Annotated in this window: 58 protein-coding genes, 1 riboswitch and 3 other annotated features (2 of these 62 cut by a window edge); of the genes, 8 read left to right on the top strand and 50 right to left on the bottom strand. The window is 38.6% G+C overall.

Translation table 11 applies throughout. From position 1 onward, the window contains the following. Nucleotides 1-461, bottom strand: partial view of a CvpA family protein gene (locus MUB24_RS02575; protein WP_244700837.1) — the 5' portion only. 82 nt of this gene lie to the left of the window's left edge; 461 of the gene's 543 nt are visible here — the first part of the coding sequence; the start codon lies at nucleotides 459-461; its stop codon lies off the left edge, out of view. A 7-nt stretch (nucleotides 462-468) separates the two neighbouring features. Then, a complete protein-coding gene (zapA, locus tag MUB24_RS02570; protein ID WP_244700834.1) occupies nucleotides 469-729 on the bottom strand; it encodes a cell division protein ZapA in 261 nt (86 codons plus the stop codon). Nucleotides 730-886: 157 nt separating this feature from the next. Here zapA and rnhC point away from each other — a divergent pair, with 157 nt between their 5' ends. Further along, complete coding sequence (rnhC, locus tag MUB24_RS02565) at nucleotides 887-1819, top strand: ribonuclease HIII (protein ID WP_244700833.1); 933 nt, start codon at nucleotides 887-889, stop codon at nucleotides 1817-1819. A gap of 78 nt (nucleotides 1820-1897) precedes the next feature. Here the strand turns inward: rnhC and pheT are convergent, their stop codons facing one another. The 3 genes from pheT to MUB24_RS02550 form a co-directional block, all read right to left on the bottom strand. Continuing rightward, nucleotides 1898-4312 (bottom strand): phenylalanine--tRNA ligase subunit beta, encoded by a 2415-nt coding sequence (gene pheT, locus MUB24_RS02560; RefSeq protein ID WP_244700830.1) that lies wholly within the window; start codon nucleotides 4310-4312, stop codon nucleotides 1898-1900. A 17-nt stretch (nucleotides 4313-4329) separates the two neighbouring features. Then, nucleotides 4330-5367, bottom strand: a complete 1038-nt coding sequence (gene pheS / locus MUB24_RS02555) for a phenylalanine--tRNA ligase subunit alpha (RefSeq protein ID WP_244700826.1) — start codon at nucleotides 5365-5367, stop codon at nucleotides 4330-4332. A 45-nt stretch (nucleotides 5368-5412) separates the two neighbouring features. Further along, nucleotides 5413-5672: a binding site (T-box leader), on the bottom strand. Nucleotides 5673-5714: 42 nt separating this feature from the next. Continuing rightward, entirely contained in the window at nucleotides 5715-6479 is a 765-nt protein-coding gene (locus MUB24_RS02550; protein WP_244700823.1) for a TrmH family RNA methyltransferase, read from the bottom strand. Between the two features lie 99 nt (nucleotides 6480-6578). Between MUB24_RS02550 and sspI the strand changes: the two genes are divergently transcribed. Both sspI and MUB24_RS02540 read left to right on the top strand, forming a co-directional pair. After that, a complete protein-coding gene (gene sspI / locus MUB24_RS02545) occupies nucleotides 6579-6785 on the top strand; it encodes a small acid-soluble spore protein SspI (protein ID WP_244700820.1) in 207 nt (68 codons plus the stop codon). Between the two features lie 24 nt (nucleotides 6786-6809). Beyond that, on the top strand, nucleotides 6810-7343 hold the full coding sequence (locus MUB24_RS02540) for a hypothetical protein (protein ID WP_244700817.1): 534 nt from the start codon (nucleotides 6810-6812) through the stop codon (nucleotides 7341-7343). Here MUB24_RS02540 and MUB24_RS02535 read toward each other — a convergent pair. Beyond that, nucleotides 7297-8391 (bottom strand): citrate synthase/methylcitrate synthase, encoded by a 1095-nt coding sequence (locus tag MUB24_RS02535; RefSeq protein ID WP_244700813.1) that lies wholly within the window; start codon nucleotides 8389-8391, stop codon nucleotides 7297-7299. The two genes, MUB24_RS02540 and MUB24_RS02535, sit on opposite strands and share 47 nt — an antisense overlap. 139 nt (nucleotides 8392-8530) lie before the next feature. On the opposite strand from MUB24_RS02535, the gene MUB24_RS02530 reads away from it, so the two are divergent. After that, nucleotides 8531-9409 carry a LysR family transcriptional regulator gene (locus MUB24_RS02530; RefSeq protein WP_244700811.1) on the top strand — a complete coding sequence of 293 codons (879 nt, stop codon included), beginning with the start codon at nucleotides 8531-8533 and terminating at the stop codon, nucleotides 9407-9409. Between the two features lie 173 nt (nucleotides 9410-9582). Here MUB24_RS02530 and MUB24_RS02525 read toward each other — a convergent pair whose 3' ends face one another. Both MUB24_RS02525 and MUB24_RS02520 read right to left on the bottom strand, forming a co-directional pair. Further along, nucleotides 9583-10668, bottom strand: a complete 1086-nt coding sequence (locus MUB24_RS02525) for a M42 family metallopeptidase (protein ID WP_244700809.1) — start codon at nucleotides 10666-10668, stop codon at nucleotides 9583-9585. Nucleotides 10669-10733: 65 nt separating this feature from the next. Next, complete coding sequence (locus tag MUB24_RS02520; protein ID WP_244700807.1) at nucleotides 10734-11225, bottom strand: dUTP diphosphatase; 492 nt, start codon at nucleotides 11223-11225, stop codon at nucleotides 10734-10736. 95 nt (nucleotides 11226-11320) lie between these two features. Here MUB24_RS02520 and MUB24_RS02515 point away from each other — a divergent pair, with 95 nt between their 5' ends. Further along, entirely contained in the window at nucleotides 11321-11710 is a 390-nt protein-coding gene (locus MUB24_RS02515; RefSeq protein WP_244701143.1) for a sigma-w pathway protein ysdB, read from the top strand. 108 nt (nucleotides 11711-11818) lie between these two features. Here the strand turns inward: MUB24_RS02515 and MUB24_RS02510 are convergent, their stop codons facing one another. From MUB24_RS02510 to infC, 5 genes are all read right to left on the bottom strand, one after another. Further along, nucleotides 11819-12412, bottom strand: coding sequence for a TVP38/TMEM64 family protein (locus tag MUB24_RS02510; RefSeq protein ID WP_244700805.1), 594 nt, complete (start codon nucleotides 12410-12412; stop codon nucleotides 11819-11821). Nucleotides 12413-12459: 47 nt separating this feature from the next. Further along, complete coding sequence (locus tag MUB24_RS02505; RefSeq protein ID WP_244700803.1) at nucleotides 12460-12735, bottom strand: DUF1294 domain-containing protein; 276 nt, start codon at nucleotides 12733-12735, stop codon at nucleotides 12460-12462. Between the two features lie 129 nt (nucleotides 12736-12864). Further along, complete coding sequence (rplT, locus tag MUB24_RS02500; RefSeq protein ID WP_057985116.1) at nucleotides 12865-13218, bottom strand: 50S ribosomal protein L20; 354 nt, start codon at nucleotides 13216-13218, stop codon at nucleotides 12865-12867. A gap of 26 nt (nucleotides 13219-13244) precedes the next feature. Next, nucleotides 13245-13445 (bottom strand): 50S ribosomal protein L35, encoded by a 201-nt coding sequence (rpmI, locus tag MUB24_RS02495; RefSeq protein ID WP_244700800.1) that lies wholly within the window; start codon nucleotides 13443-13445, stop codon nucleotides 13245-13247. A gap of 23 nt (nucleotides 13446-13468) precedes the next feature. Continuing rightward, nucleotides 13469-13972, bottom strand: coding sequence for a translation initiation factor IF-3 (gene infC / locus MUB24_RS02490; protein WP_244700797.1), 504 nt, complete (start codon nucleotides 13970-13972; stop codon nucleotides 13469-13471). 105 nt (nucleotides 13973-14077) lie between these two features. Then, nucleotides 14078-14211, bottom strand: a sequence feature (ribosomal protein L20 leader region). Between the two features lie 520 nt (nucleotides 14212-14731). Between infC and MUB24_RS02485 the strand changes: the two genes are divergently transcribed. Further along, nucleotides 14732-15277 (top strand): YusW family protein, encoded by a 546-nt coding sequence (locus MUB24_RS02485; RefSeq protein WP_244700795.1) that lies wholly within the window; start codon nucleotides 14732-14734, stop codon nucleotides 15275-15277. Between the two features lie 38 nt (nucleotides 15278-15315). Further along, nucleotides 15316-15858 carry a YusW family protein gene (locus MUB24_RS02480; RefSeq protein ID WP_244700792.1) on the top strand — a complete coding sequence of 181 codons (543 nt, stop codon included), beginning with the start codon at nucleotides 15316-15318 and terminating at the stop codon, nucleotides 15856-15858. Nucleotides 15859-16000: 142 nt separating this feature from the next. On the opposite strand, the gene MUB24_RS02475 is transcribed toward MUB24_RS02480, so the two are convergent. From MUB24_RS02475 to MUB24_RS02435, 9 genes are all read right to left on the bottom strand, one after another. Beyond that, nucleotides 16001-16546, bottom strand: coding sequence for an HAD-IIIA family hydrolase (locus MUB24_RS02475; protein ID WP_244700789.1), 546 nt, complete (start codon nucleotides 16544-16546; stop codon nucleotides 16001-16003). Nucleotides 16547-16564: 18 nt separating this feature from the next. After that, nucleotides 16565-17107, bottom strand: coding sequence for a ribonuclease FAU-1 family protein (locus MUB24_RS02470; RefSeq protein ID WP_244700786.1), 543 nt, complete (start codon nucleotides 17105-17107; stop codon nucleotides 16565-16567). A gap of 15 nt (nucleotides 17108-17122) precedes the next feature. Then, on the bottom strand, nucleotides 17123-17845 hold the full coding sequence (locus MUB24_RS02465; protein ID WP_244700783.1) for a nucleotidyltransferase domain-containing protein: 723 nt from the start codon (nucleotides 17843-17845) through the stop codon (nucleotides 17123-17125). A gap of 27 nt (nucleotides 17846-17872) precedes the next feature. Beyond that, nucleotides 17873-18562 (bottom strand): YwaF family protein, encoded by a 690-nt coding sequence (locus MUB24_RS02460; protein WP_244700780.1) that lies wholly within the window; start codon nucleotides 18560-18562, stop codon nucleotides 17873-17875. Nucleotides 18563-18682: 120 nt separating this feature from the next. Next, nucleotides 18683-19456, bottom strand: a complete 774-nt coding sequence (locus MUB24_RS02455; protein ID WP_244700777.1) for an APH(3') family aminoglycoside O-phosphotransferase — start codon at nucleotides 19454-19456, stop codon at nucleotides 18683-18685. 33 nt (nucleotides 19457-19489) lie between these two features. Then, on the bottom strand, nucleotides 19490-20506 hold the full coding sequence (locus tag MUB24_RS02450) for a S66 family peptidase (RefSeq protein WP_244700774.1): 1017 nt from the start codon (nucleotides 20504-20506) through the stop codon (nucleotides 19490-19492). Between the two features lie 23 nt (nucleotides 20507-20529). Next, nucleotides 20530-21012 (bottom strand): NUDIX hydrolase, encoded by a 483-nt coding sequence (locus MUB24_RS02445; protein WP_244700771.1) that lies wholly within the window; start codon nucleotides 21010-21012, stop codon nucleotides 20530-20532. Between the two features lie 106 nt (nucleotides 21013-21118). Next, complete coding sequence (locus MUB24_RS02440) at nucleotides 21119-21685, bottom strand: DUF2441 domain-containing protein (RefSeq protein WP_244700762.1); 567 nt, start codon at nucleotides 21683-21685, stop codon at nucleotides 21119-21121. Between the two features lie 190 nt (nucleotides 21686-21875). Further along, complete coding sequence (locus MUB24_RS02435; protein ID WP_244700759.1) at nucleotides 21876-22805, bottom strand: MBL fold metallo-hydrolase; 930 nt, start codon at nucleotides 22803-22805, stop codon at nucleotides 21876-21878. Nucleotides 22806-23045: 240 nt separating this feature from the next. Between MUB24_RS02435 and MUB24_RS02430 the strand changes: the two genes are divergently transcribed. After that, nucleotides 23046-23711 (top strand): Fic family protein, encoded by a 666-nt coding sequence (locus MUB24_RS02430; protein ID WP_244700756.1) that lies wholly within the window; start codon nucleotides 23046-23048, stop codon nucleotides 23709-23711. Nucleotides 23712-23876: 165 nt separating this feature from the next. On the opposite strand, the gene MUB24_RS02425 is transcribed toward MUB24_RS02430, so the two are convergent. From MUB24_RS02425 to coaE, 28 genes are all read right to left on the bottom strand, one after another. Then, nucleotides 23877-24353, bottom strand: coding sequence for a DinB family protein (locus MUB24_RS02425; RefSeq protein WP_244700753.1), 477 nt, complete (start codon nucleotides 24351-24353; stop codon nucleotides 23877-23879). A gap of 157 nt (nucleotides 24354-24510) precedes the next feature. Further along, nucleotides 24511-25635, bottom strand: coding sequence for a CAP domain-containing protein (locus tag MUB24_RS02420; protein ID WP_244700751.1), 1125 nt, complete (start codon nucleotides 25633-25635; stop codon nucleotides 24511-24513). A gap of 1374 nt (nucleotides 25636-27009) precedes the next feature. Then, the gene (locus MUB24_RS02415; protein ID WP_244700748.1) at nucleotides 27010-27714 is read right to left on the bottom strand and encodes a class I SAM-dependent methyltransferase; all 705 of its coding nucleotides are present in this window, start codon (nucleotides 27712-27714) and stop codon (nucleotides 27010-27012) included. A 35-nt stretch (nucleotides 27715-27749) separates the two neighbouring features. Next, on the bottom strand, nucleotides 27750-28070 hold the full coding sequence (locus MUB24_RS02410; RefSeq protein WP_244700746.1) for an HIT family protein: 321 nt from the start codon (nucleotides 28068-28070) through the stop codon (nucleotides 27750-27752). Further along, the gene (locus tag MUB24_RS02405) at nucleotides 28060-28551 is read right to left on the bottom strand and encodes an NUDIX hydrolase (RefSeq protein WP_244700743.1); all 492 of its coding nucleotides are present in this window, start codon (nucleotides 28549-28551) and stop codon (nucleotides 28060-28062) included. Before MUB24_RS02405 ends, MUB24_RS02410 begins: the two co-directional genes overlap by 11 nt. A gap of 160 nt (nucleotides 28552-28711) precedes the next feature. Then, the gene (locus MUB24_RS02400) at nucleotides 28712-29437 is read right to left on the bottom strand and encodes a YjjG family noncanonical pyrimidine nucleotidase (protein WP_244700740.1); all 726 of its coding nucleotides are present in this window, start codon (nucleotides 29435-29437) and stop codon (nucleotides 28712-28714) included. 73 nt (nucleotides 29438-29510) lie between these two features. Continuing rightward, complete coding sequence (locus MUB24_RS02395; protein WP_244700736.1) at nucleotides 29511-30782, bottom strand: MATE family efflux transporter; 1272 nt, start codon at nucleotides 30780-30782, stop codon at nucleotides 29511-29513. A gap of 312 nt (nucleotides 30783-31094) precedes the next feature. Beyond that, nucleotides 31095-32630, bottom strand: coding sequence for a galactarate dehydratase (gene garD, locus MUB24_RS02390; protein ID WP_244700733.1), 1536 nt, complete (start codon nucleotides 32628-32630; stop codon nucleotides 31095-31097). 198 nt (nucleotides 32631-32828) lie between these two features. Then, nucleotides 32829-34292: an alpha-ketoglutaric semialdehyde dehydrogenase GucD gene (gucD, locus tag MUB24_RS02385; RefSeq protein ID WP_244700731.1), complete on the bottom strand. Its 1464-nt coding sequence runs from the start codon at nucleotides 34290-34292 to the stop codon at nucleotides 32829-32831. Between the two features lie 16 nt (nucleotides 34293-34308). Next, nucleotides 34309-35241, bottom strand: a complete 933-nt coding sequence (gene kdgD, locus MUB24_RS02380; RefSeq protein ID WP_244700728.1) for a 5-dehydro-4-deoxyglucarate dehydratase — start codon at nucleotides 35239-35241, stop codon at nucleotides 34309-34311. A gap of 89 nt (nucleotides 35242-35330) precedes the next feature. Next, nucleotides 35331-35978: a YesL family protein gene (locus MUB24_RS02375; protein WP_244700726.1), complete on the bottom strand. Its 648-nt coding sequence runs from the start codon at nucleotides 35976-35978 to the stop codon at nucleotides 35331-35333. A gap of 64 nt (nucleotides 35979-36042) precedes the next feature. Further along, nucleotides 36043-36891 (bottom strand): carbohydrate ABC transporter permease, encoded by an 849-nt coding sequence (locus MUB24_RS02370; protein ID WP_396426689.1) that lies wholly within the window; start codon nucleotides 36889-36891, stop codon nucleotides 36043-36045. An 18-nt stretch (nucleotides 36892-36909) separates the two neighbouring features. Then, the gene (locus MUB24_RS02365) at nucleotides 36910-37761 is read right to left on the bottom strand and encodes a carbohydrate ABC transporter permease (RefSeq protein WP_244701137.1); all 852 of its coding nucleotides are present in this window, start codon (nucleotides 37759-37761) and stop codon (nucleotides 36910-36912) included. A gap of 235 nt (nucleotides 37762-37996) precedes the next feature. Further along, entirely contained in the window at nucleotides 37997-39331 is a 1335-nt protein-coding gene (locus tag MUB24_RS02360) for an ABC transporter substrate-binding protein (RefSeq protein ID WP_244700724.1), read from the bottom strand. Between the two features lie 144 nt (nucleotides 39332-39475). Next, nucleotides 39476-41047 (bottom strand): response regulator transcription factor, encoded by a 1572-nt coding sequence (locus MUB24_RS02355; RefSeq protein WP_244700722.1) that lies wholly within the window; start codon nucleotides 41045-41047, stop codon nucleotides 39476-39478. Nucleotides 41048-41052: 5 nt separating this feature from the next. Continuing rightward, nucleotides 41053-42783, bottom strand: a complete 1731-nt coding sequence (locus MUB24_RS23420) for a sensor histidine kinase (protein WP_244700720.1) — start codon at nucleotides 42781-42783, stop codon at nucleotides 41053-41055. A gap of 501 nt (nucleotides 42784-43284) precedes the next feature. Then, the gene (locus tag MUB24_RS23150) at nucleotides 43285-43407 is read right to left on the bottom strand and encodes a hypothetical protein (RefSeq protein ID WP_280516843.1); all 123 of its coding nucleotides are present in this window, start codon (nucleotides 43405-43407) and stop codon (nucleotides 43285-43287) included. Nucleotides 43408-43431: 24 nt separating this feature from the next. Beyond that, nucleotides 43432-43866, bottom strand: a complete 435-nt coding sequence (locus tag MUB24_RS02345; RefSeq protein WP_244700718.1) for a GNAT family N-acetyltransferase — start codon at nucleotides 43864-43866, stop codon at nucleotides 43432-43434. Between the two features lie 21 nt (nucleotides 43867-43887). Then, nucleotides 43888-45699, bottom strand: coding sequence for an ABC transporter ATP-binding protein (locus tag MUB24_RS02340; protein ID WP_244700716.1), 1812 nt, complete (start codon nucleotides 45697-45699; stop codon nucleotides 43888-43890). Continuing rightward, complete coding sequence (locus MUB24_RS02335; protein ID WP_244700715.1) at nucleotides 45680-47545, bottom strand: ABC transporter ATP-binding protein; 1866 nt, start codon at nucleotides 47543-47545, stop codon at nucleotides 45680-45682. The genes MUB24_RS02340 and MUB24_RS02335 overlap by 20 nt, the downstream gene beginning before the upstream one ends. Before the next feature lie 676 nt (nucleotides 47546-48221). Further along, nucleotides 48222-49526, bottom strand: a complete 1305-nt coding sequence (locus tag MUB24_RS02330) for a nucleobase:cation symporter-2 family protein (protein WP_244700712.1) — start codon at nucleotides 49524-49526, stop codon at nucleotides 48222-48224. Next, on the bottom strand, nucleotides 49523-50110 hold the full coding sequence (locus tag MUB24_RS02325; RefSeq protein ID WP_244700709.1) for a xanthine phosphoribosyltransferase: 588 nt from the start codon (nucleotides 50108-50110) through the stop codon (nucleotides 49523-49525). The genes MUB24_RS02330 and MUB24_RS02325 overlap by 4 nt, the downstream gene beginning before the upstream one ends. 294 nt (nucleotides 50111-50404) lie before the next feature. Next, nucleotides 50405-50506, bottom strand: a riboswitch (purine riboswitch). A gap of 550 nt (nucleotides 50507-51056) precedes the next feature. Further along, nucleotides 51057-52985, bottom strand: a complete 1929-nt coding sequence (gene thrS / locus MUB24_RS02320; protein WP_244700706.1) for a threonine--tRNA ligase — start codon at nucleotides 52983-52985, stop codon at nucleotides 51057-51059. 62 nt (nucleotides 52986-53047) lie between these two features. Beyond that, nucleotides 53048-53282: a binding site (T-box leader), on the bottom strand. 43 nt (nucleotides 53283-53325) lie between these two features. Continuing rightward, nucleotides 53326-54153, bottom strand: a complete 828-nt coding sequence (locus tag MUB24_RS02315; protein ID WP_244701135.1) for a putative sporulation protein YtxC — start codon at nucleotides 54151-54153, stop codon at nucleotides 53326-53328. A gap of 372 nt (nucleotides 54154-54525) precedes the next feature. After that, nucleotides 54526-55461, bottom strand: a complete 936-nt coding sequence (gene dnaI, locus MUB24_RS02310) for a primosomal protein DnaI (RefSeq protein WP_244700703.1) — start codon at nucleotides 55459-55461, stop codon at nucleotides 54526-54528. After that, the gene (locus MUB24_RS02305; protein ID WP_313898417.1) at nucleotides 55445-56860 is read right to left on the bottom strand and encodes a replication initiation and membrane attachment family protein; all 1416 of its coding nucleotides are present in this window, start codon (nucleotides 56858-56860) and stop codon (nucleotides 55445-55447) included. The genes dnaI and MUB24_RS02305 overlap by 17 nt, the downstream gene beginning before the upstream one ends. 7 nt (nucleotides 56861-56867) lie before the next feature. After that, the gene (nrdR, locus tag MUB24_RS02300; RefSeq protein WP_244701133.1) at nucleotides 56868-57323 is read right to left on the bottom strand and encodes a transcriptional regulator NrdR; all 456 of its coding nucleotides are present in this window, start codon (nucleotides 57321-57323) and stop codon (nucleotides 56868-56870) included. Nucleotides 57324-57420: 97 nt separating this feature from the next. Next, nucleotides 57421-57671, bottom strand: partial view of a dephospho-CoA kinase gene (coaE, locus tag MUB24_RS02295; protein ID WP_244700698.1) — the final stretch only. Its footprint extends 352 nt past the window's final position; the window shows 251 of its 603 coding nt (coding positions 353-603); its start codon lies off the right edge, out of view — the gene reads right to left on this strand; the stop codon is at nucleotides 57421-57423.

The raw sequence follows: 57671 nt of genomic DNA, 5'->3' as shown, positions 1-57671 counted from the left end.
GTCGAATCATTCAGTGCTGTTTGAATCGTAGCCATTGGAACTAATGCCGCAAGATATAGAAGAATAAAAAGGAATAAATAGACCTCAATCGCACCTAAGATCCCACCTGCCCAAATATTTAATACCTTGATAATTGGTAAACTAGCAACGACATCTAAGGCAGAACCGATGATCCCGAGCACAATTCGTGTGGCAAAGAAAATAATGACAAAGGCAATTGCCCGATAAAAGGCATCATCAAAATTAGAACCATTTAAAAACATTGTAAATCCTTTTTCCGACCCAAAATCTGGGTAAGGGATCCAAAGTGTCAGTTTTGGCGCTAATGCATCAAAATACATATAAGCCACAATGAAAGAAACAACAAACCCAACCATATGGATCAATTGCAGGATGAATCCTCTTTTTAGTCCGATGAAAAACCCTGCTATTAAAATAATAATTAAAGCCAAATCTAACATAATCGTTTCATTCCTTTATTCGATGGAGTTCTTGAAGAAGTCGCTCATACTCTTCTTGTAGTTTCGTATATTCATGAATTGAATTAACGGCTGTCAATACAGCGAGTGTCTCTGTATTCAAATTAGGATTTATGGAATGAATTTCTCGCATTTTTTCGTCGACAATTTCTGCAACATCTTTCATATGATCGGGGGATTCCGTACCTGTGATTGTATATTGTTTTCCATGAATCACAACAGACACTCTTACTTTCTCCTGGTCAGACATTTTGTTCCCCTCTTTTCGATAAAATTCTACACTATATCATATCACGAATGAAAAGGGATGGGAATAAAAAAAGTGAAAGCACCTGGATAATCTATAGTCCGTTATTTTTATGTGACTTGTGTTACACTAAAATAAATTGTAGAAAGGAAGTGATCGGTTGGCGAACACGGTTATTCAGGTAAGCCAAGCTGAAATTGAAAAAATGAAGGCTTATTATCAACCATTTTTGAAAGCAAGCCATCCACCGGGCAGTGTGTTCTCAGCCAAAAAACAAGGTTGCACCATTACGGCTTATCGCTCTGGTAAAGTCATGTTTCAAGGTATTGGAAATGAATCAGAAGCCAAACAATGGGGGGAATCATTGAAAAAAGCAAAAACCGCTCCTACTAAGAAGAAGTCTTCCGGGAACCCCTTGCCTCCTAATATTTCATCCTTGTCCGTGATCGGCTCTGATGAGGTAGGGAAAGGTGATTATTTCGGTCCAATGACAGTTGTGGCGGCCTATGTGAAAAAAGAACAGCTCCCTTTAGTGAAAGAATTAGGTGTGCAAGATTCCAAGAACTTATCTGATACGGAAATCGTAAAGATCGCAAAGGATTTAATAACCTTTCTACCCTATAGTTTGTTGACATTATCGAACGAAAAATATAATCAGCTTCAGGCATCTGGCATGACACAGGGAAAAATCACAGCAAGATTACATAATCAAGCTTTAAATTATTTACTAAAAAAAATAGAACCTGAAAAACCTGATGCCATTCTAGTAGATCAATTTGCGGAAGCTCCTGTCTATTATCGTCATCTACAAGGTGTGAAAGAGATTTGCCGTGAAAATGTTTATTTTAGTACGAAAGCCGAAAGCATTCATCTTTCTGTTGCTGCTGCGTCGATATTAGCCCGTTATGCTTTTCTCAAGGCAATGGATCAATTAAGTCAAAGAGCAGGGTTTAAGTTGACGAAGGGGGCTGGTCCTAAAGTGGATCAAGATGCCGCTCGTCTCATTCGAACCTACGGTTTACAAGCTCTAAACGAGTTTACTAAGAGTCATTTTGCAAATACAAGAAAGGCAAAAAAAATAGCAGGTTTATAATATTTAAAAGCAGCCTGTGCCCATTCAGAGCACAGGCTGCTTTTTCAATTCGTAATCCATACCAGGTTTGTTGTTTTTTTATCCCCTTAATTCTGCCCCTACTTTTTCCTTCACCGCGGCTAAAACACGCTCATGAGCTTTCACGACTTCTTCATCTGTCAAAGTTTTTTCGGGGTTTGCATAGGTTAAGGAGAAGGCAATCGATTTTTCGCCTTTGTTCATATGTTCTCCTTCATATAGATCAAACACCTTAATCGATTTTAGCAGCTTGCCCCCTGCTTCTTGAATAATATTTTCCAATGTACCGGCTGTTACCGTTGTATCCACCACAAGCGCTATATCTCTTGAAATGGATGGGAATTTAGGAATGGGGCTGTATTTTAATTCAGGAAGTTCATACTGAAAGATCGGTTCAGCTTGAAATTCAAACACATACGTATCATCGAGGTCCCATTCTTTTTCCATTGTTGGGTGCAGTTCACCGACAAATCCAATCACTTCATTGGAGAAAACAATTTCTGCCGTTCTTCCTGGATGCATCCCTTCTATTTGAGCTGCCCGCCATTCCACTAGGTCAGCAACACCCATTTTTTCAAAAAGCCCTTCTAAAATTCCCTTTGCCACATAAAAATCAACGGGTTTTTTTTCACCTTGCCAAGCATTTTCTACCCACAAACCTGTTAAAGCACCTGCGATATGTTCTTGTTCATCTGGTTGTTCCTTTTCGCCATTATGAAGAAAAATGGATCCTATTTCATAAAGGGCGACCGAGTCCTGCTGACGAGCAATATTATAAGAGAGGGATTCAAGCAATTGCGGAATAATACTCATTCGTAAGCAACTATGCTCTTCACTCATCGGCATCGCTAGCTTCACTGGTTCACGGCTTTCAAGCGCGTATTGAGCCGATTTTTCCTCTGAAGCCAAAGAATACGTAATCGTCTGGTATAGTCCCGCTCCCTCCAGAAAATCTCTGGCTGTCCGGCGTTTTTCCTGCACTTTCGTGAGACCACCAGCAGTAGCTGCCCCTTTTGGTAAAGTTTTGGGTAAAAGATCATAGCCATACAAGCGTGCTACTTCTTCGATCAAATCCTCTTCAATTGTAATATCACCACGGCGAGTAGGCGCGGTCACTGTAAAAGTTCCCTCTTCGACAGAGGCTTCAAATTGTAATCTCTTAAAAAGAGCAACAACCTCAGATTCGGAAATGTCCGTTCCTAATACGCGATTGATTTTTTCCAAAGTGATCGAAAGTGTGACAGGCTCAATCGTTAAATGATCATCTTCGACACGACCTTCTAAAATTTCTCCACCTGCGAGTTCTGCCATCAGTTTCGCTGCCCGTTCTGCTGCCGGGCGCACTCGACTCGGATCAACACCTTTTTCATATCGGGTACTGGCTTCACTTCTTAAACCATGATGCTTGGAAGTAGCTCGAACAGACGCACCGGAGAAATAGGCAGATTCAAGCAAAACAGTTGTCGTATCGCTACTTACTTCTGTGTTCGCTCCCCCCATGACTCCTGCCAATGCAACAGGCTCAGATCCATTGGTAATCACCATCTGTTCACCTGTCAGTGTCCGCTCCACATTATCAAGCGTCACGATCTTTTCCCCTTCATGAGCAAGCCTGACAACCACTTCTTTCGAACCAAATTTATCGTAGTCAAAAGCATGAAGCGGCTGACCGTACTCTAATAAAATATAGTTCGTAATATCGACCACATTATTATGAGGCCGAATCCCAGCAGACATAAGACGAGCTTGCATCCACAATGGCGAGGGCCCAATCTTCACATTGCGAATCACTTTTGCCGTATATAATGGGCAACCCTCCGTTGTCTCCACCTTTACAGAAATTGAATCCTCGGCCTTTTCTGCGGAAGGATTTACATCTGTTTCTGGCCATTTTATATCTTTGTCAAGGATCGCTGCTGTCTCATAAGCCATTCCAAGCATACTGAGGGCATCTGCGCGATTCGGTGTGAGGTCAAGCTCTAATACCTCATCATCTAAATTCAATAATTCCAAAGCATTGGCTCCCACCTTCACTTCACTCGGAAAAACAAAGATGCCATCCGCAAATTCCTTCGGTACCAGCTTTCCCTCTATTCCCAATTCCTGGAGGGAACAAATCATTCCATTGGAAACCTCGCCACGTAGTTTTGCTTTTTTGATTTTAAAATTTCCCGGAAGTACCGCTCCCACTTTGGCTACAGCCACCTTCTGCCCCTTTGCAACATTGGGAGCCCCGCAGATAATTTGGACGGGTTCTTCCTCGCCTACATCCACGACACATTTATTTAATTTATCCGCTTGTGGATGTTTTTCACATTCAAGTATATGACCCACAACGACCTTTTTGACACCATCGCTTTTTTGCTCTACCCCATCTACTTCAATTCCACTTCTTGTGATTTTCTCTGCTAATTCTGTAGCCGTTACCCCTGCAAGATCGACATATTCTTGCAGCCATTTATAAGAAACAAGCATTGTTTTCCCTCCTGACCTTATTCTTGTACCGAAAATTGTTGTAAGAAACGAATATCATTCGTATAGAAATGTCGAATATCATCAATCCCGTATTTCAACATCGCAATCCGCTCAGGTCCCATTCCAAACGCAAAACCGGTATATTTTTCCGGATCAAATCCGGCCATTCTGAGAACGTTCGGATGCACCATTCCTGCTCCTAAAATTTCAATCCAACCTGTTTGCTTACAAACTCGACAACCCTCGCCTCCACAAATTTTACAAGAAATATCCATTTCAACCGATGGTTCTGTAAATGGGAAAAAACTGGGACGTAACCGAATTTCGCGGTCTTCTCCGAAAATCTTTTTCGCAAATACTTCTAACGTTCCTTTCAGATCAGCCATTGTAATATTTTCATCCACCACAAGTCCCTCAATTTGTGTAAACTGATGGGAATGTGTTGCATCATCATTGTCACGCCGATAAACTTTACCAGGACAAATAATTTTTACTGGACCTTTTCCCTTATGTTTTTCCATCGTCCTTGCTTGGACAGGGGATGTATGTGTTCGCATTAAAAGATCTTCGGTAATATAGAAAGAATCCTGCATATCTCGGGCTGGATGGCCTTTCGGCAAATTTAATGCTTCAAAATTATAATAGTCTATTTCTACCTCTGGACCTTCTGCCACTTTATAGCCCATTCCAATAAATAGGTCCTCAACTTCCTCAATCATTTTCGTTAGCGGATGGCGGCTACCTCTTTTCACAGGTCTTCCCGGAAGTGTCACATCAATCGTTTCAGCCTCCAATTTTTTCTGGACAGCGGCTTTTTCCAGTTCGCTCCGCTTTTCCGTAATTACCTCGGAAATACTTTCTCTAATGGCATTGGCAAGCGCCCCGATTTTAGGACGTTCCTCAGCAGATAATTTCCCCATTCCTCGTAAAACTTCAGTAATCGGACCTTTTTTTCCGAGATACGAAACACGTAGATCATTAAGTTCTTTCAGATTAGAAGAATGTTTGATTTTTTCCAAAGCTTCTGATTTAAGTTCCTGTAATCTTTCTCTCACTTGAAAAATCCTCCTTTTTGTCGAAAAATAAAAAGCCCCATCCCAAAAAGGGACGAGGCTTATCGTCGCGGTACCACCCTTATAAACATGCTAGGCATGTTCACTTCATTCTGATAACGGCAAGTGCCGGTGCATCTTTACGTAAAAGAATGTTCAAAAAACTCCCATTTTGAACACACAGTAAACGGTCCTGATGCCGACTCGGGAGGTGAACTTCATTTGGCTTCGGCAAAAAATGTTTTCAGTCATGACATTTTCTTCCTGGATGCTTTCCCCAAATTACTCTTCTCCGTCGACGTCTTTCGATTATTTAGATATTCTCATTATAGCCGTTTCGAATCATGAATTCAAATCTGTTTTCGTAAATGATAAAGTAAAATACCTGCAGCAATGGAAACATTTAGAGATTCGCTTTGGCCGTAAATAGGAATATAGAGATTTTGATCTGTTTTTTCAAGAACTTCCCTCGATACGCCTGCCCCTTCGTTTCCCACGACAAGAGCGAAGGAATCAGTTGGAGCTACTTTCCGAAAATCGTCCCCCCCTTCTAAAGCAGTACCATAAAGAGGAATATCATGTTGTTTTATTTTTTCCAACCAATGTAATAAATCCCCTGACTCAAGGAAGAGATGAAAATGACTGCCTTGTGCAGAACGGATGACTTTCGGGTTATAGACATCACCAGAGCCATTCGCTAAAATAACAACCTCCACACCAGCCGCATCCGCTGTACGGATAATCGTACCAATATTGCCTGGGTCTTGCACACCGTCTAGTAAAAGGAAACGAGAATGTTTGGTAAAATCTACCCCAGCCTTTCTTTTTTTACATACAGCAAATATTCCTTGAGGACTCTTTGTATCAGAAATATGCTGGCTAATTTCTTTGGAAATAGTGAAAACCGATATTTCTTCATCATTCAATGACCAATCCTTTGGGGCCATCTTATCCTCTTGAATCATGACTTCTACTACCTCATTCGTTTTCAGGGCTTCGATAATCAAATGCTCCCCTTCAATCAAATAGGTATCTGTTTGATCGCGGTATTTTTTCAAAAGTAATTTTTTCCATAATTTAACTCTTTCATTTTTCGTTGACTGAATATATTCCATCTCATTCAAGCCTTTCCCAAGATTATTACTTTATTATACATATTACCACTCATTTGAGAAAAACTAAGTATCACATCTATTATAAAAGGAGTTATGATGATGGATTTAAATTTACGTAAAGCGGTTATTCATAATGTTTCGGGAAATGATCAAGCCCAATTAAAGGATACGATTGTCGATGCGATTCAACGCGGAGAAGAAAAAATGTTGCCAGGCTTAGGCGTATTATTTGAAGTAATTTGGCAAAATGCAGACAGCCAAGAGCAGAATATGATGCTAGAAACCTTGGAACAGGGATTGAAATAATAAGAAAAAAAGAGAAAGCGGCTTATGAAGCTGCTTTTTTCCTTTACTAGTCATTCATTTAATGAAGTTCAGCAATTCAAGCCGGAAGTTCAACAATCTTACCTGGAAGTTCACCAATCCACTCCCAAAGTTCAGCAATTCACACCCAAAGTTCAGCAATCCACACCCGAAGTTCAGCAATTCACTCCCGGAGTTCAGCAATCCACTCCCGAAGTTCAGCAATTCACACCCAAAGTTCAGCAATCCACTCCCAAAGTTCAGCAATCCACTCCCGAAGTTCAGCAATTCACACCCAAAGTTCAGCAATCCACTCCCAAAGTTCAGCAATCCACTCCCGAAGTTCAGCAATTCACTCCCAAAGTTCAGCAATTCACTCCCAAAGTTCAGCAATCCACTCCCGAAGTTCAGCAATTCACTCCCGGAGTTCAGCAATTCCCACAAAAACTTCAGCAATTCTTACCTACAGTGGGCCAACGTGTTAAAATCGTTCCGGGAACTGTTGTTTATACTCCTATTTCAAATCAGGCAGCTGACCAATATACTGGGATTCTGGTCTAAAAAGAACATTTCGCTCTGATTGTTCCAATACATGGGCAGTCCAGCCGACAATTCTGCTTGCTGTAAAAGTTGGAGTAAACAATTCTTCATCCATTTGAATAGAACGCATGACTGCTGCAGCAAAAAATTCTACATTTGTATAAAGCTTACGACCGGGTTTATATTCTTCCAACAATCGAATAGCTGTTTCTTCCACGTGCAGTGCAAGGGCAAGCCATGGATCATCCTGACCAATTTCCAATGCTTTTTCCTTTAAAGCAAGAGCTCGAGGATCTTTTGTTTTATAAACCCTATGACCGAATCCCATTAATCGTTCGCCTCTCTCAAGTTTTGCTCTGATCCATTTTTCTGCATGCTCTTTTCTTCCTATTTCATTCAGCATTTTCGTAACGTCTGAAGGGGCTCCCCCATGTAAAGGTCCCTTCATTGTGCCAATGGCTGAAGTAATCGCAGATACCATATCTGATTCTGTTGAGACAGTGACCCTTGCAGAGAATGTTGATGCATTCATTCCATGCTCTAATGTCAATACCATGTACGTTTCAAGTGCTTTCACATGTATCTCTAAAGGCTTTTCCCCTGTTAGCATATATAAATAATTTTCTACATGTCCGTAATTCTCATTAGGCGCAATAGCTGATAATCCAGATACTTTCCGTTTCCAATAAGCGATAATCGTTGGTATGATGGCTGTTAACTGAATGGCTTCATCAATGGTAGGCTTCCATATAAACTGTGAATTTCCCATACTTGAAATAACCGTTCTGATGACACTCATTAATTCCATATCCATTGGCAATAGAGCAATAATTTTTTCCGTGTTTTTCGGAAGAACACGATAGCATTTCAATTGCTTATTTAAATCCTCTTTTTCAGCATTGGTCGGAATACTTCCATGCCAAAGGAAATAGGCTGCCTCTTCAAAGGAATATTTCAAGGCAATTTCCTTTGCCTCACGTCCCCTGTACACTAAATAGCCTTTTTGACCATCAATATAACTAATTGCCGTTTCTGCTGCAATAACCCCTTTTAACCCTTGATGAATCATACTACTCATCCTTCCCTTTATTTGTGGCAATTTTCATGACAATCGTTTATTAAAGTTTATTATAGATGGTATAATTAATTAATAAAATTAAACCTTTTTAATCATTTTAATTAATTTTTATCATTAGAGGTGAATTTGAGTGGATTTTAAATGGTTGCACACTTTTGTGACTGCCGCAAAGCATGAAAATTTCCGCAAAACGTCTGATGAGCTTTTTATTTCACAGCCGACGGTGACTGTCCAAATAAAGCTGTTAGAAGAAGAGATAGGCAGTCCATTGTTTGCGAGGGATGGGAGAAGAGTATCCTTAACTGAGGCAGGTAGAAGATTTTTACTTATCGCTAGGAAGATGCTTAAGTTATATGAAGATGGGATATCAGAATTAGATCGCTTCCGTCAAGGTTATTCACAAAAGCTAACATTGGCCATGTCCCCGTTAATTGCGGAATCGATTATGCCGTATGTGTTAAAAAGGTTCATGCTTATTCATCAAGAAATTGAAATTTCTGTCCAAGTGCTTGATTCAATGAATATATCGGAAGCCGTTTTAGCCGGAGAAGTCGATTTAGGTCTTTCACGTTCGCAAATAAAGAATTCTAATCTTATTTGCCGTCCTTTGTATGAAGACCCCGTTATTCTTGTCGTCCCGCATGATGGAAGGGATAGTGAGACAGCCCCTCCGCTTGATGCAGAGGAGCTGTTAGCCAACAACTATTTGATCACACATAATCATCCCGAATACTGGGATAGTTTACTGAGATCCTTACATTCACAATTTTCGTCGTTAAAAACGATGGCTGTCTCACAGGTCCATGTCACGAGACGATTCATCATAGAAGGGCTTGGCATTTCATTTCTGCCTTCTTCTACTGTACGGCGTGAATTATTGGAAGGCAGATTACTAGAAGCTCCTTGTCCATTTTTAAACCTTCCTGTTGCAAAAACCTATGCTATTTTAAAATATGAGCATCCGAAGGAAACGCAATTTTTACAATTTTTATCACAGTTTCGGTTTTAAAGCTTTTCAGTAAATGCAGCAGGCACACATTCAAAATTAATATTGAAACTGGGGCTAAAAGTTCATAAGAGATTTAAAGACACTAAAAAATCACTCGTTAAAGAGCAAATATAAAAGGTGTCTCATAAAAGCTACTAGCAGCCTTCGGGACACCTCTAAAAAAATCTTTCTATTTATTCATACGTAATTTTATCGACTGTTTCACGATCCAACCTTTTAATAACTTCTGTAATAAGCTTCACTGCATTTTCAAAATCATCACGGTGAAGGATTCCTGCATGGGAGTGAATATAACGAGTCGCTATTGTCATCGCAATCGATGGCGCTCCTTCTGCGGCTAAATGGATCGAGCCGGCGTCTGTGCCACCGCCTGGAATCGCATCAAACTGATAAGGAATTTTCAACTCATCTGCAACCCCTGTGATCAGCTCTCGAAGCCCTTTATGAGAGACCATGGAAGCATCATATAAAATAATTTGCGGACCATCTCCCATTTTACCTTGGGCTTCTTTATCTGACACTCCAGGTGTATCCCCAGCAATCCCCACATCCACGGCAATGGCAATATCTGGCTGAATTTTATTAGCAGCCGTTTTCGCGCCGCGGAGTCCAACTTCTTCTTGGACCGTTCCCACCCCATATACAATATTTTGGTGATCGATCCCTTGGAGGTTTTTCAATACATCAATTGCAATCGCACAACCAATCCGGTTATCCCAGGCTTTGGCAAGCAACATTTTCTCATTGTTCATAACGGTAAATTCAAAATACGGAACAGCCATATCACCTGGTCGTACTCCCCATTCCATCGCTTCTTCTCTGCTGGAAGCTCCAATATCAATAAACATCTCTTTTATATCAACCGGTTTTTTACGTGCTTCTGCCGATAAAATGTGGGGTGGTTTAGAACCAATCACTCCTGTCACATCTCCCTTTCCCGTCACAATGGTAACACGTTGGGCAAGCATGACTTGTGACCACCAACCACCTACTGTTTGAAAACGCAAAAAGCCTTTATCATCAATTTGAGTGATCATAAAACCGACTTCATCTAAATGACCGGAAATCATAATTTTCGGCCCGTTTTCAGCTCCCGTTTTTTTAGCGATCAAGCTCCCTAATCCATCGGATTCCACTTCATCTGCAAAAGGTGTTATGTATTTCTTCATCACGTCTCTTGGCTCTTTTTCATTTCCTGGAATGCCTTTTGCATCTGTTAAATCCTTTAACATCGTCAATGTTTCATCTAGTTTAGTCAATCCAATCCCTCCTTTTATTATTTAGAACTGCCTTCATTATAATAAAAAAGAAAAGCAGAATGCTACTAATACCCTTCCTCTTGACGTTTATAATTAATTTCATTCTTCTTTTTATAAGCTTGTTGAGCATCATCAATCGTAAACCCTAGAGATTGTCCCAAAATAAAATACCCACGTAATAATTCTTCATAATCACGTAAGGATCTTGATTGTCGCAGTTGCTCTACCCGCTGATATATTTTCAAGAAACCTGTGACAAGATCTTCATTTCCTTCATGGGAAACGACTGAAAAGGAATGTTCAGCGAAACCGAGCTCTAAACCAAGTGAAAGGATAAAATGGATCCCATCTACATATTCCTCCAATATTACGTCACTCTCTGATGCTGGTTTCTTACTCCAAAATTTGAAGCATCTCGTTTCATTCGCCAGCTCCCCAATTTCTACAAGCAAGGCTAATATTTTTTCATCAAATAGTGATCGATCTTGTAATCCGTGTTCCGCTTCAATATATTGATCTAACTTTTGTTGCATACTAAACCATTCTTGAATTGTCATTATAAATCCCTCCTAAAAAAATTATAACAAATAATGAAACTTTTTGAATGCTCATTCGTATAGGCCTATTAGATGAACCGATTGGAGGCTGCGTCATGCTTATTCTGCTAAGAGTTGCCATTTTCGCCTTTATTATTTACCTGATCTATAAAATCATTAAATTTATATTAGATCCTAAACGTAAACTTGAAACAGCCCATGAGCAAAAAAAATATTTTTTTTATGATGTCCCTGATAATATAAGGAAAAATTTCTTAATTACTTTTAACGGTGTCATGTTTGAAGGTGAAAAATATCTTGGGACAACAGATCGATCTTTTGAAGTGGTTTCCATTTTCGTTTGGCCACATAATCCCAATCTACTAAAAGGATTGTCTTATGAAGACTTTAAATTTATTGAAAATGAAATTCAACTACGCTATCCCGACAGCACGATTGATTGGAAAAGTCCGATAAAAGAACTAATGGCTAGGAATAAGAAATAACATACTCTTATTTTTATACCATTATTTTACTCATTTAACCATCAATTAAGGCCCTATCTCATTAAAGAAATAGGGCTCTTAAATAAGTGGTGAGACCAACGACATTTTTTACGAACAGGCCTTGTTCGTTTCTTTTTGCTGCGAGAAAAACTCATGCCAAGCAACCGTCGACATTTTTTCTCGCAAAATATAGACCAACATCAAGAGAGCCAATAAAATAATTACACTGATAGTGGGAGTAAAATGAGTAATAAATTCTCCAAAAACGGTATAAAAAAAGGCCACAGGTAAGTTCGTTGCAAAAGCTCCTTTCATAAAACCCTTAAAATCGGGTCGCCTTTCTAACAAACAAAGATTTAATAGATGATAATGAAAGAAAGGAATCAAACGAAGAATCGCAATTTGCCCAACCGTCATTTTTGCATAACGACCAAACCATTTATTTTTGATTTTCAACAATTTCTTATAAGCACTAGGCATTTTCCGAATACAAAAGTAAAATAGAGCCGATAAAAGAAGTAATCCAATCATGGAATAAAGCGTCCCAAGTACACTGCCAAATAAAATTCCACCTGCCATACAGACCATAATGACAGGGATAAAAATAAATTGGCGAACAACATGAAAGAAAATAAATATCAACGGAGCCAGCGTCCCTGTTCCCTGCACAAATGTAAGCATGATCAATAATGGTTCATTCAATTTGATCACCCGCCTTCTTACTTAAGTGTATGGGATGGTGAAAATCGTTATGACAGGCGGCCAAGCATGAAATAAAAAAGAAATACATCCAGAAAAGCTAAAATCGGGAATCCATATTTGAATGCAAAATGTTTAGTTTTATGACGGAACCACCACATCCCGATCGTCATTCCCGGAGCGCCCCCTAGAAATGAGATCAACCACAGTGTTTTTTCGCTAATTCGCCATTTTCCTTTTTGTGCCCTTTTTTTATCCATTTTCATCAATACAAATCCCCAAATATTGATAAAAATGAGGTAAGCAGCTACTATTTGTTTGATCATTTTTTCTCCTTCCTATAGCACAAAAGCCATTCCCTAAACGTATTTTGGGGAATGGCTTTTGCTTAACAAGTTAGCTAATATTGAGAAATTCCTTTTGAAATCTCGTCTCAAAAAAGGATAATTTCCTTGTTATAGAGCTGCTTTTGCTTTATTCGCTAATTCTGCAAATGCATTTTCATCAGACACAGCAAGATCAGCAAGCATTTTGCGATTTACTTCAATGCCAGCTAGTTTCAAACCATGCATAAGACGGCTATAAGAAAGACCATTCATACGCGCAGCAGCATTGATACGAGTAATCCAAAGCTTACGAAAATCACGTTTTTTATTACGGCGATCACGATAAGCATACATGTAAGATTTCATCACTTGTTGATTCGCTACTTTAAATAGTCTATGTTTGGAGCCGTAATAACCTTTTGCTAATTTTAAAACTTTCTTGCGACGTCTGCGAGTAACTGTACCGCCTTTAACACGTGGCATATTGATTCCCTCCTATTGGTTCCGGTTTATTTCACATTGTCAAGCAGGTGACGAATTCTTTTAAAATCACCTTTCGAAACAATGGCGGATTTACGTAGTTTACGTTTTTGTTTTTGCGATTTATGGGCGAACATGTGGCTTGTATAGGCATGTGATCGTTTCAATTTTCCGCTACTTGTTTTCTTGAATCGTTTTGCCGCGCCACGGTGAGTTTTCATTTTTGGCATAGGTTCTTTTCCTCCTCAAAACTTTACTTTTCGGTTTTTGGTGCCAACACTAAGAACATGCTTCGGCCATCCATTTTTGGCTTCGATTCAACGGCTGCCAAGTCACTACATTCATCAGCGAATTTATTTAATACACGCTGTCCAATTTCTTTATGAGTGATGGCACGTCCCCTAAAGCGGATCGAAGCTTTCACTTTGTCCCCTTTTTCCAAGAACTTGCGTCCGTTTCGAAGTTTTGTATTGAAATCATGATCTTCAATGGTCGGACTTAAGCGAACTTCCTTCACATTGATCACTTTTTGGTTTTTACGTGCTTCTTTTTCTCTTTTTTGCTGCTCAAAACGATATTTTCCATAGTCCATAATTCTGGCTACAGGTGGTTTCGCATTAGGGGCAACAAGAACAAGATCAAGATTTACACGAGCAGCCATTTCCAATGCTTCATTGCGGGATTTGACTCCAAGCTGATTACCCTGATGATCAATTAGACGAAGTTCACGGGCACGAATGCCTTCATTTACCAACATATCTTTGCTAATAGTTAGCCACCTCCAAGATATTTTCGGGAATACATCTGTTTTGGAAAAAGATAAGCGTGGACGCTTTACTCATCAAGCTATTGCTTTAAAAATGAACAATAAAAAAAGCGGGCACAAGGCACCCGCATTTCATTCAAAATGATGTAAGAATGATGATTTCAGTTCTAAACCTGCCAACAGCTTATAGCGTCGATCAGGCGAGAAGCGGGTAGCTCCTTCTTCCATTAACAAGTATTCAATTCATAATAAAATATATCACATGATCATAACTCTGTCAATATGTGGTTCCTCGCACAAAAAACAAGTATAACAAAAGAAAAGCTGCATGGCAATCCAACTTTTTTACGAAAACAGATCCAAAGGGGGCTTGGATGTACAAAAAGTCAGGGGATCATTGAAAATGTAAATCCAAAGTGAGGTTGGATGTATGAAAAGTCAAGGGATCATCGAAAATGTAGAGCCAAAATAGGGTTGGATGTGCGAAAACTAAAGGGCTCACCGAAAATGTAGATCCAAAGTGGAGTTGGATGTACGAAAAATCAAGGGATCATCGGAAACGTAGAGCCAAAGTAGGGTTAGATGTACGAAAAGTCGAGTCATTTCTAAAACACAAAATTCAGCCCGAAAATACTTACTCCTCCAAGCTGTCAACTTTTCTGCAAAAAGAGTATTTCTAGCAAAAATGTTTAAATCCCACCATATTTGTAAAACTTAATAGTAAGATGCCCGTATAATGGAGGTTTGAAAATGAAGAAATATTTTTTATCTTTCCTAGGGGTTAGCTTCCTATTAGGAGTAGTTGCCTGTTCGAATGATCCCTCTGTTGATAACCACCCGAAAGAACAAGTCGTGCCAAATGATGAACAAGAAAGAGAAAAAACACCAGACCATATCAAACAAGAAGACAGTGGAAATAAATCCTATGAAGGACAAATTCAAAATGATGAAGAAGCAGCGGATAGGATGGAGGAACTTAATTTTACAAAGTTTGATCTCGATGTCGAGTATGGTACTAGCCAGGAAGTGGAATACGAATATGAGCAAAAAAGTGATACTGGTGAATATAAAGCAGAAATACAAGACACGGTCAGAAACATCATTTATAAAGGTGTTGAGGCATTTACAATTTTCTATACACAATTAAAAGATCTCGAATTACATGCAAATATGGAAAAGGAAGCCACCATCCAAGAAATGCTCAATCGTTTCGATCTTGAGTCTGATTACAACAAATTTGAATTACAAATCACATTTAAAGATGGAAGCACATTAAATATCGAAGATCGAAAATAAAGTGAAATAGGAAAAAACGAATCAATGGAGGTTTTAATATGAAGCGCATCTTTCTGGTTTTTTATTCTCTTGTCCTAATCGGCTTTTTAGGCGCTTGTCAAAGCGGTGGGGGTATAAATGGAACGAATAAGGCACAGGATAATACAAATGAACAAGGCAAGGACACAAATGATCATGATTCTGTGAATGATTCAACTACTACTGATCAAACGAATGATTCGGATGATCAAGAACAAATGAAATCGCAAATGGACAAACTAGATTTCGCTGAAATAGAAATGGAAATTTCTTATGGGAAGGATCAAGAATACGAAGCGGAAATCGAACAAGACAAAAATCGCCCTATTGAGGCAAAAGTCGAAGATGAAATCAATAATGAATTCCTGAAGGGAAAAGAGGCCTTTGATAGCATTTATACCAAAGCAGAAAAATTAACTCTAACGAAGGATAGCAGTGATCAAGAAACCATTGATCAAGTGTTAAACGCATTCGGACTTGACAAGGATTATGAAAAATTTGAGGTTGAAATCACGTTTAACGATGGATCAAGACTTGATGTGGAGGATCGGAAAACACCTTAGCTCCGTCATGTTAGCCTGTTGGATCGTCCATTTCTATAGTTAAGAAATGGACGAAGCTTGATCCAATATGGCTGACATCCTGAAGCTTTAACATAAAAGCTGTCGAACAGGTATCACTCATTCCATACATCCTTCACTTCTTTCATTTAAGACCATTCAGCCATTGGACAGCCTCCAATACATCATTCGCAATATAATCAGGCTCCACCTCCGTCCATTTCCCAAAAAATTTATTTTGCTTGTAACGATCATTGGTCTCTAGACCTGCACCCGTCTTCACTAAAATTTTCAGGCACCCCACTTCATTCGCGGCCATTAAATCTGTCCACCGATCCCCGATGACGGCGCATTTTTTTAGATCTAATCCATGTTCCTCTACCGCTTTTTTTAACATTCCTGGTGCGGGTTTTCGACAATGACACCCTTCCTCATGACTATGTGGGCAAAGATAGACAGAATCAAAACCGAAACCTTTCAGCTCTTTTTCAAACGCTTGGATTGTGCTTTTCCCTGCAGCGATTCCTGGTTGATTCGTAAATGAGTAAATAAGAATTCCTTCCTTTTTTAAAAGTTTTATCGCTTCTATCGCATTTGGATACAACTCAAAATCACCAGGAGATACAACGTAATCATGTCCCCCTATTGTTCCATCTCGATCGAGAAAAACGGCTTGAACCGCTGCTTTCATTTTCTCGTTCCCTCCCATCTATTTCCCATTATGGAGCAACTTCATCATATGCTCCTTTGATAATCCTAATAATGAAAATTGTTCATTTCGAATGAGATCACTCAATTGATTCGCTTCTTTCCATGCCATTTGGTACAATTTCCCATCGATCATTCCTTTTTCTAGTGCTTCCTCAAGTTCATCCGCATCTTTTAAAAACATCTCCCCTGTTGGTAAAACGACAATATCAAGAAATAAATCGTCCATCCACGGACGATCGTTTTCTATGCCATTTTCTTTACAAATATCGATATACCACTGGATAATCTTACCTCTAGCATCGAACATAGTTGTTACAGAATAATGCTGATCCTTTGGAAAATGCTGTAACCAATAATACCCATCATCCACAATACAAACTCTTTTATCACGATATTGTACAAAGGAAGGTTCTATCACTTTATGAATCTTTAACAATGTGATATTCCCTGTGAATTCTTCTGTATCTAAAAACATTTGCCGAAATTCTCGATCAAGAATTCGTTTCCATCCTGTCCTGTCACCGTATTTGCGTTTTAGCATTCATCTCCTCCCCTTCTATTCCGTTTTCCCCATTGAAAATCCATTAAATAACAAGCCCCCATAAGGCTGCAAAATCTCCTCAGCGAATCGAATGATGTTATCCTTATCATCCTGCTGATAAAAAGCTTCAAGGGCTTCCACCAAATTTTCGGCTAAGCTTTCATCAAAATTTTTCAAGGCACGAATTGTCCATTTGGAAGAACCGATCCATTGACCATTCATTCGCAAAATGAACTCGACTGATAAATCAGCAAGCGCATTCACTAGAAAAATCGCTTCTTCTCTTTTAGAACAACCTTTAAGATCATCCAGTACATCCGTTAGAAAATATCGCTTCATATTTACCGTTTCTATTGTCCATTTTTCTGGTCCTTTCCGTAATAAATCATTCGCTTCTTTTTTGATCGTGTCTAAATTCTTAGCCCCTCGCAAAACAATCCCTTCGGAAACCATCTTGGGCATGGAGGGTTTGGCCCGTTTGCAATCGTTCTCAAAAAATTCTCTATAGGAAGTAAAGTTGTGAACAAAACATTCAATATACCAACCAAAATCAATGAATGACTCACGATAAGAGAATGTAAGCTTCTGGTCGAAAATCACCATATCTAAGTCAGATGTGGCAGTTGCTTCTCCACGCACCACACTCCCCGCTAATAATGCGGCTTGGCAATTAGGGAAATGTTTATCAATTACAAGTTGAGCTGCCTCTAATGGAGTTGGCCTTTTAGTCTCTTTCATGAAAGCTCCCCCCTAATTTCTAATACATTATAACTCCTCATCTTCTCTAAAAATCCCCCAAAGGAAAATAAAGATACAAAATGCCACGAACTCCATAGATAAAAGATACCAAGGATATGGACCTAAATAATCCAATAAACTTCCCCCATCAGGTTTATTCCTTAAAAACATGTAATTCCCTTTCACCAATTGATTCACCACGAAGACAATTAGAGCAAGCAAGTTTAGGATCAGCATTGTTTTTAGGAGCCCCTTGAAGGTTGGGCGATACCCTTTCACCCACGTAAAATAGCAAGCTGTTAGGATGATACCGAAATGTGTATAAAAGAAATGAAAATAGCGGAAATGAGAAAAACTAAGCTCTAAATCTGGTGTAATGATCGCTTGCAGGGCTCCCCCAATTCCGGCATAAAAGACAAAATCATGCAAATGTCTGTTGTCTGTCCATAAAAGCCCAATCGTCAAGATCAGACTTATACTACATAACTCCAATGGCAGAGAATAACTCACATCCCAACGATCCGTTTTCCACATCCAGGTTTGGTAAAGTAACTCCATGATCAATAAGGATATAGCAAAAATTTTCTCTATTGCCCCAATACCATCCCACTTTTTCCTCGTCACAAATAGAATATAAACGATTATAAAACCGACTATAACAGCTGCAATATGCGCTGTAGAAAAGATAACGAATGAGGGCTCATTTGTAAATTTCAACTGTTTTCCCCCATTTCGGAATAATGAATTACTAAAGGATTTTTCTCCATCACCTTCACATAAATTTTCGATTACGGCGTTTTCTCGCTCCTTTTAAGTCCTCTTTTTCGTATGGACAGTCTAAAAGAACTCATCTAAAAGTTGGTAAAAATATATTTTATCTTGGTTTACCTCCTCTAATCCATATTCCTTCAAAAAGAGTGGGATATGCTGTTTCCCAACATTATGCGCAATACTCCAAGCAGCTAAAGCGATATCCTGGTAACGATCAGATACGCCTGCTCTCCCCAGATCTATAAAACCACTCACTTCATCGTTCTGAAGAATAATATTCGGAAGACAATAGTCTCCATGGGTAAAAACAAGCTCTTCATCTAAAGGGCGTTTCTCAAGCACTTCCTGAAATAACTCTTCGGCACTCTTTCCCTTTCGTTCTTCATCAAAATCTTCAATATCAACGAGATTTTTTTCTACCCTTTCTTGCGCTTCTCTTATCGTCACATCTAAGGTACATTGAAAAGGACAATGGTCTACACCAATACTATGTATCTCTCTTAATCCTTTTGCCAATAACTTGATTAATAGCGGAAGATCGTTTTGATAAGAAGAGTCAGAAGCATTGATGCCTTTGATTTCCGTCATTAATAAATATTCCTTCTTTTCATCTTCTTCATAATAGAGTACCTCTGGCACGGCTAATTTTCCTTGAAGCCATTCCATCTTCTCTTTCTCATTTCGTATGGATTCACTGGCATTTGTTGACTGTGTTTTCAAGTAAAGTGAGTGATTCCCCTTTTTTAGTAAAAAGGTACTTGCTTCTGAATGACCAATGGTGACTTGTTGCCATGTATAGCCTTTGATTATTTTTTTCAAGCGGGCAGAAATGGTATTCATGCTTCTGCCCCCCTCCTTTCATTGCTTACATCATTAAGGCAAAAAGTGTTGTTGAATCGTTCCGTTTCCATTTTCTACTTTTACTTCCGCATAAGCTCCGTTTATGAATGTTATTTGCGGAGGAACATGCCCACAATCGATATCATAAATAATCGGGATGCCCAGTTCGTCTGAGAGTTCTTGATAAACATCCTCAGCAGTATAATTTCCAACTGGCTGATTCGCAGAGCTTCTTCCAAATAGAATGCCTGAACTTCCCTCAAACCACCCTGCTAGTTTCATATGAACGAGTGATCTCCTTAAATCAGTTGTTGATAGCTCGCAATTTTCTAAATACCATAAAATAGGATCGCCATGAAGAAATTGTTGTTTAAACCTTTGAACGTCTCCATAAGGTGTACCAATCAAATGACGAATCACATCGATACATCCACCTAGTAAACGGCCTTTTATCGTTATATGAGGATCCGAAACTGTTTTCCAGATCGTTTGTTCTGTTAGATGGAAAACACATGGGGAAGGATGACCATGCCGCCATTCCTTTTGATACTTAGGAGAAGAGTATTGCACAACCGACTCTCCAACCTTTGTTGATAATACTTGCTGCCACATGGCTGTTGTCTCATCCGAATATTCTCCTCGTAAATCCAGTAAGTTTGTACCATGTGCAGTGGCCATTCCGCTTGTCAATGTTATCGCCAATAATAAAAGGCTATTGTCGGAATAACCTAAAATCCATTTATTTGGAAGTTGTTCAAAATCGATATATTCTAAGATTTCTATTAATAATTCTCCACCCCAAGGCGGTATGAGTATATCGATCGACTCATCCTGCAACATTTGCTTCAATTCAGCAGCCCGTTCTTCTGCCGATGCTGATTTGGCCTTATGTTGTGTCCAAACCGTCGTACCGCATTTTACCGTAAATCCTTTCTGCTCTAAACGTTGACATGCTTGTTCTACAATGGGATGCAGCTCCACTCTCACCCCTGAGGAAGGGGCTGTCACACCAATCGTAGCCCCTTTTTGTAAAAACGGATATTGGATCATTCTTTTCTCCCCCATTCCTTCGTTTAAATATCCCTTTTCATTTTCAATTCAAATGTAGGTTTCGTGACATAGTCCATATACTGAACGGTTCCATCAAAATCCAAGTAGGCCTGGAAACGGGTGCGTATAGCTGGGGCTTCGACCATATCTAAAACATGTTCCTTCGCAACCCAGCGGCTATCCGAGGTTTCTTCTGAGGTTGCTAATTCTCCTCCTATTGGCTTGCAGATAAAATCAAACATCACCTTTGTTGGCACATCTGTGACACCGTCATACCATTTATGTGTACCTGTGTTGGAATAGACCCCCATTAAGTGCGAAACAATGATGTCGATCCCACTTTCTTCCTTTACTTCCCTCGTCACCGCATCAATCACATTTTCTCCGACTTCCACTTGCCCACCTGGGTACACCCAGCCACCATGGTGTGTTTTAACAAGTAAAATATTCCCTTGATCATCTTCCACAATTCCAGCGGCTGCAACGATATGAGTTGGCATTTCCATTGTCTCTCCACCCTTCTTTGTCCTTACTCTATTACTATTCTAGAGGATCACAAAATTGACCTGCTAGTTCATTCGGGAAAAGGAGCTCTAAATCTTCCGTCTGTTCTTAAGATAAGGGGGCTGTTTGAGGAAATTCCTTTACTATTTCTACAACCTTTATCTTACCATCTACCAACGTTTCAACCAATTGCTCTTTACCAAGTTTGTTAGGTCTATTACTCCAATAGTAATCTGCATTTCTTTCATTTTCTTCGGCATTATCCGTTCCATCAAATACATTATACGCATCACCATCGAATACCTTGCCATTTGTTCGTAATTTAACAATTTGATAAACTTTTCTATCACTATTGATAAATGAATTAGCCCACATTTCCGCATCTGATAAAGTTTTTGAGGTGTATAAACATGACATTCTAGAAGGATAGTTTGGATAGTTTTCCAGTCTAACCTTTTCCAACGCTAATTCTCTATATGTTCTAACAGTCCAGTATTCCAAGTTTGAAAGTATAAATTTCGAATCTTTATCAATAGGCTTATCTCCATCTAATATATTTTTACAAGTCATAACCCGACGATACACACCATTATGATGGTTATGATCAAAAATTATGATTTGTCCAAGCTTCATAGGTTTTTCGGTAACTGCATGATACAAATAATTTTCAGCCACTCTTGTTCCCCTTCTCTTATTGTTCATCAAGTGAAACCGGGGGCTTACAGCCAGTTGATTCGGGATAAACGATTGTTGGATATCATTACGCAGCAAATTCTACGATCGGACCTCAACAACCTGACTCCTACAAAGTGAGAGATTATCTTACTTCATCCACCTTGACTAATACCGTTAATCTATGCAGCTATTAAGAGTTTGGTCCCGTTTGCATAACCGTTTCCCCTAACAATAAGACCCGTAATTGTGCCTCAGGAAGCTGCCGCTTTTCCCATTCTCGATATAAACGCTCCAATGCCTCTGGGCCTGTGTCATCCGCCAAGCGATAAGCGCCATAGTGCATTGGCACAAACGTTTTTGCTTGTAACTCAAGGAACGCTTTCACACTGTCCTCCGGATTAATATGAGAATCGCTCATAAACCATTCCGGTTCGTACGCCCCAATTGGCATAAACACCGTGTCAATCGCAAATCGCTCGCCAATCTCCTTAAATCCGGGAAAATATCCTGTATCCCCAACAAAATACATCGTTTCCTTAGAACCTTGAAAAACAAATCCTCCCCAATGGGAAGTATTTATATCTGTAAGCGTTCTTCGCGTCCAATGCTGGGCTGGGACAAAATGAATGGTGAGTCCTTTAAATTCCGCGCTTTCCCACCAATTCAGCTCCGTCACATTCCGATAACCTTTTCGTAAAAAAAGCGATTTTAACCCTACCGGCACAAAATAATGTGGATTCCCTTTCAATTTTTTCAGCGTAGGAAAATCTAAATGATCATAGTGTCCATGGGAGATGACAACCACATCTATTTCCAGCAGATCCGCAAGTGGAATTCCCGGCTCTGTCAGTCTTTTTTGAAAACCCATCCGTTTGGCCCAAACAGGATCGGTTAAAATATTCAGCCCGTTTATTTGAATAAGAAACGTAGAATGCCCAATCCATGTATAGGAAGTCCTGCTCCTATTTTCCGCAATTTTTTCAACCTGTTTATGTGGACATTGCTCAATATTCACGGTTAAATCCTTTACCTTGTTGCGTCGTTCTTTCGACCACTTCATCATATCTCTAAACGATGTATTAATCCCAACTTGATTTAAGTTCTCATATCTTTTCTTCATAAGCTCACCCAAAATGAATTCTTTTAAAAAAATTATAACAACAATCATGACAGTGAACAAAATATAAGCGTTATTTTTTGATAGTGAAAGACCATTTGTTAAGTACGTAAGACCGATTAAGTGGGAATCAAACAGTCTTTTGGAGAGTCATAGACAAAGAAATTAGGTATAATTGTAAAGAGGACAGGTAAAAGATGGTAATTAGGTAATGATTACATCTTATTGAAAGGGGTAGGATGAATGATTTTTAAAGATAAATACAATCTCAACGATCGAGAGTCCAGATTTTTATTAAAAAAAAGCATTGTCGGTCTAATCCATTCCGCTTCACGTCTAGAAAAAGTCAAAACTACATTTCCGCAAACAAAAACCATTGTCGAAGGTATGAGCGTAAGTGGAGTTAGTATAGATGATATACAGGTCATCCTTAACCTGAAAAATGCCTATCAATATGTATTAAAACTGCCTAAAGATGCAAAGTTTGATTTATCAATCGCTTGTAAAATAAACAGTTTTATCTCCTATAATGAGTCACTGGAATGGGGCGTTTTGCGCACGGGTCAGGTAGGAATACATGGGGTAGACTATACTCCTGCCATTCCGATTGAATCCGAGGTTGCGGCTACTATACAAGACATTATGAATGGTGAAATGTCATGGACATACAAAGCGTTAAAATATATGTATTATGCTATGCGGTCCCAACTGTTTTGGGACGGAAATAAACGGACCGCGATTGTATCCGCCAATACAATCATGATGTTGAATGGTGTAGGAATTGTCAATATTAATGAAGAACAATTGGAAGTATGGAATCACTTATTATCAGAATTCTACGAAACGAACAATGATGAAAAAATTATACAATGGACGTATGATCATTGTATACATGGGATTGATTATTAAAAATCCTCTGTTGTTTTTTACTTCACATCATATCCGAGCCTTTCCCCTATATATTAAGACCGTTAGTAAGATAAGCGCACTAGCGGTCTTATTACCTCAAGTACTACTTTTTTATCTCAAAATTAGTGCTTTGACTAAATTCCGCGGTTATCCCCTAACATTGTGCTACTTAGATGAGAAAGTCAGCATCAATGCTTCAATTTGCTTTCTATGGTGCTGATCATGCCAAATAAAATCACGCAAATAATTCTTTACAGCAAAGGGATGTCCTTCGGCGTCTTGGTAGACCTTTTCAAAGTTTTCATCTGATTGTTCCCGAATGGCATTTACTATCTGTTCACGATTCGCACGAGTCAAGTTAATCAACTCATCGTCAGTTTTTGATTTTGCAAATTCGCGGGCGTTTTGATTGAAAGTATCAAAATCCAAATGTCTCACGGTCAAAGGTTGATCCTCCGAGATCGGCTTAATCGCTTCTTCATAAAAATACTGATCCCAAAGTAAAATATGACTCACCACATCACGGACTGCCCATTTCCCCTCACCAACAGGCTTATCCCAAATGGCTGGATCAAGTTGCCCTACAAATATTGGCCACTGTTTAAATTCTTTCAATAATGTTTGCTTTTCATTGTCAATCACTTTTTTATCCCCCTTCAAATTGTACTCTTCTGTATACTTCGCCACAAATAAGAAAGTTCCTTCCCTATATCCGAATTTACGTTCTATTATTATGCTCCCACTCTCTCTGAACCAAAAACGAGGTCTGCTCGCTACTAGCAGACCTATTCACATACAATTAAGGGCTTAGAAAGTTCTCTGTAAAATACGGTTGCCCGTCCTTATTAAAATCGACACCTACACCTAACGCTTGAAAATCCTTTTGAAGAATATTTTTACGGTGACCTGGTGAGTTCATCAGTCCTTCATGGGCAAAAATACTGCTAAATTGACCCATCGCAATGTTTTCACCTGCCATTTGATACACAATATCATCTTCTGCCATCCGGTCAAAAGGTGATTTCCCCTCAAGATTTGTATGATTAAAATAGTCATTTTCCGCCATATCTGTACTGTGCCCACGGGCTGTTTTCATCACTGCTTCATCCCAAGTAAGAGCAGGCAGACCATTTTTGACTCTCACAGCATTTGTCAAATCAAATAACTGATATTCAAATCCTTCTTTCAGCTCATCACTAGGCTCTCCATATATTTTTTCTTTTCTCTGCTCAAGTTTCTCATCAATAATCAAAATAGCCGTTACCGTGTTTTTTTCCTGCTGGTCATAAAAGATCGTTACATATTGATCGTCCATTAGAAACAAATCATATTCATCATTCGAATTGATTTGATAGGAAACCCAGCCTTTGCGGATATATTGAAGTGGGTCATCATTCGTTTCGAGGACGGATTCCCTAGGTGTCCCATAAGTTACATCTATTTTAGAGGCAATTAAATCTTGATCTGTGTATAACCCCGCTACGAGGTCATCCTCATCATAAGCCACCATCATAAAATTGTGATATTGCTCATGATAGGCCACCCACTCCACACCATATTCATTCATCGTTGAACGATTAGGTGTTCCAATTTTTTTCTCAACCTCTGCTCGCGCATCCCCTATTTCAATATTATGAACAGAGAAAATTTGATCATCTGGATTTTTCAAATTCGGCTTTTTAACCATTTTCTGCTTCAATTCTTGTGACTCTTCTTGAGGTGATATTTTAAATAAATGCTGAACTTGGAATTGTAGAGATTCGATCGTTTCGTTTATTTTCGGATTTTCTTTTATGGCATGAAGATCTGATTGGAATTTACCCAAAACTCCTGAAACTCCAGACTCCTTCAAGGTTTCCCCATAAAAATGCCAAAACCCGAATACCACAATCAATAATAAAAGAATATTTCGTAATTTTGGCAAACTGACACTCCTGTCTTTATCCGTATTCGATATTTATATTGTAGCAATTTTTATGGCTAGGGACAATGAGCAAGGGAAATTACCAAGATTGCCCAGTGAAACAAACGAAACGATATTTCCCATTAAACGAGCAAAATACAATAAGATTGAAGGGATATTTTTTGAAGCAACAAGAAAGCTTCTTGATCTACATTTTTGCAAATTCCTGGGTGTTTTGTACACAAAGAGAGGATTCTACTATGTTTTTGCCATTCCTTTGCATTTTCGTAGATCCAAACGTACTTTGGATCTACGTTTTTACTGTTCCTTCGCGTTTTCGCAGATCCAAACACGCTTTGGATCTACGTTTTTGCAGTTCCTTTTCATTTTCAGACATCCAAACGCCTCTTGGATCTATATTTTTGCAGTTCCTTCGCATTTTCGCAGATCCAAACGCCTCTTGGATCTATATTTTTGCAGTTCCTTCGCATTTTCGGACATCCAAACACGCTTTGGATCTACGTTTTTGCAGTTCCTTCGCATTTTCGCAGATCCAAACGCCTCTTGGATCTATATTTTTGCAGTTCCTTCGCATTTTCGGACATCCAAACACGCTTTGGATCTACGTTTTTGCAGTTCCTTCGCATTTTCGCAGATCCAAACGCCTCTTGGATCTATATTTTTGCAGTTCCTTCGCATTTTCGGACATCCAAACACGCTTTGGATCTACGTTTTTGCAGTTCCTTCGCATTTTCGCAGATCCAAACGCCTCTTGGATCTACGTTTTTACAGTTCCTTCGCATTTTCGGACATCCAAACACGCTTTGGATCTACGTTTTTGCAGTTCCTTCGCATTTTCGCAGATCCAAACGCCTCTTGGATCTACGTTTTTACAGTTCCTTTGCATTTTCGTAGATCCAAACGCCTCTTGGATCTATGTTTTTGCAGTTCCTTTTCATTTTCGGACATCCAAACGCCTCTTGGATCTATGTTTTTGCATTTCCTTTTCATTTTCGGACATCCAAACGGCTCTTGGATCTATATTTTTGCAGTTCCTTCGCATTTTCGGACATCCAAACACGCTTTGGATCTACGTTTTTGCAGTTCCTTCGCATTTTCGCAGATCCAAACGCCTCTTGGATCTACGTTTTTACAGTTCCTTCGCATTTTCGGACATCCAAACGACTCTTGAATCTATATTTTTGCGGTGCCTTTGCATTTTCATACATCCAAACACGGATTTGAATCTACGATTTAATAAAAAGGATCCCGATCATTTGTGTAATCATAAGCGTTAGAAAAACAATCACAGGAAAAAACAAGCCTTAGCCTGCTTTATTTCAAATTAAAATCATTGTTTCATCCGAAATTCCCTATCTCTATGAGATAATCATCTTACACTTTCACACCGACTACACCGATTAAAGGCGGAATTTCATGATGCGTTCTTTGTCGTCCTTCAAGTGGGACCTCTTTCGGAATCGTTAATTCCTTCATCGCCAGTAAACGGAATCCTGTAGAAATAAAGGAATTTATATATTTTTCCAAAGGACGATGATAGGCTCCTAATGTGCCCCGTATCGTCCCTTCTCCTTCAGATTTCCACCACTGCTCTGCATATTTCTTTATGATTCTCATACCATTTTCGGTTGTCTCACTATAAGGGGACTGAAAACAAGGATGAGTGATAACCCAAATCATTTTTCCCTTTGGCTTAAGAATTCGATAAGAGGAGTCGAACACTTTTTGAAAATCGGGCAAATCCATCAGCATTAAACTCGAAACAACAAAATCATATTCATTTTCTGAAACACTCTGTAAACTTTGCGCATCGTCTTTTACCCAGTGGGCGGCATCGGCATCAGGATAAGACCGGGCGATTCGAAGTAAGTCTTGACTAATATCTACCCCAGTGACAAGCCCGCCACATTTTATGAGTCGCCGACTTAACTCGCCTTGGCCACATCCTAGATCACAAATTTTCCGGCCTTTTATTTCATCGATTTGCTTCAATATGAATTGAAAGCTCAGCTCATTTATAGGCAAGCGCTTTCGAATGATATGATCGTAAGTATCTGCAAATGAATCATAACCAGCCATAATTTCCCCCCTTATAATTAACTTTTCTAAAATGATTACACTTTTTTTCCATACACGATATGCCAATGCAAATGCTTGGAATCTTGATAAGCGCCGAGATTAGTGATCACGCGGCAAGCCCCGTGTTCTTCTTCAATCTTACTAGGAACCTTTTGCACCACACCCATTAATTCCAACAACAATTCGTGATCTTCTATCGTTGTAAGGGATGGGATATGCTTTTTGGGAATGGCGACAATATGGACTTGATAGAAAGGCCTTGTATGATAATAGGCTAAGACATTCTCCGTTTCATAGACTTTCTCTACTTGCGTTTTCCCATTTAACACCTCATCACAGTAAAAATCATTCGTCATTATGTCTTCTCCTTTCATCCAGCCTTGTCTTCAACTGATAGTTCGGCTTCATTTCCCATGTCTCGTATGGAACAAAATTTTTCGCTTTCATTGCATCAAGTGTACGAGACCTTTGCTGCGGACGGGTAATATAATGACCAATATTTTCTTCATCAATCGATATATAGCGAGCTTCGAGGATCTCTTCCGGCTGAATCTTGATCTCTCCACTCACATACTCAGCTTTAAAGACAACGCTTACAGTTGCCTTCGTTTGATTAAAATAAACCCCCGTAATGCCAATCGGGCGAATCGTCACACCTGTCTCTTCAAAAAACTCCCGGCAAACGGCCTCATCCAGTGGCTCCCCAACTTCGACACACCCACCTGGCATTTCCCATGTATCTGAGCGCCAGTGGGTTCTCAGGAGTAACACCTCTCCCTTTTCATTAGTAACAAAAGCAGCTACTCCAATCGTTTGCTTCGGTGGCTCATAGGTCATCTCTTTTCCCCCTCTTTATCTGTTTTTACGAAAAAATCCCATAGCGATAAAGCCCACACCAAGACCGATCATCGAACCGGCCCTACTTTATCAAATAAAAGCCCTAAACCAACACCAAGGATGATACAACCAATGAAAACGACCCCGCCTCTTTCATAGTTCATATGGTTTCCCTCTCTCCACTTGTATAATTTCCTAAAATCTCTTTCACTTCCTGCAAACTTTTAATCGTAAATGCTGGGTGGAATCCTTTTTCAAGCGGGATCCCCTTTGGATTATAAAAACAAAAATCAATCCCGGCATTTACGGAACCAGAATAATCATCTCGCAAAGAATCTCCGATGAATAAAGCCTCCGTATGATTGATATCCAATTGTTTAAGTGCTGTCTCAAATATTTTCTTATCAGGCTTCCAATAGCCTACCTCATCCGAAATAATTAACCTATCGAAATAATGATCCATTCCCCCTGCTGCAAGCCTACCTCTTTGGGCTTCCCCAATCCCATTTGATATAATCGCTAATTTATAACTTCCATGAAGATAAGATAATAGATCTGGCGCATACTCCTCAAAATGGCAGGTCTGACAAAACGTTTCCCAATATTGGCCAGCTAATACCTGTGATACAGAATCATCGCATTTTAATTCTTTTAAAGTATCTTTAAAAGAATATTCAAGTACCTCTAATATATGATGACCCGCTTTATTTCGATCATTCCAATACTGCATATTGACTTTTTGAAAGCATCTCCAAAATTTATCCCAATCAAAAGTCTCGCTCTGACTTACGCCATGCCCATTTACTGTATTTTGCATCGATTCCCATTCACTTTTAGAATAATTTAGAAGCGTATTGTCTAAATCAAAAATTATCGCTTTATACATTTTGTGTGATGCCCCTTTCTACTGATAGTATACACTAGAAAGCGTGGGAGGAGTGAGTATATTCTAAAAATTCCTACTCCACTTTTAAGCTATTTTTCTTTAAGGCTGAAGAAGTAGGTTCTTTACTCACCCGAACCACATTAAAGAGCACAACTCCTAGTCCGGTAAGTTCACCAATAGAAATAGAAGCAGCACCGATAATGCCATTCCATTCAGGAAAAAAAGCAACAAAAACAATAAGGCATAGGAAGACAGTCACAAAATTGGCAATCTGTCCCATTAACATCTTTTTCGTCCGCTTTTTAAGCATTAAATACCCATTTAAGAAATCAACCCACGGAAATAATAAAGCCCGAAAGAGAAAAAAGGTTAGCACCATAATCGTCATTTTTGACAAAGAAGGATCAGCTCCCATGATCACATCCATAAACCATGGTCCTGCTTTTGTGACACATAATATTCCTAATAATAGTGCTGGAATGAGGCTAATGATGACGATAAAATGAATCACTTTTTCTTTATTTTCATCGTAAAATTGTAAAACGATTTGATGGGTAAACATGAAAAAGCTTAATAGTAATTGACAAATGCTATAGGCTAAAGCAAACGAAGCGATTCCTGCTTCAATATTATTCGTCTTCGCTAAAAAGGCGTAGACAACAGGTATGAGCAGCGTCTGAATCACAAAAAAGAAAACGAGGGGGGTATAAAATTGTTGCATTTCCTTTTTCCCTACGGATGGTTCTTTATTATTCTTTTGCTTCCATAAAAGCCGTTGCCCTCTCCAGACACTAATCACCATTTCTATGATCATACCAATTAAAAAGATCAACGCCCCAACCATGCTCGTAACTCGATCTGTTTGTATAAACACATAGGCGACAAATAGCATCGCTAAAAGTCGGAGCACGACGCCAATCGTAATCCATTTTGTCTCTAATTGATTGATCATAAATCCTTGATAAATTCCACGAATTCCCGAAAAAATCACGACTAGCGTAATCACTTTAAAGGTTTGCGAAATGGTGTACACCATATCCTCACTAGCATTAAAAAAATGGACAAATAACCAATCTCCTACTCTTGTATAGCTGATTAGTAAACTAATAAACACGATGATGCCTGTCACTTGTAAAAAAAGAATCGTTATCGTTTTAAATGAATGGGGATTTTTCACAAGCGCCGAGCTTGTTTGACGAAGACTAATAATAGGACGTTCTATAATGCCAAATAACGAAAACGCGACAGCATAACAGGCGATAACGAAGGTGGCATTTTCACCTCTACTTAATGTCCCATTAATAATAATATGTGTGAGGGAAGTTAAACTTGATGACAAAGCCAATGGGATAAAAAACGCGCTTAAATGATGATAGGTAAGTTTATTAGGGTTTGAAGTTTTAATCGTAATGACCTCATTTTTTAGACACCGACAGAAAACTTATTTATCCGTATCTTTTTTAAGTTCCTTCTATTTATTAGAATACCACAAATTAACAACGTTGTTAATCCTTCGTAAATCCCTTATTACCTTTTATCAGGGACAAGGGATCTATGTATGGTATCATTCGTAAAAGTTCACAATTATAAGGCCATTTGACTAGATTTTCTTTTTTTAGCTTTGTTCGAAATAACCACAGATAAATAATAACTAAAATTACGTAATTGGTGCTGGGTTAAACAAGGCTAAATCATTATGCAGTCCCCAATGCTCTGCCCATGTTTTCTTATGACCGCTTGCTACTTCCAATATAAAGTGAAATATTTCCCATCCCACTTCTTCTATCGTTGCTTCGCCAGTAGCAATCCTACCAGCATTTATATCAATCAGGTCTTCCCACTGCTCTGCTAATGCATTTCGGGTGGCCACCTTTATGATTGGAGCCATTGCAAGTCCATATGGTGTTCCTCTTCCGGTTGTAAAAACTTGAAGATGCATACCGGAAGCTAGTTGTAATGTTCCGCAAACAAAATCACTAGCCGGTGTGGCCGCATAAATTAGCCCTTTTTTCTTTACTTTTTCACCAGGTGCGAGTACCCCTGCGATCGGACTTCTACCTGACTTTGCTATAGACCCCAATGACTTTTCCACTACATTGACTAGCCCTCCTCTTTTATTTCCTGGTGATGGGTTGGCACTTCGATCAACTCCCCCTTGAAGAAGATACCGATCATACCATTCCATCTCACGGATTAAAGCACTTCCCACTTCTTTATTTACTGCTCGAGGCGTCAATAAGTGAATAGCGTCCCGTACCTCTGTGACTTCTGAAAATAAAACAGTCGCCCCTGCCCTAACCAATAAATCAGCTGCAAATCCAACAGCTGGATTTGCAGTTACACCCGAAAAGGCGTCACTCCCCCCACATTGCAGTCCTATGACAAGATCAGAAACAGGACAAGTTTCCCTCTTTCTTCTGTTTAACTTTATTAATCTTTCCTCAGCCATATCCATAATGGATTGAACCATACTTTTAAATCCGTGTTGATCCTGAAGGGAAATGACATCCGCTATTTTCCCATCCGGTGTTATTCTGGTAAGTGAAAGCTTCTCACAGCCCAGACCAACGATCAATGCTTCACCACCAAAGTTTGAATGGTTTGCTAGGTTTTGAATGGTTCTAATTGGAATAACAGCTTCAGGTGCATGAATGGCCACACCGCAACCGTAATTATGATTAATTGCAACCACATCATCAACATTAGGGTATTTTGGCAAAATCTCTTGTTTTATTTTTTTTACGGCAAAATCTAAAACACCGACTACACACTGAACACTTGTTGTAATGCCTAGGATATTCTTGGTTCCAGCACTGCCATCCTTATTACGAAAACCTTGAAATGTATAACCATCAAGAGGCGGTAAAGTTTCAGAAACGTTATTTGCTAAGGGTAGGTCATTTAAATTGGGGGATACTGGCAGTATCACTAAGGACTCCTTAACCCAATTACCCTTCTTGATTAGTTTAGCTGCATAGCCAATCACTTCTCCATAGCGGATAATTGCTTTGTTTTCAAGTATGTCTGTTAGGGCAACTTTATGCCCTTGCGGTATTCTTTCGTTAAGTTCAAGTCCACATGGGAAAACAGCCCCGTGATCTAGCCCCCCAGTATTAACGACAATGGCTACATTATCATTCTCATTCACCTTAATATAACGTGGTGTTTCTTTTAGACGTTTTTTTGTATCCACTTTATCATCCCCCTCATTATAATAAAGAAAATAGACTGTCTTCACTTTAGATTATTTCATATGTCGAGGTAACTAACCCTTTACCATTTGGTATTTGTTTCTTCTTTTAGGCTTCTTTACAACAGTATTCCAGCTTCCAAAATATCTTTTGTAAAAAACCATGTTAACCCTAAGACTTTTTTCTTCATTGATAACGTCTTATTTAACAAGAATTGTTTTTACGGATGTAAAGAACTCTTTTGCTGCTTCTCCTTGCTCTCGTGAGTGGGAGCTGGAATTTTTCATTCCACCGAACGGTGCCTGCAGTTCAACACCCGCGCTTTCTGCATTAATTCGAATTAATCCAGCTTCCATATTATCAACGAAAGAAAGGAAATGCTGAATATTTGTAGTGAAGATAGAAGCACTCAAACCATACTGTACGTTGTTCGCAAGCTGAAGTGCTTCTTCTACTGAGTTGACTTTAAGTAGTGCAATCACTGGACCAAAAATTTCCTCTTGTACAATCGTCATATCCGGTGTGCAGTTTTCAAAAATAGTTGGTTCTACGTAGTAGCCTTTTGCCTGAACTCCTTCTTCCAAGCGTTTTCCACCAGTTAAAATATGTGCTCCTTCTTCCAATCCTTTGTTAATATAGTAAAGAACATTCTTAAGCTGATTTTCACTAGCGCAAGGTCCCATCCATGTGGCATTATCTAATCCATTTCCAATCGTAATCTCTTTCGTTTTTTCTACAAGCTTTTGCTTAAATTCTTCATAGATTTCATTTACTATAATGACTCGGCTTGTCGCTGTACATTTTTGCCCTGTTGAACGGAACGCCCCAGCAATAACCGCGTCTACAGCTAGGTCCAAATCTGCATCCACAGCAACAATTACCGGATTCTTCCCTCCCATTTCAAGCTGATATTTCGCTCCACGCGCTAATGCCGCTTGAGCAATTCTTTTCCCAACGCCATTTGAACCGGTAAAGGTAATACCGTTTATATCTTCATGTTCGGCGATCCCCTGTCCAATAACATTACCTGGTCCTGTGATCATATTGATAACGCCTTTTGGAAGACCGGCTTCCTCAAAGCACTCTATTATTTTTGCACAAGTGATGGCTGTTTCAGTTGCAGGCTTCACTACAACTGTATTACCATATACTAGAGCCGGCGCTATTTTCCAGATTGGGATGGCAATTGGGAAATTCCACGGAGTGATAACACCCACTACACCTAGCGGAACTCGAGTCGTAAACATAAGAGCAGTACTGTCAGTAGATGGTATGACATCCCCAATTTTACGCATACCTTCTCCTGCATAATATTTCAAGATGGCTATTCCACGTGCTGTTTCCCCTTTTGTTTCGGCAAATGTTTTTCCCATTTCTCTTGTTGCACATTCAGCTATTTCTTCTATTCTCTTATCAAGAACCTGTGCTGCCTTATATAAATACTCCCCCCGTTCTGCACCGGAAAGCTTGCGCCATTTTGCTTTCGTCTGTTTTGCAGCGTCTACCGCAAGATTTAAGTCAACCTCAGTAGATTTTTGAACATATCCTACAATTTCCGATTTATCGGCAGGATTTAAACTCTTTTCTACTTCACTTGAAACGGATGTAACCCATTCACCGTTAATATAATTAAGATATGTTTTAATCTGTACTTCTGTTGTCATAAAGTATCCCACCCTTTTAAATTGATTGAATGGATGTTTCTTTTGGAAAGCGATCCATCGCATTTTTCAAAATCGTTTCCATTTCCGCGTAGTGTTCCTTTTCTACTGGAAGAATTGGTCTTCTAACCGTCTGTCCAGCAGGTATTCCTATTATTTCCATACCTGCTTTAATAAGAGAAACAGCATATCCTTTACACTGACTACGAATCTTGTTAATTGGCAAAATGACATACTGATAAATTTCATTGACCGTCTCTTGATCTCCACTCAAAACGCCATTATAGAATTTTCTCGAGATGTGCGGGATGTAATTGGAAATTGCCGATGAATAAGACTCAAAACCCAGTGGTACATAGGCGGGCATGGTCACTTCTGCAAGTGGCATACCATTTATCCAGCTAAAACGCTCTTTAAAAGTTTGTGTAAGGAGTGTATTCAACTCCATATTGCCCAGTCCATCCTTCACACCGACTACCTGAGGGACTTTTGCGAGCGCTGCCAAGGTTGATATGGAAAGATAAACATTATCACGCTGATATACAATGGCATTTAAGTTTGTGCTCTCTGCAATTGTCTTGAAATAATCAGCTAGACCTGCCTGTTCTCCAGATACAAGGTATGGAGGCAAGATCAAGTAACCATCTGCTCCCTTATCTGCTGATATTTGTGCAAGTTCCAACGAAGTTTGAATATTTCCTCCAACCCCTGTATATACAGGTACTTTACCTCCTGTTACAGATACAGCTACCTCTACTATTGATTTATACTCCTCTTTACTTAATGATGGATATTCTCCGGCAGCACATGCTGCGAATATGGCTTCAAGCCCCTCAGCTAATAAAAATTGAATATTCTTTTCAAGCATTTGTTCATCAACCTTATTATTTATAGTAAAGGGGGTAATGGGAAATCCCAAAATCCCTACCGGTGCCTTGCGTTTTATACTCATTATTTGTTCCTCCTTTATGTACTTTGATTAATTGTAAGACAAATAGATTAATAGCAAAAACATCATAAGTAAAAGGCCGCTCCAACTAACTATAAGGTTGTTTGACCGATTTGCCTTTTTTCTACGACACGCTCAATGGCTTGGAAGCATTGGTAGGCAAGCCACATATTTAAATGGCAAAGTATGCTTACTCCAAAAAGCGGAATAAAGCCTGGTAGGTATACGAGAAAATAATAAGTGGCTACACAAGTAATCAACATGATGATCAGATTTACGGGATGTAAAAAAGCAATGATTAAAGCCTGACGTAAGTACTGAAGTATATTCAATTTGTAATGGACATAAACCGGGAAAATATATAGAATGAGCATGATGAAAACAACCATTATTATCAGCATAAAGAAACTCATAAAAAGATGAACAGTACCCTCAAAACTTCTAAAAAAGAATAAATTAAAGGAGGTTAGACTACCAATGAAAAATAATAAATAACCCAAACCATTGGCACGTAAGAATTCCATACGATAGACATGCCAAAATGTTTTGACAAGTGGGATATCTTCCTCCCCCAAGGCTGTCTTTCTGGCAATTGTGTAAAGAGAAACTGTGCTTGGGAAAGTTCCTAGAATAATACCGCCTAAAAGGCAAAACGCTAGCCATATCATATTTAAGTAAAAAAAATAGGTGATCCATTTGCAAAGATTATAAATACCAAGTAATAACCGATTCATTTGCATTTTATCCCTTCCCTTACAGAAAAGTTGAATCTTTATCTCATGTTATTTTTATCCTTTTCATTCATCATGATTTCAGTCCACTCGTACTAATCCCTTCTACAATGTATTTTTGGAAAATAAAAAAGATGATAAAAACAGGTAGCAGACTAACAGTTGTCATGGCAAACATCGCTCCCCAGTTTGTGACGGCGTTCGGATCAGAAAAAAGCTTTAATGCCAGGGAAACGGGATATTTTTCTGGGGTTACTAGATACAGTAATGGTCCCATGAAATCATCCCAACGCCAATAGAATGAGAAAATCGTCGCTGTCATCATCGCTGGCACAATTAAAGGAACAATGATACGAAAGAAAATGGAAACGGTATCACACCCATCAATTCTAGCAGCTTGATCTAGCTCAGTTGGAATCGTTCTTATAAATTGCATAATTAAAAAGATGAAAAAAGGAACTCCGAAAAAGGTCGGTAAAATTAATGGAAGGTATGTGTCAACCCAACCAAAACTATTAAACATAATATATTGAGGGATCATAACCATTTCATACGGAAGCATCAAAGTAAGCATCATTAATACAAACCAAATTTTTTTCCCAGTAAACTTAATTCTCGCGAAGCCATATGCAATAAACGTGGAGGAAATGATACTTCCGATTGTGGCTATGAACGTAATAATAAATGAGTTTTTAAAGAAAGTGGTGAAGGTAATTCCACCAAATCCTTTCCATCCTTCTTTGAAATTGCTAAAATCCCATTCTGTTGGAATAAGTTTATGTGCATCAATGAAGACGGTCGAGCTTTCTTTAAAAGAACTCATCGACATCCATGCAAGTGGATACAACATTACTGCAGTAAAAATAATGAGCCCCACATGTAGAAGTATTTTCTTAATCCTCTTTTTTGTTTTTATTTCCATTATTAGGCTCCTTTCCCTTTAATCACCATAATGCACCCATTTATCTGAACTTTTGAATATAAGTGCAGTAAGGACAGCAATTATAATGAGCATAAACCAAGCCATAGCAGCGGCATAGCCCATATCAAAAAATTCAAACGCTCTACGATACATGTACAAAACATATAATAGTGTACTGTTCATTGGACCACCGTTTGTCACGACAAAACTTGGCGTAAAAGCCATAAATCCTTGAATCGTCTGCATTACCGTGTTAAATAAAATTACTGGCGTTAGTAATGGAATGGTGACTTTAATAAATTGCTGCCAAGGTCTGGCTCCATCAACACTTGCTGCTTCATAATAGGTCTGTGGAATATTCCTAAGTCCTGCAAGGAAGATGAGCATCGATGAACCAAATTGCCAACTATATAAAGCAACAAGTGTCCAAATGGCGGTATTCGGGTCACCTAACCATGAATGTGTTGGAAGACCAAGCATGGCTAAAATAGAGTTAAGTGCGCCATCATTACCAAATAATTGTCTCCATATAATAGAGATACCAATACTTCCTCCGACAACTGATGGTAAGTAAAGAAGAGTACGGTAAAGACCGACCGCTTCTACTACCTTATTCAATACAACCGCAACAAAGAGAGCAAAAATGAGTCGGATAGGTACAGCCACACCCGCGTATAGAAAAGTTACTTTTATAGACTCCTTCCATGTTTTATCATCTGTGAACATCCGTTCATAGTTTCCAAATCCAATCCAATTTGCTTGACCACCCATCGTATAATCAGTAAAGGACAAGTATAAGGAATATAAAATAGGAAAAAGCGTTAAACCAACTAAGCCGATAATAAATGGGGAAATAAATAGATAGCCCATACCCTCTTGATGATCCGTTTTTAACTTTCTTCTACTTAGGACTTTGAAAGGTATTTGGGATGTCCTTTCTGTTTTTTTTAACGGCATCGTCCTCATCCTTTCTTAATATATTTTTCTTATATATTTTTGAAAAATTAAATAGAACAGATGATGCTGTTGTTTAAGAATTGAATCCTTGTATTATGGAAACGGTCACCTTTTTATATGGGAGACCGTTCATTTACAAATTTTATAATTAACGGTTCAATATTGCCTCAGCCTCTTTTCTAAATTCGGCTGCTCCTTCTTCCGGTGATAATTTTTTATACATAACCATCTCATCAACATTCTCTAATTCCTTTATTACTTCGGACGCTTGGGCAGGGAAATTCGAATCAATGGGTGAACTATTATCTGTTACAAATTCAATATAATCAAAAACTTTTTTATCTACCTCTCCTAAATCAGCTACCATCTCATTCCGAATTTCTTCTTTAATCGGAATACCACGATCTGTCCCACCAATATCAAAGACCTCAATTGTATTTGTGAAGAAATCAATAAATTTTGCAGCCTCTTCTTTATTATTGGAGTTTTCGGCAATAGACCAAAACATTGCTGGTTTCAAAAACATACCTTTTCTATTATTAGCTCCGGGCAATAGAGTTAATTTAAGCTCTCTATCTGCTGCATCCGTTAAAACCCCAACTTGATTTGACCATCTCCAATCGATTGCAGCCTTTCCGTGAACAATAAGTTCATCTTCAGGTCCTTGTACTTGCTGGGTTACATCATACCCTGGGAAGACTCCTTCTTCATAAAGCTTTAAGTTCCGATTAAAATAATCAACTAAAATCTGGTCATCCTCATAACCCAATCCAGTCCCATCATCATTGAACAATCTATACCCTTGCTCTCTTACATAGAATTCAAAAACATTCTTTACTTCTGGTAATTTCGCACCGTAATTGCCTGTTTTATCTTTCACTGCTCTTACAACATTTTCGAAGTCCTCCCATGTCCAATCATCACTTATTTCCACTCCAGCTTCTTCCATCATGGCCGGATCATAAAGAGCTGTGTAAGCATTCGTTCCTGTAGGAATGCCTAAAAGTTTTCCTTCCTTCATACCCGAGTCCATAATAGTGTCATTTACTCCATCCAAATTGATTGTACCGTCCTCAACAAATGGATTCATATCTGCCAATAATCCTTGTTCAGCATATAGGTTTAAGTACTCACCGAAATTTTGTTGCATAATATCCGGAAGATTATTTCCTGCAGCCTGTGCAGCCATTCTTTCAAAATACCCGTCAAATCCCGTAAATTCTGGTTCAATTTTTATATGAGGATTTTGTTCTTCATAGAGCTCGATAATTTTTAATGTCATATCATGACGTCCTTGGGAACCCCACCAAGACATCCGCAATGTTACTTGTTCATCTTTACCTGCCTGTTGTTCCTGTTTATTTTTACTATCTTTATTATTACTTTCACTCACGTCTGACGAACCTTTCTCTGTTCCCCCTGAACAGGCTGTCATCATGGCGACAAATACAATTGTCAATAAAAATAGCAAATACTTTTTCATACTCTTCCCTCCATTTTTTTGAAAACGTTTACTATTTGTAACTACTATAGATTATTTAGTCACCTAAAAAAATAAAAAATACAGATATTGATGTATAAAAAATAGACTTATCCTAAAAAAGGAAAGAAGGGCATTTTTTCACCCTTATTCCCGATTGATAAGTCCATAATGTATTTTATATTCAGTTGGTGTAAATCCTGTTTGTTTTTTAAAAACTTGGCTAAAATAGCGAGGATTACTGCCAAAACCAACAATTTCCGCTATTTCAAACATTTTCATTTCCTTTGGTTGCTCCAATAATTCAATTGCTTTTTTGACACGCTGCTCTATTAAGAAATTAGAAAATTTTTCACCTACCTCCTTTTTAAATAATTTTCCGAGATAGTCTGGATTCAAGTATACGATATCATTTGCAATTTTCGTTATAGACAGCCCTTCGTCATCTAAATGTTCGTCTACATATTCTATAACCTGCCTTATAACATGGCTCTGTATCTTCTTCGTATCTGTGTAATGAAGCTTAACCACATCTTCCGCAACGGTCACAATATACTCTTTTACCTGTTTAAATGTGGGTAATTCTAAAAATTGGATAATCTGTTTAAATAATAATTTTCTGTGATCTTTACTAGCCTGTCTAATGATGGACATTAATAAATCCAAACTATGAGTCTTCACAACAGTCTCGTTGTAACCATCCTTTTTTAAACACACAAAAAATTTCTCTAAGTAATGGCGAATCCCAATCAAATCTCCATTTCGAATGGAAAGAATTACTTTTTCATGATCATAATGAAAGTTTTCTTCATTGCTCCTTTTAGACTTCCATTCCTTTTTGGTAATGATACTCCCCTCACCTAAGTAAAAACGTTCAGATAAACAATCTAAAGCTTCATTATATAAATCTCTTATTTCCTGTTGATTACCCGGACCACTTATCGCCGTTATAAACGAAACCTGAAAAGCTTGAATAAATTTTTTCTGAACCCTTTTTATCGTCTCGATAAAATTTTCCACTTTTTCATCTTTTACTAACATAACAATTCTCTCATCAATCACTGTATCTAATAATATATTCCGATCCTTTTTCATTTCCTCTAACATCATGTTCTTTAAGGCATATATAGGTTCATAGCCATTTTCCTTTTCAATCATAAAAATGAGCAATCGTAATGACGAAGAAGGTATATCTACAGCAAAAAACTTTTCGAAACGCTCCCATTCCTGTGCCCCATAATTTTTATTGGTCATATATTCTTTTAGGAATTGCTCTTTTGCACCTGGAATCATCTTTTTTATTTTTTGATCCATTGTTGAGATGAATTGCTGTGTACGATTTTGTTCATCGACCTCCTCAACTACCTCAAGAAGCGCCTGTTCAATTTTCATTTCATTGCTAGGTTTTAATAGATAATGCTTTACACCGTATGCCATCGCTGTTTTCGCAAATTCAAATTCATCATAGCCAGATAAAATGATAAATTTTACTTGAGGGTAAGCTGCATGAATTTTTCCAATCAACTCAATCCCATTCATTCCAGGCATTTTGATATCTGTAATGACGATATCGGGAACTTCCTTTTCTACAAAATCAAGAGCCATCTTTCCGTGGTATGCCTCTGCTATAAGTTTCGTACCATATTTTTCCCAATTTACTAAAAGGGCAATTCCTTGTAATATATTAATTTCGTCATCGACTAATAAAACCTTATACATATCTTTCACCTCGTCATAAAAGGTAACATGACGATCACTCTCGTTTCTGCTCCTTTTTTACTTTCGATGTGAATACCATATTGAGAACCAAACATTAATTTAATTCGTTCATTAATATTATGAAGTCCAATGCCAGTGCTTCTTGACTTAATCCTGCCCTCGAAAATAGATTGAATAGTTTCCTCTTCCATTCCAGGGCCATTATCAGACACAATTAAATAAAGCTTATCACCCTCCATTCGATAATCTATTTCAATCTCACACTTGGAAACAATCTCCTCTAAACCATGTTGGATGGCATTCTCTACAATCGGCTGGATCGTTAGTTTCGGAATACTATATTTTTTTATGCCCTCTATTTCATTAATTGTAAAATGCAGTCTATTTTGATAACGATATTTCTGGATCGTAATATAGTCATGGATAATATCGAATTCTTCTTCAATAGTGATTAACGGAGCCTTTTTGCTAATAATGTTACGCATCATATTGCCTAATGCTTCTGCTAAGTTTGATATCTTTTCCAATTTGTTCACTCTAGCAAGCCAATTAATTGAATCTAGCGTGTTATATAAAAAATGAGGATTAATCTGAGCTTGGAGTGCTTTATATTGTGTCTCCTTTATAATTAATTGCTTTTGATAATTTTCCTTAATAAGCTCATTGATCTTCTCAAGCATTAATTTGAAATTCTTTTGCATTTGTCCGATTTCATCGTTTTGAAAGCCTTCATTTTCAAAAGATACATCTTCAAATCGACCATTCTGAACTTGTTTCATTTTTTCCGTTAATGCCTCTATTGGTTTTGAAATAGCCTTTGCTGATCTTCTACTCACATAAACGGTCAATAAAATCATTAATATAATAAACATAAACATTAGATGGGTCATGACCTTAGTCTTCTCAGCAATATTGTCGTATGGAAGAATATTATAATAGGTAAGATGGGAATAATCCGATGTCTGAAAAGTGATAAAATACTTTTTCCCTTTCATTTTACTAATCTGATAGCCGCGATTTAAACCACTTGCCTCTTGGTGAATAACATTTAAAATAGCGCTTTCAACTGCTTTATCCATATAAAGAATATCATTTTTGTTTGCAATCACAATGCTCCTGTCACGAGGCTCATTTAAAAATTGCTTAAGCAAACTATTCATATCAATAGTGATTCCGAGAATTCCGAGATGATCTAGTCCAAGGTTCTCTGTTCTCCGAATTTGCCTAGCTGAAAGCAAACTATTCTGCCTAAGACTGGCCCAGACATTAGCTCCTTTGTATGGATAAATATCTGTATATTCTTTAAAATCCCCTTTAAATTCGGGATCATATCCCCCAATATAATGATCAGAATAATAATCAGTGACCTGAACCGAGGTTATATACCGTTCCATATTGGCATAGGCAACTAGGCGCTCCGTTAGCAACATTTTTGTTTTATATCCTTGATAATCAAGTTGATCTGACTTGATGGTTTGTAAATACGCTTGAATAAAACGATCCGTACTAATCTGAAAGGACAATTTATCAACCTTTTCGAACTCTTTATCTAAAACAGTTGACCACAAATGGAGACTTTCAGCGGATTCAGCGTAAATACGTTCCTCATACATTTTAGAAAAATAATGAAATAATAGTAAACTCGTAATAGTAAACAGGAAAAGCAATAATAAAGTAACAGTAAAAATTTTATTTTTGATGGTATTAAAATAATTCAATATGCCGCTAACTCTCACCATTTTCCCCCTTTCAATTGATTACTAATAGCATTTTATGAACAAAACAAGGGGCTTAATTTTATAAAATGCTATTTTGAACTAAACTATTCGTCGTTCCTTAAGTCTCATTCCAAGTACCCTTATGCTCATACGATTACTATTCTAAACATATTCTGCAATCATTTTGTTAGTTATTCTTTCGACATTATTGATGGTACTCCTTTTTTAGTGAGAAACTATTTTAATAGAAGAACCCGATAGGTTCCCTTTGGTATTATCGATTATCGTGATGCAATTTCAGAAAATACATTTAATGTTTTTGGGTTTAACTTTGGTAGGTTTAAAGGAGAGCGAAACTTCTATGGGGACATCTTTACGAATATATCGTATCTAATCACGAAAAAAATGTATATCGGGCACTCAGACAAGGTATTGTGCCCGACATTAGTGGAGAGGAAAGTTCAAAAACCTGGAATATATTTCGATTCTTTGGATCAAAGACAATTCTTGGGTTAACGATCATATTTTATAAGAATCTTGTTTTTCGATGATCCTACCATTATCATATGGATAAATGAATTCACGTTGGTTGATTTTTTCATTTAAAATTTTCTCAAGTTGTTCGATTGCAAGTTCTTTCATAATCTCAATATCCTTAATTTGCATTCAAAGTTCTAACGTCAAAATCCTAAACCCATCTTTATCAAAACCTGTCTCATTAAATCCCGCTTTTCTGAAACAGCTTAGACTTGCGAGATTATCAGGTTCAATTCCCACTTCAATTTTTTGTGCTCGTGATATCTCCGGCCTTTTCAGTAATGTTTGTAGCATTTTCGTGCCATATCCCTGATTTCTTAATTGGGGATGGGTTAATAAGGCTATTGAGGTTAAGAAATCAATGTCCTTTTCCATCCAGATTGCCCCGACAGGCCTACCTTGTTCCTGGACAAGCCATGCCCAATAATAAGGGCTTTTCTGCACATATTGAAACCAATTGCTTAACGGCAAGATACCACCTAATCGAAGCAATACCTCTTCATCCTTAAACCATTCGTCCAAAACCTCTAGATGGGCTTCATCCAATCTAAGAAAATCCAACATTCAATTCTCCTCCTCTTTATTCTACGCATACCACTGCGCTTGCAGACGATACATATGGGCATAATGCCCGTTTGCTTGCATGAGTTGTTCATGGGTTCCCTGTTCCGCAATGCCGCCATTATGCAATACAATAATCCGATCGACTAGCTTACATATTCCTAATCGATGCGAAATAAAGATCGTGGTTTTGTCTTGAGCAATCTCCTTAAATTGTTTATAGACTTCCACCTCTGCCTGCGGATCCAGGGAAGCTGTTGGTTCATCTAAAATAAGTAATTCCGCATCACGAATATAGGCGCGCGCAATGGCTACCTTTTGCCATTGGCCTTGGGAAAGCTCCTGCCCATCAAATTCCTTTCCTAGAAAGGTCTCATATCCTTTGGGCAATTCCTTAATCATTTCATCCGCACCAGAGGCAATCGCCGCTCTTGTTATTTCTTTATCATTATCCATTTTTCCAACCTGACCAATTGCAATATTATCCTTGACCGTCATATGATATTTATGGAAGTCTTGAAAAATGGCTGTGCATTTTTTTCTCCAGGAGGCTATATCCGTCTCTTCTAAATCCATTCCTTCAACAGAAATTTTTCCATTGGTCGGTTTGTACAAACCAAGTAGTAATTTTATTAATGTTGTTTTCCCCGAGCCGTTATTACCGACCAACGCAATTCGTTCACCAGGTTTGATATGCAAATCAATATTTTGAAAAATAGGCTCCTGTACACCCGGATAGGCAAAGCTCATTTCCTTGCACTCGATGCCCTTCGTTAATTGCCCTGCCGTAAAACTAACACCCTGATTCTGTTCCTCCGGTAATTCCAGATAATCAAAAAAATCTTTCATATATCTTAAATCATTATGAACCAGTGCCATCGACCAGAAAAAATTAGTCAACTTTTCTTGGAACTGGATGACGGCTTGAATAAAAGCGGCGTATTGTCCAACAGAAAGTAAACCTACTGTTGCAATATAGACAACACCCGTTAAAACGATTGTAAAGGTGATCGTATTCCCATTAGAACTAATCAATTCTAGGCGGCTCTCCCTCCGCGCTAACTGAATTCGGTCAGTGATCAGTTTTTCATTCAACGTTTTCCATTTCCTTCTTATATGATCCCCTAAACCGAATAAACGTATTTCCCGCGCCGCTTCCCGTGCTGTCAATAATCTTTCAAAATAATGTAACTTCCGCATATCTGTTGTTTGCTTGCGCTCGAGAATATATTGTTCCGTAAATAATCGTACTTGGACAAGCGAAAAAATCGTACTGCCAATCAATAGAATCAGAGGGATACCCCAATGAATGAAGCCTAAATAGAGCAATAAGGAAACAAGCGTGATAAAATCACTTATACTTCTAAAGATAAAGGCCATCGTCGAAAATAATCTTGATTCCAACCCTTTATTCGCACGCTGTAATTGATCATAAAACTCAGGATTTTCAAATTGTGCCAATGATAGATGATGCGTTTTCTCAATGATGAATCCTTGAATGTCAACTTTTATACGCTCTTGCATATGATCCCTCACCATTGATCCGAAGATATTGCCAGCAAATTGCAAAATAAGAGCAAGAATAAAGAGTGCCACCCAAAAGGAAATCTCGGGAGGAACTCCAGAAGAGGTACGTCCTCCTAATTCTGTGATCGCATTGACCAAATGTTGCAAAGCATAAATCGATAGGAGGGGGATCATTCCCATCAATATGGTCATAAACATGATGAAAATTACTTCCTTTGGCGCAGTTGAAATCAAAAGCTTGAATAATTTAAGCAAATAATGCCACCGCTTCCATGAATTTTTCCAACCTTTATCGTTCGAATGTGACATCCTTTTCCTCCTCCCGATGCTGATACCATCCCGCTTGCTGCCGATATAAGTCAGCATAAAGGCCTTGACGAGCAATAAGTTCCTCATGATTCCCTGTTTCTACAAGCTCTCCAGCTTGTAAATGGATAATTTTATCCGCTAGTTTTGCTGATCCTAAACGATGCGAGATCAACATCGTTGTCTTCCCGGCAGCTACTTGACTGAATTGTTTATACACTTCATATTCGGATTGAGCGTCCAATGCAGCCGTTGGTTCATCCAACACTAAAATATCCGCCTCTTTAAAGTACGCTCTAGCAATCGCAACCTTCTGCCATTCGCCGCCCGATAAGTCTTTAGAATTTTCATATTCTCTTCCCAATAATGTTTGATAGCCATAGGGAAGTTGAGAAAGCACTTGATCTATTCCGCTCTGCTGAGCAGAATGATGTAATTTTTCTGCATCTGTAAAATGATTCATATCACCAAAAGCGATATTTTCCTGCGCACTCAATTGATACTTGACAAAATTTTGAAACACCGCGGCTGCTTTTTTTCTCCATATCGCTGGATGGATGTCTTTTAAGTCCATCCCATCGACAAGAATTCTGCCTTTTGTTGGCTCATATAACCCTAGAAGCAGTAAAGCCAATGTGCTTTTTCCGGCCCCATTCTCGCCAACAATCGCTACTTTCTCCCCTACCGCGATATGTAAGTGAATATTTTTCAAAGCAGGTTTTGAACTGCCTGGATAAGAAAAATGAACATTTTCAAATACAATGCCTTCTCGGATGATTGCTGGAGCCTTGTTCCCTGAAGATCGCTCTTCTATTCCGTCCTGTAAAAATTTCGGTACATACTGAAATTGAAAGAAAAAATCGGACAGCATTTCTCCATAGTAGGAGATTAGCTGCATCGCTTGCTGATAGCGATTCAACATATATATAAAAGCGACAAATGCACCAACAGTAATGTTTCCATTCATAGTTGAATAGACAGTGGCGATAATCATCATGGATAAGATCATAATTAAAAGAATTGTACCTTTTATGCTTTTGAAAGCTGTTTGTTTTCGTGCCTGAAGCAATTCCCCAATTAGTTGATCGCTAACCTCCTTCCATTTTTTTAGAAAAAAAGAACCGAGTTCAAACAAGCGCAATTCAGCTGCGGTTGCACGTGAGGTTGACAAATTAAGCCAATATTGAAATTTCCTTTTCAAGGGAGATTGCTGATAATTTACCCGAACAAATTCTCGATTTGCTTGAATATTGGTGATAATTAATGGAACCGAACCGATCACTAGTAATAAGGCAGGCACCACACCAACTTTGTAAATAGCGAAGATAATCACGATCAGTTCCACAAGATGCCCTAATAAAAAACCAATACCTTCGATCGCAGAGGTTAATTGATTATTCGTCGCCCTTTTCGCATTTTCCAATTGATTATAATATTTCTCTGATTCAAATGAACGTAAATCTAATGCGACCGCCTTTTCAAAAATATGATTATTTAGGATACTCGATGTTTTTTCCTGTAATTGTTTCGAGATATAAGGTTGAATTGCGTTCGTTGTATGTTTGATGAACATCGCCCCTATAAAAATAAGCACCCAAGGCAACAAGGACAGAATCACCTGGCGAAAATCAGACTGAAAGGGAGTTTGTTCGATTAACCGATTAATCAAAGTCGTCATCGCCCACAATTCAGCTGCAAGCGTCAATCCTCCACAGAGGTTTAACATAAATAAAATCATCGTCCATGGCTTCGAAGCTTGCCATAGAACACTCTTAAAATAATTGAAAACCTCCAAAAAACTCTTGATTGGGTTACGTACAGCTCTAAATTTATCAAATAACTTTGACAATCATTCATCCCCCATTTTTCTATCATTCTATCAAAATATAGTCAAGACGATCCCCTCAAAAATAGTATTACACTAATAATGAGGGCGTTTGCAATTGACTTTTGTATCCACTCTTTTTCCTTCATTTTTATAAACACTTTACAAATGATTAAATCATATAACTGACCAAGTCAACAAGGGAAAAATCAGTTATAATTTAATATGATGGATGATTTAGGTTGGGACAGCTGAAAAAGCATAGGAAATGACCATTAAAAAACCTGACATCATTATTACTGATACGTCAGGTTTTGATCTTAATGTGTTTTCCTTATTTTTCCACATCTAACACATTTATCCGTAAAGTAGTTATATTTATGTTTCTTTAATAATTTACAAACTAAAGCTTTTATGTTCATTTAGTAACCCCTTCGAAGTTTTTTAATCTATAGTCAAGATTACCAAATGAAGATTAACGGGTGATTACGCCCTGATTACTAAATATATTATATAAGATGTTTGTTTTGTTACAAAGCGATTGTTCACTTTCAACAGAAGGCGAGGTTAAACGTTCAGCAGCAGTCAACAAGTTCTTCATCATCTCGATCCAAGTTACGGATTCCCCATACCGATTTTCCTTGAATATGTAACTATATAGGCAGAACTCGGCTTCTTCAACCGAGTTCGACCTTCCAACCTATGCACTTTGTTTTGAAGCGACAACTGTTTCTCTTTTTTTCCTCGATGGTAGCATATTGAAAATAATATTCAGCGTTATCGCTGTTAAACTACCCGCTACAATCCCATTACTTGTGATAATTTGTAAGCCTGCTGGAAGAGCGGAAAATAAATCAGGAACCACTGTCACACCAAGACCAATTCCAACAGAGCAAGCAATGATCATCGAATTCTCTTGAGAATCCGTAATGATTTTGCCTAACATTTTAATCCCTTGGGAAACCACCATTCCAAACATTGCAATCATCGCCCCACCTAAGACTGAATCCGGAATAATTGTTGTGATAGCGGCTAACTTTGGTAGAAACCCTAACAGAATCAACATGGCTCCCGTAATAAAAATGATTTTCCGAGAGCGAATGCCAGACATTTGGATGAGCCCCACATTTTGTGAAAAAGTCGTGTAAGGAAAAGCGTTGAATAATCCACCAATAACAGAGGCTAACCCTTCTGCCCGATAACCTTTGGCCAAATCTTTTTGTGTTAATTTTCGTTCACATATATCACCGAGGGCAAAATACACTCCGGTCGACTCCACAAGTGATACCATGGCTACAATCGTCATCGTCAAAATGGCGGACCACTCAAAGGTCGGGTATCCAAAATAAAAGGGTTGGACCATATGAAAAACAGATGCATTCTCTACGGGTGTAAAGCTCACCTTTCCCATAAATATGGCTGCAATTGTTCCGACTCCTAGGCCTAATAGAATGGAGATCGCTCGTATAAATCCTGTAGAAAAACGATAAATCAAGATGATCACAAATAAGGTTCCAAAAGCTAATGCAATATTAGAAAGAGAACCAAAATCTTCAGCCCCTTGTCCCCCACCCATGTTATGGATGGCCACAGGAATAAGGGTAATCCCAATAATTGTTACCACCGATCCTGTTACAACTGGCGGAAAAAACTTGACCAATTTTCCAAAAAAACCAGCAATCAAAACTATTATGAATCCAGATGCGATAATCGATCCATAAATAGCTGATACCCCGTATTCCTCGCCAATCTTAATGATTGGTGCAACAGCCGTAAACGTACAACCAAGCACAACGGGCAGCCCTATCCCGACAAAGCGATTGCTAAATAATTGAAGAATGGTGGCAATTCCGCACATGAGAATATCGATGGACACAAGATAGGTTAATTGTACATGATCGAATTGGAGGGCTTTTCCAATTGTCAACGGAACGATAATCGCCCCAGCATACATCGCTAGTAAATGTTGAATTCCTAAAGTTGTCGACTTCAAGGTCTTTTTCATTCGGTTTGCTCCCCTTTAGCAAAAACGACTTCCCCGTTTTGGAGAGATGATACGATCGCCAGTGATTCAACGCGAATGCCCTGTTCCCGTAACAGTTCTCCACCAGACTGGAACCCTTTTTCAATCACAATCCCCACACCTGCTAGATCGGCACCAGCCTGCTTAATAATATCAATTAATCCTAAAACGGCTTGTCCATTCGCCAAAAAATCATCGATAATTAAGACAACATCATTAGGTTGGATAAAATCGCCTGATACGGAAATTTCATTTGTCTCGTTTTTGGTAAAAGAATGAACACGGGCTGTATAAAGATTTTTTGATAATGTTAAAGATTTGCGTTTCCGTGCAAATACAACTGGAATATCCATAATCAACCCGGCCATTGTTGCAGGAGCAATTCCTGAGGACTCAATGGTGACGATTTTCGTTACCTCAGCCTTTTGAAAAAGATCGGCAAATTCCTGCCCAATTTCTTTCATAAGCTGTGGGTCAATTTGATGATTGAGAAAGGAATCCACCTTTAATACGGTATCTGATAATACCTTCCCTTCTCCCTTAATTTTATCCTTTAATGCCTGCACAATGATGTCCCCTTTCGTATTTTCATAGTAATATTAAGAAAAGCGCAAGGCGCCCGTAATCGTCGACAAGCAAATGTTCTGAGACAAGAAAAGTCCGGTTTTGACTTTTATTGTCCAGGTTATTTGACCTCGAGCCAATGGCGCCTGGAGCTAGATCCAAACATTAGCCAATTTTTGATTTCTTACCTATTAAAAAAACTCCAAGACTTAGGATCCCTATCATAAATGGGAGCAAAGCCTTCGAGTTTTCATATCTCAAAAGGAAAAAGAAAACATGCCGGATGGCTTACGTTTTCTTTAACACCTTGCACCCATAGTCGATTTATTTACGGTAAATCGGTAGAAACTTGCAGGCCCTATTCCCGCTATTATATGAGTGAGCTGTATTGTTGTCGAATATTGTTATTATAGCATGTCACACTGGATTATCAATGGATATTCTTTCTAAAAAAGTTTTTATAAAAAATTTCCAAAAGTTTTACATATGTGAGATGGTCACAGGTCTTGAGGCTTTATGATCACGCCTATGCTAACCGGCTTACCAATGTTATACGATTTTGGGCGTTTTGAACACGGCTATGGAACCAATTTCGGACTTCCTACCCCATTTTGGGCGTTATGAACCCAGCTATGAAACCAATTCCGCAACGACTACCCCTTTTTGGGCGTTATAAACCCGGCTATGGGACCTATTTTACACCACCTACCTCATTTTGGGCGTTTTGAACACGGCTATCGGACCAATTTTACAACGTCTACCCCATTTTAGGCGTTTTGATCCTGGCTATCGGGCCATTTTCACACCACCTACCTCATTTTGGGCGTTTTAAACACGGCTATGAGACCATTTTCGCAACATCTACCTTATTTCGGGCCTTATGAACACGGCTATAGGACCATTTTCACACCGACAAAAAAAGCATGGGCGCAAAGCACCCACACCTCTTTAAATAATGTCAACCTCTTCTTTTAAAGCTCCTAAAAAAGTTGCGAACGGAACGGTTTCTGATTTTTTCTCACCATATTTCCTTACATTGACAGCTTGTTCTTTAATTTCATTCTCTCCCACAACAAGCATATATGGGATTTTTTGTATTTGCGCTTCGCGAATCTTATAGCCCATTTTTTCATCACGTTGATCGAGTTCGACACGGAAACCTGATTTTTTCAAGTCATCCACTACTTGCTTGGCATAATCAAAATGCGCTTCAGGTGAAACAGGAATAACGGCAACTTGAACAGGTGCAAGCCATGTCGGGAAAGCCCCTTTATATTCTTCAATCAGAAATGCAACAAAACGTTCCATTGTCGATACAACCCCACGGTGGATCACCACAGGACGATGTTGTTTCCCATCTTCTCCTACATAAGTGAGATCAAATTTTTCCGGCAACAAGAAGTCCAATTGTACGGTCGAAAGGGTTTCTTCCTTTCCAAGCGCCGTTTTCACTTGAACATCTAGTTTTGGACCGTAAAAGGCTGCTTCTCCATCAGCTTCATAATAGTCCACACTAAGTTCATCCATCGCCTCTTTCAACATGCTTTGCGCTTTATTCCACATTTCATCATCATCAAAATATTTCTCCTTATCTTCAGGATCCCGATACGATAAACGGAAGCTATAATCGGTTAAATCGAAATCCTTATACACCTCTTCAATCAGTTGCACAACACGAATAAATTCCTCTTTGATTTGGTCAGGACGGACAAAAATATGCGCATCATTCAACGTCATCCCGCGAACCCGCTGCAAGCCTGATAAAGCGCCAGACATTTCATAACGATGCATTGTACCGAGCTCAGCAATGCGAATCGGCAATTCCCGATAACTATGGATGTCATTTTTATACACCATCATATGATGTGGACAATTCATAGGACGAAGCACGAGCTGTTCATTATCCATATCCATAATCGGGAACATGTCATCATGATAATGATCTAGATGACCACTAGTTTTATACAGATCCAGACTGCCTAATACAGGCGTATAGACATGGTCATAGCCTAATGATACTTCTTTATCAACTATATATCGTTCAATAATGCGACGGATAGTGGCCCCTTTTGGTAACCAGAGCGGGAGACCTTGTCCAACTTTCTGTGAATTGGTAAACAGACTTAATTCCTTCCCAATTTTACGATGATCCCGTTCCTTCGCTTCTTCGCGGAATTTCAAGTATTGTTTTAAATCATCCTTTTTAAAAAAGGCTGTTCCATACACGCGTTGCAACATTTTATTATCGCTGTTTCCACGCCAATAGGCACCTGCAATACTAAGCAATTGAAACTCCTTGATTTTGCCAGTAGACGGCACATGGACCCCACGGCAAAGGTCAATAAAATCTCCCTGCTCATAGACAGTGACTGTTTCATCCTCTGGAATCGCATCGATTAATTCTAGTTTATATTCATCATTCGCAAAAATTTCCTTTGCTTCCGCGCGAGAAACTTCCTTACGAATGATCTCGATATTTTCACTAATGATCTTCTTCATTTCTTTCTCAATGACAGGAAGATCATCAGGCGTAATCGCATGTTCCAAATCCATATCATAGTAAAAGCCGTCTTCAATCACAGGCCCTACGCCAAACTTTGCATCTGGGTAAAGACGTTTTACCGCTTGGGCCATAAGATGCGCTGTACTATGCCGTAATATTTCTAATGCTTCTGGACTTCCTGGTGTAATAATTTCTATCGTACCATCCTCTTCGATGGGTGTTTTCAAATCGATTACTGTTCCATTCCATTTGCCGGCAAGAGCTTTCTTTTTCAAACTTGGACTAATCGAAGCGGCAATATCTTCGGTTGTTGTCTGCTTAGGAAATTCCTTTACAGAACCATCAGGAAACGTAATTTTCAATTGATCCGACATATGACTGCACTCCTTTTTTCTAATTGAGGACATTTTTGGAAAAACAAAAAACCCGCCCCTGGCAAAGGGACGAGTTTATACACGTGGTTCCACCCTAGTTTTCATGAATAGTTATTTCATTCATGACTTTGGATTCAATTAACGGTTTTTTCCGCCAATCATTACTCACAAATAGTTTGCTTTTACGATTGGTGTTCAAAGGTGGTAAGTATTTCGTTCGTGTCGGAAAGCTCTCAGCATTATCTTTCCTCTCTGTATACCGTAACCAAACACTCATGTCCTTCTCATCACATGTCCTCATTTTATTATGTAGCTATTATAGCTACATATTCAAAGAAAATCAAGAGTGCTGATCAGATGTCTTTGATAATTGATAGAAATAACTGGATGAAAAAATAGTCATTCTTTCTTCGAAAATATTTTTTAACGTTCTAATTAGCGGCTGATCCTCGTCTTCTGTATATAAAAATATTTTATTTGGTGCCATGGAAAGAAGTGGAGCGATAACGGCAGAATCCACATAAACGGGATGATTGGATAGAAGCCTTGGATCAAGTAAGGCATTGATCTTCTCTTGTGTCATTTCCTCCAAAGCATCATCATAAAAAGTTACAGGTCTCTCTAAAATAAGATGTACAATGGATTGTTTGGTATGACGGCCTTGCAAGTAATCCCTTAATGTTTGAACAAAGACTTGATAATCTTGTTCCATTTTATATTCATCAATGGCCACTCCCAAATACGTAGTGACATGTTTAAAATATTCCCTTAAACGAAATTTTAAGAAGGAATCGAAAGCAACGGCTCCCTTAAAATCAAGTAAATCGACCACTGCTTCTTTAATGAGTATTTCTTCCTCAATCACTCCGGTTAAAGCGGTTAATTCTTTTCTTTCACCATTAAACATCTGTGTCACAATTTCAATAATATCATGCCGTTCATCTTCATTCTCGTACTTATAGTTCTTTTGAAGAACATAATCAACCCATTCATTTCTTTTCACTTTCTGGATATATTGAATAAGAGCAGATACGTATTGATCTTTGTTTGAGAAAATCGGTTGAAATGAATATATATAACGGCCCCGTTTTTCCTGAAAGGAATCCTGCAAGCCATTGGTTGCTAAGAAAGACTTCAAGCGGATTGCCTCTTTAATGGATTTGAACATTAATTCCAAGCCTGCTCCCCCTTTACTCCGCATTGGTACATTATATGAAGTTTCAGTGGGACTAGACCTATGAAAAATAAAAAGTGGCAAAATGCTCGGTTGAGCGGATCTTAGCGTCATAAAAAAGAGGCTGGGACAAAACAAAACGTCCGACTTTAAAGACGAACAGTGCTCTACCTTAGCGGAGGAAATATACGTAGACTCCTGTGGGAGAAAAGGCATCGGTGAGACCCCGCAGTGCGTCAGCACGAGGAGGCTCACCAGCCGCCCACGGAAAGCGAAGTATATTTCCGCAGCGGATGATATCCACCAACCATAGTTTTTAGTTTGTTCGGATTTTTCTTTTGATAGAAACACTTTTGTCCCAGCCTCTTATCCGTGCCTTCTGTTAGGACCGATTAATTGAATGGGGGAGGCGAGATACTTAATTCTTTCCATAATTCTGGCAGCTTTTATTTTTTCCTCTTCTCCGCGCTGGGAGTAGGTGAGGTGATGCAGCAAAGCTTCGAAGTCAAAATTGGAACTGAAAAAAGTGGGAAGCTGCTCATGCATGCGATATTGTAAAAGCGAACCGAGAATTTCATCCCTTGTCCAGCTTGTCATGGCCTCCGCCCCAATATCATCCAACATAAGAACAGGAGCATTTTTGACGATCTCTAATTTCTCATTCAACGTATGGTCACCAAGGGATTGTTTCATTTCCCGAAAGAATTCAGGCACATACACAATTAAAGAGGATATTCCTTGTTCGGCAAGGTGATTAGCCAGCGCCCCTAATAAATAGGATTTTCCAACGCCAAATTTTCCATGTAAATACAAGCCTTTCATTCTTGTCCCAGGTTGATAGGTGGAGGCAAATCGTTCCGCAAATTCAAATGCATCATCGCGGCTAGGATGATCCAAAGAAAAATCGGCAAATGTAGCCTGTAAGATTTCCTTTGGCACATAGATGCTTTTAATCAATTTCTCTGTCTTCCGCCGTTCGTCTTCCCTTATTTTGTTTGGGCATGGTCGATAAAAGAGATCCATTTTTCCATTTTCAAATGTGAGGACAGGTTCATAACCGGACATCATATTTTGGCAACTTCCTAAACCAGTACAATTCGTACATCTTTTTGTCTGTGAAACATATTCGTGAAGTTTCATTAAACTCTGTTCAATGATTTGTTCACTCATGCCTGCTTGATGTTCCATTAGAAAAGATTGAACATCAGGGTTAGACAATACTTCCATTTTCAGTTGATCATATCGCTTTTGAAAATGAGGGGACCGAGATAGTCTTCCTAACGTTTTATTGATTTGCTCCATTCCGATCGCCTCCCTCTTTACGATATTTCTGTTGGATCGCCTCTAATCGTCTTCTTTTGGCTTCCTGTTTCTCGTCCAACACAACTTCTTCCGCCCCCTGCGGCTCCATAAACCAATCTGGTAATTTCTCTGTGCGTATCGGTTTATTTCTTTTTTGAGTCGATGTTTTCCGTTCATTCGCCCATTGTTGATATTGACGATGTTCACTTTTAGCCAAATCAATTGCTTCCTTCACGGTTTTGATTTTCTTCCGGGACCAGTGAGAAGCAATTTTCGCCATATAATTTTTAGAAAGTTTCATATCTGTTTTTAACATGACATAATGGATCAATACATTGATCACCCCGGGAGAAAGCTTTTGTGAAAACAAAACATCTTCTACCGCTTGTAAATCTGATAATGCTGGCTCTCCACCATCTGCTAAATCAATCAAAAATTGTCTTGGAGAAACAGATTCTAAATAGAAGATCAGCTTTTCCTCTTTTGTTTGCGGTTCGGTTATTGTTCTTGCATAGACTGGTTGAACACGATCAACCAATTGTGGCAATTGATTATCATGTTCTAATTGGTACCAATTGCGTGCCTCTTTTCGCAGGTCTTCTATATGAATCGTTTGATCGGCATCTAAACTAGCTAAGACAATATTTTTCATATTGACAGCATCAATCGAGTATAAATAAGCGAGCTTGGAAATAGCTTCCTTTACCTCTTGTGTAAAAACACGCCTAGGTACCATGATTTCTGATAAACCAGCGTATAATAGATCAAAATTAAAATGGTCCCCGCCAATTTTAATTAGATTGGGCTCTTGCCTATTTAGCAACTCGTGATTCTCATCTGGTTGACTAGCTAAATGGGCTTCCTTATCTATTAGAGCTTCTGAACCTAGAGAGGCAAAAACATCTTGAAAGGAACGCGTCCATTCTTTATATTCGCTCTTATCGGCTTTTTCATCTGTAAACAATTGTTTTAATTTTAAAAACTGGGATTTTCCTATCTTTTGGTATAAATAGATGTTTAGTATTCCATCTGTGAAAAAACCTTCTGGCGATAAAGGCGGCTGTAATTCATATAAATAAGAGCGAGTATCTCCATTCGTCTTTACATACGTTTTTAATAACCCGATCCCTTCTAATTTTAGCCGGGCTTGAAAGATTTCTTCTAGGTTTAAATCAAAGAAATTCATTAAATGATAATGATTCAATTCTTCGGACCAAATTCTATTTTCTTGCACTCTATTCCATAAAGTATAGTATAAGGCCGTACTGAACGGTCCAATGAGCGGTTGATATAAAGAATCAATCACTTTTTGATCGTGTTGATGCAATAGGCCATTCATCTTCACAGTAAAAGAATCAATCGGCTGAATTTCATTCCAGTATGGTTTCAAAACAAACACACTTTCATCAATCTTTTTTGATTAGATCCTTTAATTCATCCAAGAAAACATTTATATCTTTAAATTGGCGGTAAACAGAGGCAAAGCGTACATAAGCTACATCATCGACTTTCGATAATTTATCCATGACTTTCTCACCAATAAGATCAGAGCTCACTTCAGCTTGTCCTAGTGCTCGTATCTCCCTCTCAACCTCATGGGTGATTTGTTCCAGTTGATCAAGGGATACTGGCCGTTTTTCGCAAGCGCGAATGAGTCCTCTTAATATTTTTTCTCTACTAAATTCCTCTCGTATTCCCTCTTTTTTCACAACAATTAAAGGTGTTTCTTCCACTCTCTCAAAGGTTGTAAAGCGATAAGAACATTCTTCACATTCTCTTCTTCTTCTAATTGCTCTCACATCATCGACTGGCCTTGAATCTACAACTCGGGTGCCATTATGTTTACAAGACGGGCATTTCATCGTACCAGCTCCGTTCGACATTCTTTTCTATTATTATACCTTAATTTGCGGGTAAAAACCAAAAAGGGATTTACTTGCAAAAAAAGAAAACCATCCATTACGGATGGAGTTTCCATTCTTTTATGATACGTTCTACTTGCTCCTGCGTTTTTTCAATCGGTCCATTGTTATCAATCACGGCATCTGCAAGTTTGGCCTTTTGTTGTAGTGGCATTTGAGAGGCCATTCGTGCGAGAGCGTCTGACTCAGACAGCCCATTTCGTTCCATTAACCTTTTCAATTGTATTTGTTCTTCTACAAATACAACCAATGTTTTTTCAACAAGATTGGTCAATTTACTTTCAAACA

This window comes from Lederbergia sp. NSJ-179 (genome assembly GCF_022867885.1).
Taxonomy (GTDB): Bacteria; Bacillota; Bacilli; order Bacillales; family Bacillaceae_C; genus Lederbergia.
Note: the sequence above shows the minus strand (reverse complement) of the source record. Positions and strands in the feature narration are given on the sequence as shown.

Excerpts from the sequence above, each read along its gene's own strand:
- zapA (WP_244700834.1), bottom strand. The coding sequence starts at position 729 with ATGTCTGACCAGGAGAAAGTAAGAGTGTCTGTTGTGATTCATGGAAAA.
- pheT (WP_244700830.1), bottom strand. The coding sequence starts at position 4,312 with ATGCTTGTTTCTTATAAATGGCTGCAAGAATATGTCGATCTTGCAGGG.
- MUB24_RS02550 (WP_244700823.1), bottom strand. The coding sequence starts at position 6,479 with ATGGAATATATTCAGTCAACGAAAAATGAAAGAGTTAAATTATGGAAA.
- sspI (WP_244700820.1), top strand. The coding sequence starts at position 6,579 with ATGGATTTAAATTTACGTAAAGCGGTTATTCATAATGTTTCGGGAAAT.
- MUB24_RS02540 (WP_244700817.1), top strand. The coding sequence starts at position 6,810 with ATGAAGCTGCTTTTTTCCTTTACTAGTCATTCATTTAATGAAGTTCAG.
- MUB24_RS02535 (WP_244700813.1), bottom strand. The coding sequence starts at position 8,391 with ATGATTCATCAAGGGTTAAAAGGGGTTATTGCAGCAGAAACGGCAATT.
- MUB24_RS02520 (WP_244700807.1), bottom strand. The coding sequence starts at position 11,225 with ATGACAATTCAAGAATGGTTTAGTATGCAACAAAAGTTAGATCAATAT.
- MUB24_RS02515 (WP_244701143.1), top strand. The coding sequence starts at position 11,321 with ATGCTTATTCTGCTAAGAGTTGCCATTTTCGCCTTTATTATTTACCTG.
- MUB24_RS02505 (WP_244700803.1), bottom strand. The coding sequence starts at position 12,735 with ATGATCAAACAAATAGTAGCTGCTTACCTCATTTTTATCAATATTTGG.
- rplT (WP_057985116.1), bottom strand. The coding sequence starts at position 13,218 with ATGCCACGTGTTAAAGGCGGTACAGTTACTCGCAGACGTCGCAAGAAA.
- rpmI (WP_244700800.1), bottom strand. The coding sequence starts at position 13,445 with ATGCCAAAAATGAAAACTCACCGTGGCGCGGCAAAACGATTCAAGAAA.
- infC (WP_244700797.1), bottom strand. The coding sequence starts at position 13,972 with ATGTTGGTAAATGAAGGCATTCGTGCCCGTGAACTTCGTCTAATTGAT.
- MUB24_RS02485 (WP_244700795.1), top strand. The coding sequence starts at position 14,732 with ATGAAGAAATATTTTTTATCTTTCCTAGGGGTTAGCTTCCTATTAGGA.
- MUB24_RS02480 (WP_244700792.1), top strand. The coding sequence starts at position 15,316 with ATGAAGCGCATCTTTCTGGTTTTTTATTCTCTTGTCCTAATCGGCTTT.
- MUB24_RS02475 (WP_244700789.1), bottom strand. The coding sequence starts at position 16,546 with ATGAAAGCAGCGGTTCAAGCCGTTTTTCTCGATCGAGATGGAACAATA.
- MUB24_RS02470 (WP_244700786.1), bottom strand. The coding sequence starts at position 17,107 with ATGCTAAAACGCAAATACGGTGACAGGACAGGATGGAAACGAATTCTT.
- MUB24_RS02465 (WP_244700783.1), bottom strand. The coding sequence starts at position 17,845 with ATGAAAGAGACTAAAAGGCCAACTCCATTAGAGGCAGCTCAACTTGTA.
- MUB24_RS02455 (WP_244700777.1), bottom strand. The coding sequence starts at position 19,456 with ATGAATACCATTTCTGCCCGCTTGAAAAAAATAATCAAAGGCTATACA.
- MUB24_RS02450 (WP_244700774.1), bottom strand. The coding sequence starts at position 20,506 with ATGATCCAATATCCGTTTTTACAAAAAGGGGCTACGATTGGTGTGACA.
- MUB24_RS02445 (WP_244700771.1), bottom strand. The coding sequence starts at position 21,012 with ATGGAAATGCCAACTCATATCGTTGCAGCCGCTGGAATTGTGGAAGAT.
- MUB24_RS02435 (WP_244700759.1), bottom strand. The coding sequence starts at position 22,805 with ATGAAGAAAAGATATGAGAACTTAAATCAAGTTGGGATTAATACATCG.
- MUB24_RS02430 (WP_244700756.1), top strand. The coding sequence starts at position 23,046 with ATGATTTTTAAAGATAAATACAATCTCAACGATCGAGAGTCCAGATTT.
- MUB24_RS02415 (WP_244700748.1), bottom strand. The coding sequence starts at position 27,714 with ATGGCTGGTTATGATTCATTTGCAGATACTTACGATCATATCATTCGA.
- MUB24_RS02410 (WP_244700746.1), bottom strand. The coding sequence starts at position 28,070 with ATGACGAATGATTTTTACTGTGATGAGGTGTTAAATGGGAAAACGCAA.
- MUB24_RS02405 (WP_244700743.1), bottom strand. The coding sequence starts at position 28,551 with ATGACCTATGAGCCACCGAAGCAAACGATTGGAGTAGCTGCTTTTGTT.
- MUB24_RS02400 (WP_244700740.1), bottom strand. The coding sequence starts at position 29,437 with ATGTATAAAGCGATAATTTTTGATTTAGACAATACGCTTCTAAATTAT.
- gucD (WP_244700731.1), bottom strand. The coding sequence starts at position 34,292 with ATGACAACAGAAGTACAGATTAAAACATATCTTAATTATATTAACGGT.
- kdgD (WP_244700728.1), bottom strand. The coding sequence starts at position 35,241 with ATGAGTATAAAACGCAAGGCACCGGTAGGGATTTTGGGATTTCCCATT.
- MUB24_RS02375 (WP_244700726.1), bottom strand. The coding sequence starts at position 35,978 with ATGCAAATGAATCGGTTATTACTTGGTATTTATAATCTTTGCAAATGG.
- MUB24_RS02370 (WP_396426689.1), bottom strand. The coding sequence starts at position 36,891 with ATGGAAATAAAAACAAAAAAGAGGATTAAGAAAATACTTCTACATGTG.
- MUB24_RS02365 (WP_244701137.1), bottom strand. The coding sequence starts at position 37,761 with ATGGGCTATCTATTTATTTCCCCATTTATTATCGGCTTAGTTGGTTTA.
- MUB24_RS02360 (WP_244700724.1), bottom strand. The coding sequence starts at position 39,331 with ATGAAAAAGTATTTGCTATTTTTATTGACAATTGTATTTGTCGCCATG.
- MUB24_RS02355 (WP_244700722.1), bottom strand. The coding sequence starts at position 41,047 with ATGTATAAGGTTTTATTAGTCGATGACGAAATTAATATATTACAAGGA.
- MUB24_RS23150 (WP_280516843.1), bottom strand. The coding sequence starts at position 43,407 with ATGAAAGAACTTGCAATCGAACAACTTGAGAAAATTTTAAATGAAAAA.
- MUB24_RS02345 (WP_244700718.1), bottom strand. The coding sequence starts at position 43,866 with ATGTTGGATTTTCTTAGATTGGATGAAGCCCATCTAGAGGTTTTGGAC.
- MUB24_RS02340 (WP_244700716.1), bottom strand. The coding sequence starts at position 45,699 with ATGTCACATTCGAACGATAAAGGTTGGAAAAATTCATGGAAGCGGTGG.
- MUB24_RS02330 (WP_244700712.1), bottom strand. The coding sequence starts at position 49,526 with ATGAAAAAGACCTTGAAGTCGACAACTTTAGGAATTCAACATTTACTA.
- thrS (WP_244700706.1), bottom strand. The coding sequence starts at position 52,985 with ATGTCGGATCAATTGAAAATTACGTTTCCTGATGGTTCTGTAAAGGAA.
- MUB24_RS02315 (WP_244701135.1), bottom strand. The coding sequence starts at position 54,153 with ATGTTCAAATCCATTAAAGAGGCAATCCGCTTGAAGTCTTTCTTAGCA.
- dnaI (WP_244700703.1), bottom strand. The coding sequence starts at position 55,461 with ATGGAGCAAATCAATAAAACGTTAGGAAGACTATCTCGGTCCCCTCAT.
- nrdR (WP_244701133.1), bottom strand. The coding sequence starts at position 57,323 with ATGAAATGCCCGTCTTGTAAACATAATGGCACCCGAGTTGTAGATTCA.